Here is a 57,671-nt window from a genome sequence, read left to right as displayed (position 1 = left end):
TGTTCCTGCCGCCGACGCTGGTGGCCTCCAGCTACGGAATGAACTTTGAGTTTATGCCGGAGCTGAAGTGGAGCTTTGGTTACCCGGGGGCGATTATCTTTATGATCCTCGCCGGGCTAGCGCCGTATCTGTACTTTAAGCGTCGTAACTGGCTGTAAACATCTGGCGGGTAGCGCTGCGCTTACCCGCCCTACAAAACACCTACATTCCTTTGCGGGCCCTGCGCTGGGTGTAAATCGCATCGGCGACAAAAATCGCCAGCGCCACCCAGATAAAGGCGAACGTCACCATTTTATCCGCACCCGGCACTTCACCGTAAAACACCACCGCCAGCAGGAACATCAGCGTCGGGCCAATATACTGGAAAAAGCCCAGGGTAGAGAGACGCAGGCGCGTCGCCGCACCGGTGAAGCACAGCAGTGGGATCGTCGTTACCACACCTGCCGCCATCAGCATCAGATTCAGCGACCACGGGTTGCTGCCCATATGGCTGGTCGGGCTGTCGGCGATGCCGAAAAGATAAATCGCCGCAACCGGCAGCAGCCACAGGGTTTCAAACAGCATGCCGGTTTGTGCTTCGACAGCTATCTTCTTACGCACCAGGCCATAAAAGGCAAAGCTGAACGCCAGGCCGAGGGCAATAATCGGCAACGAGCCGAAGGTCCAGAGCTGTACCATCACGCCGCAGAAGGCCAGAATGACGGCCACCCACTGCATACGTCGGAAGCGCTCGCCGAGGAAAATCATCCCCAGCACAATATTCACCAGCGGGTTAATGAAGTACCCCAGACTCGCTTCGAGCATGTGGTGGTTATTCACTGCCCAGATAAACAGCAGCCAGTTACCGCCGATCAGCACGGCAGAGAGCGCCAGCAGGAAAATCTTCTTCGGGGTTTGCAGCAGCGTTTTGACGCCTGACCACTGACGGCTGAGGCTCATCAGCGCAATCATAAAGAAGAACGACCAGATGACGCGGTGAGTCAGGATCTCATTGGCCGGAACGTCGGCGATAAGCTTGAAATACGCCGGGGCGATACCCCAAATAAAATAAGCGGCAAGGGCGAGTAAAACGCCCTGCCGCGTCTGTTTAGCATCCATCGGGAAAATCCGTTACAAAAAAGTGAAATAATTTTACCCGATTTTGCAGCCTCAACCCACCATATAAGTGGCAGTTGCGCTGGCAATATAGACCTGTTCCTCGTTGTGTAATTCAACGCGTGCCACGGCAACTTTGTTGCCCGCGCGCAACAGGCTGCTGGTACAGGTAAAGCGATTTCCGCGCCCCGGGCGAAGGTAGTCAACGCGTAAGTCGATAGTGCCCATGCGTGCCAGACGCTGGCGAAGTTCGTCTTCGTTGATGGTGTCATGGCGGGTCAGCGTGCTGCCCACACAGACCAGGCCTGCCGCGACGTCCAGCGCGGAGGCGATCACCCCGCCGTGTAAAATACTTTGCGCCCAGTTACCCACCATCATCGGCTGGTTGTTGAAACTCAGCTGGGCAAAGTCCTTTTCATAACGCTCCAGCTCCAGTCCCAGCGCACGGTTAAACGGCATATGGTAAACAAAAATCTCGCCCACGAGTTTTAACACTTCATCGGCGGTAAGCATGGCTGACATGAGGCATCACATCCTTATTGTTAATGAAATGTTGATTTTATGCCTCAGCAATAAGGAATTCCACTTTCAGAAACGAGGATGCAGCAGTTGTCGCAGAAGTCTGTAGAATGACTGCCACATAACTATTCAACGAAATTTACTCTTTTGCAGGAGAACACCACCGATGCGGACGTATCTGGCCTGGTTACTGGCGGCGGTTTCGCTGCCCCTCACAGCGTATGCGCAGGAAGCGACGATCAAAGAGGTGCATGACAAACCTGCCGTTCACGGCAGCATTATCGCCAACCTACTTCAGGAGCATGACAATCCGTTCACGCTCTATCCGTATGACACCAACTACGTGATTTACACCCAGACCAGCGACCTCAACAAAGAGGCGATAAGCTCCTATAACTGGTCTGATAATGCGCGTAAAGATGAGGTGAAGTTCCAGCTCAGCCTGGCCTTCCCGTTCTGGCGCGGCATTCTGGGGCCGAACTCGGTGCTGGGCGCGTCTTACACGCAGAAATCCTGGTGGCAGCTCTCTAACAGCGGAGAGTCCTCCCCGTTCCGTGAAACCAACTATGAGCCACAGCTGTTCCTCGGTTTTGCAACGGATTATGAGTTTGCGGGTTGGACACTGCGTGACGTCGAAGTGGGCTTTAACCATGATTCTAATGGCCGTTCCGATCCGACGTCCCGTAGCTGGAACCGCGCCTACACGCGCCTGATGGCGCAGAATGGCAACTGGATGGTGGAGGTGAAGCCGTGGTATGTGGTGGGCGAAACCGATGACAACCCGGACATCACCAAATACATGGGCTACTACCAGCTTAAAGTCGGCTATCAGCTGGGCGATGCCGTGCTGAGCGCGAAGGGCCAGTATAACTGGAACACCGGTTACGGCGGTGCGGAAGTGGGCTTAAGCTACCCAATGACGAAGCACGTGCGTATCTATACGCAGGTCTACAGCGGTTACGGCGAGTCGCTTATCGACTACAACTTCAACCAGACCCGTGTCGGCGTGGGCGTGATGCTGAACGACATTCTCTAGGCAGCTCGAATGTTTTTGCGTTAAACGTTGAAGTTTCTCTCTCAGGCGCTGAAAATAGCGCCTGTTTTATTTTTCGCAGATGGGGTTAATGTGGCGCAGGCGGAAGTATTGAATCAGGAGTCGCTGGCTAAACAGGTTTTGCATGAAACCTTTGGCTACCAGCAGTTCCGCCCTGGCCAGGAAACCATCATTGAAACGGTGCTGGAAGGCCGCGACTGCCTGGTGGTGATGCCAACCGGCGGCGGTAAATCGCTCTGTTATCAGGTGCCCGCGCTGGTGCTTAACGGCCTGACGGTGGTGGTATCGCCCCTGATTTCGCTGATGAAAGACCAGGTGGACCAGCTGCTCGCTAACGGCGTGGCGGCGGCCTGCCTTAACTCCACGCAATCCCGCGAGCAGCAGCAGGAAGTGATGGCCGGGTGCCGCACCGGGCAGATCCGCCTGCTGTATATCGCGCCCGAACGCCTGATGCTGGATAACTTCCTCGACCATCTCGCGCACTGGAACCCGGTGCTGCTGGCGGTGGATGAAGCGCACTGTATCTCCCAGTGGGGACACGATTTCCGTCCGGAATACGCCGCACTCGGTCAGCTGCGTCAGCGCTTCCCCGAGCTGCCGTTTATGGCGCTTACCGCCACGGCAGATGACACCACCCGTCTGGATATCGTTCGCCTGCTGGGGCTGAACGACCCCTATATTCAGGTCAGCAGCTTCGACCGCTCCAACATCCGCTACATGCTAATGGAAAAATTCAAGCCGCTGGATCAGCTCTTACGCTACGTGCAGGAGCAGCGCGGCAAGTCCGGCATCATCTACTGCAACAGCCGTGCGAAGGTGGAAGACACCGCCGCGCGCCTGCAAAACCGCGGTTTTAGCGCGGCGGCCTACCATGCCGGTTTAGAGAACCACATCCGCGCCGACGTGCAGGAGAAATTCCAGCGCGATGACCTGCAGATTGTGGTGGCGACGGTGGCGTTCGGCATGGGGATCAACAAGCCAAACGTGCGCTTTGTGGTGCACTTCGACATTCCACGCAATATCGAATCCTATTATCAGGAAACCGGTCGCGCCGGGCGTGACGGTCTGCCTGCGGAAGCGATGCTGTTCTACGATCCGGCTGATATGGCGTGGCTGCGCCGCTGCCTGGAAGAGAAACCGCAAGGGCAGCTGCAGGATATTGAACGTCACAAGCTCAACGCGATGGGCGCATTTGCCGAAGCGCAAACCTGCCGTCGTCTGGTGCTGCTCAACTACTTTGGTGAAGGGCGACAGGAGCCGTGTGGCAACTGCGATATCTGCCTCGATCCGCCGAAACAGTACGATGGTCTGATGGACGCGCGTAAGGCGCTCTCGACCATTTATCGTGTGAATCAGCGCTTCGGGATGGGCTACGTGGTGGAAGTGCTGCGTGGTGCCAATAACCAGCGTATCCGCGACATGGGCCACGACAAGCTGCCTGTCTACGGTATCGGCAAGGATCAGAGTCACGAGCACTGGGTCAGCATTATTCGTCAGCTGATTCACCTCGGTTTTGCCACACAAAACATCGCCCAGCACTCCGCGCTTCAGCTCACCGAAGCCGCGCGCCCGGTGCTGCGGGGTGACGTTGAACTGAAGCTTGCCGTGCCGCGCGTTGTCGCCCTGAAGCCGCGGGTGATGCAAAAATCGTACGGCGGCAACTACGACCGCAAGCTGTTTGCCAAACTGCGCAAGCTGCGTAAAGCCATCGCTGATGAAGAGAACATCCCGCCTTACGTGGTGTTCAACGACGCGACGCTGATCGAGATGGCCGAACAGATGCCGCTGAGCGCCAGCGAAATGCTCAGCGTTAACGGCGTTGGCACGCGCAAGCTGGAGCGTTTTGGTAAGGAGTTTATGGCGCTTATCCGTTCCCATGCTGACGGTGATGATGAGGAGTAGTCAGCCGGGCGAAAAAGTGCCAGGATGGTGACTCACTGAATTATTTCCCCGCGAGCGAATTATGTTGATGCTATTTCTTACCGTGGCGTTAGTGCACATCGTTGCGCTGATGAGCCCGGGCCCTGACTTCTTCTTCGTATCACAAACAGCGGTCAGCCGCTCCCGCAAAGAGGCAATGATGGGCGTGCTGGGTATCACCATGGGCGTTATGGTCTGGGCGGCGGTGGCGCTGCTTGGTCTGAACCTGATTCTGGCGAAAATGGCCTGGCTGCATAACATCATTATGGTTGGCGGTGGCCTGTATCTGTGCTGGATGGGCTACCAGATGCTGCGCGGGGCGCTGAAGAAAGAAGAGAAAAAACCGCAAGAGCCAAAGGTTGAGCTGGCAACGGGCGGCCGCAGTTTTGTAAAAGGTCTGCTGACCAACCTGGCGAACCCGAAAGCGATTATCTATTTCGGCTCTGTCTTTTCGCTCTTTGTCGGCGACAGCGTTGGCGCCGGCGCACGCTGGGGGATCTTCCTGCTGATCGTGGTTGAGACGTTTGCCTGGTTCACCATCGTGGCGAGCCTGTTTGCCTTACCGGCGATGCGCCGCGGCTACCAGCGCATCGCGAAGTGGATTGACGGCTTCGCCGGGGCGCTGTTCGCCGGCTTCGGTATTCATCTCATCATTTCTCGCTAAGCGTGACGCGCTGACGCTAGCAGCGCGCCAACCAGCATAAACAGCGAACCAAACACCTTATTCAGGGCCTTCATCTGTTTAGGCCCTTTAATCCACGCCGCAATTCGCTGCGCCAGCGTCGCGTAACCAATCATCACGATGATATCGACGATAATGGTGGTCGCGCCCAGCACCACGTACTGCATCACCTGGGGCTGATGCGGCACGATAAACTGCGGGAACAGCGCGGCGAGGAAGACGATGCTTTTCGGGTTGGTCAGGTTGACGAAAACCGCACGCTTAAACAGATGGCCACGATTTTGCGTCTGCGCGAGCGTGTTCAGGTTGATGGAGCCCGCCGCGCGCCACTGCTGAATACCCAGCCAGATCAGATACGCTGCCCCGGCCCATTTCAGTACTTCAAACGCCAGCACCGAGCGAGAGAACAGGGTACCCAGACCAATCCCGACCAGCACGATGTGAATGCCCAGCCCGGCCTGCAAACCAGCAATCGACGCCGCCGCACCGCGATAGCCGTGGTTAATGGAGGTGGTCATGGTGTTAATGGCGCCCGAGCCTGGTGAAAGGCTAAGGATGATGGATGTCAGCAGGTAAGCGAACCACCACTCGAAGGTCATTTGAAACTCCCGAATTGTCTGTTTTTATGCCACAATACGCTATTGTTGAGTCATTTTGTGACCGGTGACGAAAAAACGATATTCCTTGGCTTAGGTGAGTAGAAACCCGATGTTTCAGCAGAAAAAGGACTGGGAAACACGAGAAAACGCATTTGCTGCTTTCTCCATGGGGCCGCTGACCGATTTCTGGCGCCAGCGTGAGGAAGATGAGTTTACGGGTGTCGGTGATATTCCGGTACGCTTTGTGCGTTTTCGCGATAAGAAAAATGACCGGGTCATTGTGGTCTGCCCCGGACGTATCGAGAGCTACGTCAAATACGCCGAACTGGCCTATGACCTGTTCCATCTTGGCTTCGATGTGCTGATTATTGACCATCGCGGGCAGGGGCTTTCCGGCCGCCTGTTATCGGACACGCATCGCGGCCATGTGGATAACTTCAGTGATTACGTCGACGATCTCGCCGCGTTCTGGCAGCAGGAGGTCGAGCCTGGCCCCTGGCGGAAGCGCTATATCCTGGCACACTCGATGGGCGGTGCGATTTCAACGCTGTTCTTACAGCGCCACCCGCACCAGTGCGACGCCATTGCGCTCACCGCGCCGATGTATGGCATCGTCATGCGTTTTCCTGACTGGATGGTACGTCATATTCTCGACTGGGCTGAGGGCCATCAGCGAATTCGGGAAGGCTATGCCATCGGAACGGGGCGCTGGCGAGCATTGCCCTTTGCGATGAACGTCCTGACGCACAGCCGACAGCGTTATCGTCGTAACCTGCGTTTTTATGCCGATGAGCCGCGCCTGCGCGTGGGCGGCCCGACATATCACTGGGTACGTGAAGGGATCCTTGCCGGTGAGCAGGTTCTGGCGGGCGTCGATAAAGATGACACGCCAACCCTCCTGATTCAGGCTGAAGAAGAGCGTGTGGTGGATAACCGCATGCATGACCGCTTTTGTGAACTCCGCGCTGCCGCCGGCCACCCTTGTGAAGGGGGAAAACCGTTGGTTATCAACGGCGCGTACCATGAGATCCTTTTTGAAAAGGACGCTATGCGCTCAGTCGCGCTTAACGCCATCGTCGAGTTTTTCGACCGGCATAACTGATTGTCTATTGAGGTTAAATTTTCCTATGTACCAGGTTGTTGCATCTGATTTAGATGGCACGCTGCTTTCCCCCGACCACACCCTGTCGCCTTACGCGAAAGAGACCTTAAAGCTGCTGACTGCCCGGGGCGTGAACTTTGTGTTTGCCACCGGCCGCCACCACGTAGACGTGGGGCAGATCCGCGATAATCTTGAGATCAAATCGTACATGATCACCTCCAACGGTGCGCGCGTACATGATACCGACGGCAATCTGATCTTTACGCACAACCTCGATCGCGATATTGCTGCCGATCTGTTCGGCGTGGTGCACAATAATCCGGCTATCGTCACTAACGTTTACCGCGATGACGACTGGTTCATGAACCGCCATCGCCCGGATGAAATGCGTTTCTTCAAAGAAGCGGTATTCAACTACTCCCTGTATGAACCAGGCCTGCTGGAGCCGGATGGCATCAGTAAAGTGTTCTTCACCTGCGACAGCCATGAAGAGCTGCTCCCGCTGGAGCAGGCGATCAACGCCCGCTGGGGCGATCGCGTTAATGTCAGCTTCTCAACGCTGACCTGTCTGGAAGTGATGGCGGGAGGTGTCTCCAAAGGCCACGCCCTGGAAGCGGTCGCGAAACGTCTGGGCTTCGGGCCGAAAGACTGTATCGCCTTTGGTGACGGCATGAACGATGCCGAAATGCTTTCGATGGCAGGTAAGGGCTGTATCATGCAGAACGCGCACCAGCGCCTGAAAGATCTGCACCCGGAACTGGAAGTGATTGGTTCTAACGCTGATAACGCGGTACCGAAGTATCTGCGCAAACTGTTCCTTGAATAATCTTCATTCGGTTATTTATTGCTCAGTTGTCAACTAAAGAGTTCGCTACAATGCCTCTCCTTATTTCTGAGAGACAAGCATTGTGGCGCTACTCATTATCACCACTATCCTGTGGGCCTTCTCCTTTAGCCTGATTGGCGAATACCTTGCCGGTTCGGTCGACAGCTACTTCTCGGTGCTGATGCGCGTGGGGCTGGCGGCGCTGGTGTTCCTGCCGTTTCTGCGTACGCGCGGGCAATCGTTGAAAACGATCGTGCTGTATATGCTGGTGGGGGCGATGCAGCTCGGCATCATGTATCTGTTTAGCTTCCGGGCTTACGTCTACCTGTCCGTCTCTGAATTCCTGCTGTTCACCGTGCTTACGCCGCTCTATATCACGCTGATCTACGATTTGCTCAGCAAGCGCCGCCTGCGCTGGGGATACCTGCTGAGCGCGGCACTGGCGGTGATTGGCGCGGCGATTATTCGCTACGACAAAGTGAGCGATCACTTCTGGACCGGGCTGATGTTCGTCCAGCTCGCCAACATCAGTTTCGCCATCGGCATGGTGGGCTACAAGCGTCTGATGGAAACCCGTCCGATGCCGCAGCATAACGCGTTCGCCTGGTTCTATATGGGGGCTGCGATTGTTGCGGTGGCGGCGTGGTTTATGCTCGGTAATCCGCAAAAACTGCCAACCACGAACGTGCAGTGGGGCGTTCTGGTCTGGCTGGGCGTGGTGGCTTCAGGGCTGGGATACTTCATGTGGAACTACGGCGCGACCCAGGTCGACGCCGGTACGCTGGGGATCATGAACAACGTGCATGTCCCGGCGGGGCTGCTGGTCAACCTCGCCATCTGGCAGCAACAGCCGCACTGGCCGAGCTTCCTTATTGGGGGAACGGTGATCCTGGCTTCGCTGTGGGTCCATCGCCGCTGGGTCGCTCCGCGCTCCGCACAAACGGAAGATGATCGCACGCGTGGTTCCGCGCTGAGCGAATAAACGCCTCTGTAATGGGCTGTCGCTGCTCGCCATCGCGCACGGCGGCGTACAGCCGGCTCCACAGTCCTTCACCCAGGGTTTTGGTGACCACCAGGCCCTGGCGTTCAAAACTCTCCACCACCCAGTGCGGCAGCGCTGCGATACCCATTCTGGCCGCCACCATCTGAATCAACAGCAGGGTGTTATCCACGCTTTTCAACTGCGGGCTAATGCCTGCCGGCTGCAGGAAGTGACGCCAGATATCCAGACGACTGCGCTGAACCGGATAAATCAGCAGCGTTTCTGTCGCCAGGTCTTCCGGCGTGATGCGCGTTTTGGCCGCCAGCGGATGGTCCGGCGCCAGCACCAGGCGCACTTCATAATCAAACATCGGTGAATAGTGCAGGCCGCTGCGAGGCAGAATATCGGACGTCATCACCAGATCCAGCTCGCCCTGCTGCAACGAGGGCTGTGGGTCGAACGTCACGCCGGATTTAAAGTCCATTTCCACCTGTGGCCACTTCTGGCGGAAGTTCTCAAGCGCGGGGGTCAGCCACTGGATACAGCTGTGGCACTCAATGGCGATACGCAGTGTGGTCTGCTGCGGTTCGTTACACGCCTGCAGCGCGCTGGCGATCTGCGGCAGGACCTGATTCGCCAGCTGCAACAGGATCTCGCCCTGCGGTGTAAAGCGCAGCGGCTGGCTCTTACGCACAAAAAGACGAAAGCCGAGGCGTTGTTCCAGATCGCTGAACTGGTGAGAAAGGGCGGACTGGGTCTGGTGCAGCGTGGCCGCCGCCGCCGCGAGCGAGCCGCAGTTCCGTAACGCCTGGAGCGTTTTCAGGTGTTTTATCTCGATCATGAAAGTCCTTCACTTCGGCATGAACATTTTGCGCTTGAGGAATATACAGTAACCGCCAATTATAGAAGTGTAAACATCTGGACGTCTAAAATCCTTCGTCTTTTAAATTTATGGTGCGTTGGCTGCGTTTACTCACCCCGGTCACTTACTCATGTAAGCTCCCGGGGATGAGCAAACTTGCCGCCTTCCCTGAATTCAAAATCCAAAGGATTTACAATTAATTAGAGGAAGAACACATGACCATCCGCAATCACACTCTCGGTTTCCCTCGCGTTGGCCTGCGTCGCGAGCTGAAAAAAGCGCAAGAAAGCTACTGGGCGGGAAACGCCACCCGTGAAGAGCTGCTGGCGGTGGGACGCGAGCTGCGTGCCCGTCACTGGGATCAGCAAAAACAGGCGGGCATTGACCTGCTGCCGGTGGGCGATTTCGCCTGGTACGACCATGTTCTGACGACCAGCCTGCTGCTTGGCAACGTGCCGGCTCGTCATCAGAACAGCGATGGATCGGTAGATATCGATACCCTGTTCCGCATCGGCCGTGGCCGTGCGCCAACGGGTGAGCCAGCGGCAGCGGCGGAAATGACCAAGTGGTTTAACACCAACTATCACTATATGGTGCCGGAGTTCGTAAAAGGTCAGCAGTTCAAACTGACCTGGACGCAGCTTCTTGATGAAGTGGACGAAGCGCTGGCGTTGGGTCACCAGGTGAAGCCCGTATTGCTGGGGCCGGTAACCTACCTGTGGCTGGGTAAAGTGAAAGGGGAGCAGTTCGATCGTCTGAGCCTGCTCAACGATATTCTGCCGGTCTACAAACAGGTCCTGATTGAGCTGGGCAAGCGCGGCATTCAGTGGGTGCAGATCGACGAACCTGCGCTGGTGCTGGAGCTGCCGCAGGCATGGCTCTCTGCCTTCAAACCGGCATATGACGCGCTTGCGGGGCAGGTGAAGCTCCTGCTGACCACCTATTTCGAAGGCGTGACGCCAAACCTGAAGACGATTACCGCGCTGCCGGTGCAGGGTCTGCACGTCGACCTCGTACACGGTAACGATGATGTGGCAGAGCTGCACAAACGGCTGCCAGCGGACTGGCTACTCTCTGCCGGCCTCGTGAACGGGCGTAACGTCTGGCGCGCCGATCTGACGGAGAAATATGCGCAGATTAAAGACATCGCAGACAAACGTGAACTGTGGATCGCCTCTTCCTGCTCCCTGCTGCACAGCCCGATTGATCTCAGCGTAGAAACCCGTCTGGATGCGGAAGTGAAGAGCTGGTTCGCCTTTGCCCTGCAAAAGTGTGAGGAGCTGGCCCTGCTGCGTGACGCCCTGAACAGCGGCGACACGGCGGCGATTAGTGAATGGAGCGCACCCATCCAGGCGCGCCGTCACTCGGCTCGTGTTCACAACCCGGCTGTGGAGAAACGTCTGGCGGCCATCACCGCCCAGGACAGCCAGCGTCAGAGCCCGTATGAGGTGCGTGCCGAAGCGCAGCGCGCGCGCTTCAACCTGCCTGCATGGCCGACCACCACGATTGGTTCCTTCCCGCAAACCACCGAGATCCGCGGCCTGCGCCTGGACTTCAAAAAAGGCAACCTGGACGCGAATCACTACCGTACCGGTATCGCCGAACACATCAAACAGGCGATTGTAGAGCAGGAGCGCTTAGGTCTGGACGTGCTGGTGCACGGGGAGGCCGAGCGTAACGACATGGTGGAATACTTCGGTGAGCATCTGGACGGTTTCGTGTTCACCCAGAATGGCTGGGTGCAGAGCTACGGCTCCCGCTGCGTGAAGCCGCCGGTGGTCATCGGTGATATCAGCCGCCCGGAACCCATCACCGTGGAGTGGGCGAAATACGCCCAGTCCCTGACCGACAAGCCCGTGAAAGGAATGTTGACCGGCCCGGTGACCATTCTTTGCTGGTCCTTCCCGCGTGAAGATGTGTCCCGTGAAACCATCGCGAAGCAAATCGCGCTGGCGCTGCGTGATGAAGTGGCGGATCTCGAAGCCGCAGGCATTGGCATCATCCAGATTGACGAACCGGCCCTGCGTGAAGGTCTGCCGCTGCGCCGCAGCGACTGGGAGGCCTACCTGAAGTGGGGCGTGGAGGCGTTTCGCATCAACGCCGCGGTGGCGAAGGACGACACCCAGATCCACACCCACATGTGTTACTGCGAATTTAACGACATCATGGATTCGATCGCCGCGCTGGACGCTGACGTGATCACCATCGAGACCTCGCGTTCAGATATGGAGCTGCTGGAGTCGTTTGAAGAGTTCGACTACCCGAACGAAATTGGTCCCGGCGTGTACGACATCCACTCCCCGAACGTGCCGAGCGTGGAGTGGATCGAAGCCCTGCTGAAGAAAGCCGCCCAGCGCATTCCGGCTGAGCGCCTGTGGGTAAACCCGGACTGCGGCCTGAAAACCCGCGGCTGGCCGGAAACCCGCGCGGCGCTGGCGAATATGGTGAAGGCGGCACAGAATTTGCGTCAGGCGTAGCCACGACGCGCGATGGCCGGGCGTCTGCCCGGCCTGCGCATACTTAGCTCAGGTCTGCGCCGTTACTGGCAATCACTTTTTGGTACCACCAGAAGGAGTCTTTTTTCAGCCGTTTTAACGTGCCGTTGCCTTCATCGTCCTGATCGACATAGATAAAGCCATAGCGCTTCGACATCTGCGAGGTGCCTGCGCTAATAATGTCGATACACCCCCATGTGGTGAACCCCATTATCTCCACCCCTTCATTAATCGCCGCCAGCGTTTGTTCAAAGTGGGCGCGGAAATAGTCGATGCGATAGCTATCGTGGATCTTGCCGTTTTCGACCACATCCTTCGCGCCCAGACCGTTTTCAACGATAAACAGCGGTTTCCGGTAACGGTCATACAGCTCCAGCAGCGAGATTTTCAACCCAAGCGGATCAATCTGCCAGCCCCATTCCGACGCAGGCAGATAAGGATTTTTCACACCGAGCACGGTATTGCCGGGAATGCGTTCAGCGTCTGGCTGAGTGGATTCGGTCATCGACATATAGTAACTAAAGGAGACGAAATCGACGGTATGCTCCTTTAAAATACGCCGATCGTCAGGGTGCATTTCAATATGGATATTTTGTCTTTCCAGATCGCGCAGGATCAGCGGCGGGTAGTCGCCAAATACCTGCACGTCGGCATAAAAATAGTTCTCCAGGTTTTTCTTCAGCGTAGCTTCAACGTCTTCCGGGCGGCAACTGTGCGGGTAAGTGGTCAGTTTTGTCAGCATGCAACCGACCTGGCTGCCGGGAATTTTGGCGTGGCAGTCGCGCGTCACCAGTGCTGAGGCGACAAACTGATGATGTAGTCCCTGGTAAATATCCTGCTTTGCCTGACCCGGTGCGCTCTTCTCTTCGCGAATACCCGCCGTGGTAAACGGATGACGGTGAATACTGTCTATTTCGTTAAAGGTCAGCCAGTAACGCACCAGATCTTTATAGCGGTCGAAACAAACATTGCTGAAGCGGACAAAGGCATCCACCACGTTGCGATGTACCCAGCCGTTATATTTTTCGCTCAGCGCCAGCGGCATTTCATAGTGGGAGAGGGTGACCAGCGGCTCGATGTGATGACGACGCAGCTCGCGGAACATCTCTTCATAAAACTGCAGCCCGGCCTCGTTGGGCGCAGCGTCCTCTCCGGTCGGGAAAATGCGCGACCAGGCAATGGAGACGCGCAGCACCTTAAAACCCATCTCAGCAAACAGGGCGATGTCGTCTTTATAGTGGTGATAAAAATCGATGCCGCGGCGCTTCGGGTAGCGCGCGTCATGGTTGCCTTCAAACGCATCACGAATGTTCTCGTCCGTCAGGGCCATATGACCCCTGTAATCTTTTACGGACAGGTTGGGTTTCCAGGCGACGGCGTCTGCCACGGACGGCCCTTTGCCGTCCACGTTCCATGCCCCTTCAGCCTGGTTGGCGGCAATGGCGCCGCCCCAGAGAAAACCGCGTGGAAACGAGAGGGATTGCTCCATAACACGCACTCCTTATGCGTCATGACAATGGGAAAGGCTTACCCTTTTTTACCACCGTACTGACGGAACCATGTAAGCATCCGCTGCCATCCATCCTTAGCCGATTCCGCGTGATAGCTCGGGCGATAATCAGCGTTAAAGGCATGTCCGGCATCCGGATAGACCACAATTTCGGCCTTCGCATTGGCCGCACGGAGCGCATGGCGCATGGTCTCTACCGAATCAAGGGAGATACCGGTGTCCTGACCGCCATACAGCCCTAATACGGGGGCATTCAGCTCCGTGGCGATATCCACGGGATGTTTCGGTGAATTCAGCGTTTTTTCGCCCACCAGTTTGCCGTACCAGGCGACAGCAGCTTTCAGCTGCGGGTTATGCGCGGCATACAGCCAGCTGATGCGTCCGCCCCAGCAGAAACCGGTGACCAGCAGCCGGTGCGGATCGCCCCCGTTGCGCGCCGCCCAACTGGCAACGTGGTCGAGATCGGCCATGACCTGCGCGTCCGGGACTTTGCTCACCAGATTGCTGAGCAATGTGGGGATGTCGCTGTAGTCGTCGGGATCGCCCTGCCGGAAGTAGAGTTCAGGCGCAACGGCCAGGTAACCCTCCAGCGCCAGTCGGCGGCAGAGGTCGCGAATATGTTCGTGAACGCCGAAAATTTCCTGAACCACGATCACGATGGGCAGCGGGCCATCTGCTGATTTTGGGCGTGCGTGGTAAGCAGGCATATTCTCTCCCTGCGAGGGAATAGAGGTCTCACCCGCCGTGATGGCCTCTTCAGACGTTGAGACGATGGTTGAGGCATGCGGGGCCGCAGCAGGTGCAAAACCGGTTTTTTCAGTCATGGCATTCTCCGTACCAATGAGTTAGCGCAAAGGTAAATATAGACACCAGGTTAACAACTCACAGTGCCTTAAACGGTCTATCTTTTGTGCAGCGCCCAACGATATAACTTGTTAATGTGATGTAAATCACTATTTTATGGAAATTAACTGCAATCATTTTCGGTCATGGTGAGTTGCGTCACGAAATTATGCGTATTGCTTCTGTAAAGTACCGTTTTACTTCTTCTGACTAACCGACCCACAGAGGAGTCACCTATGTCTAAGTCTGATGTTTTTCATCTCGGCCTCACCAAAAACGATTTACAAGGGGCTACGCTCGCGATCGTCCCGGGTGATCCTGAGCGTGTGGAAAAGATCGCCGCGCTGATGGATAAGCCGGTTAAGCTGGCAGCCCATCGTGAATTCACCACCTGGCGCGCAGAGCTGGATGGTAAAGCCGTGATCGTCTGTTCTACCGGTATCGGTGGCCCGTCTACTTCTATTGCCGTTGAAGAGCTGGCGCAGCTGGGCATTCGTACTTTCCTGCGTATCGGTACCACTGGCGCTATTCAGCCGCATATCAACGTCGGCGACGTGCTGGTCACGACAGCATCCGTGCGCCTGGACGGTGCAAGCCTGCACTTTGCGCCAATGGAGTTCCCGGCAGTGGCTGACTTCGAATGTACTACTGCGCTGGTTGAGGCCGCGAAATCTGTGGGGGCCACCACGCATGTGGGCGTAACCGCCTCTTCCGATACCTTCTACCCAGGCCAGGAGCGTTACGACACCTTCTCTGGCCGCGTGGTAAGCCGTTTCAAAGGCTCAATGGAAGAGTGGCAGTCCATGGGCGTGATGAACTACGAAATGGAATCCGCAACGCTGCTGACCATGTGCGCAAGCCAGGGTCTGCGTGCCGGTATGGTGGCGGGCGTTATCGTCAACCGTACCCAGCAGGAGATCCCGAACGCTGAAACCATGAAGCAGACCGAAAGCCATGCGGTGAAAATCGTGGTTGAAGCCGCGCGTCGCCTGATCTAATCCTCTCCTTTCGAAATCAAAGGCCGACACGTTCGGCCTTTATTTTTTTGCGTAGCGCCTCGCAGGAAAACCCTTTCAAACTGGACGTTTATACAGCACAATCTTATTTTGTGCGGGTAATACGTTGATGCAGGGGGCATTGTGGATATCTCAGTCCTGATTTATGCGGTGATTGCGCTGGCGGGCGTGGCGATAGGCTGGCTTATTTCCAGCTATCAGCATGCGCAGCAGAAGGCCGATCAGCTGGCAGAGCGTGAAGAGATAGTCGCCGAATTAAGTGCGGCAAAGCAGCAGATTGCGCTGAGTGACCACTGGCGAGAGGAGTGCGAGTTACTCAACAACGAGCTGCGCAACCTGCGTGATATCAACACCTCGCTGGAGGCCGATCTCCGCGAAGTGACCACCCGTCTGGAATCCACGCAACTGCATGCGGAAGACAAAATTCGCCAGATGCTCAACAGCGAGCAGCGCCTCAGCGAACAGTTTGAGAATCTCGCTAACCGTATTTTCGAGCACAGCAACCGCCGCGTTGATGAACAGAACCGCCAGAGCCTGAACAGCCTGCTGACGCCCCTGCGCGAACAGCTGGACGGTTTTCGCCGCCAGGTGCAGGACAGCTTTGGTCAGGAGGCTCGCGAGCGGCACACGCTGGCGCATGAGATCCGCAATCTTCAGCAGCTGAATGCGCAAATGGCGCAGGAAGCGGTCAACCTCACCCGTGCGCTTAAAGGGGATAACAAAACCCAGGGCAACTGGGGAGAAGTGGTGCTGACCCGCGTCCTGGAAGCCTCGGGCCTGCGGGAAGGGTATGAATACGAAACGCAGGTGAGTATCGAAAACGATGCCCGCTCGCGCATGCAGCCGGATGTCATCGTACGACTGCCGCAGGGTAAAGATGTGGTAATTGACGCCAAGATGACGCTGGTGGCGTATGAGCGTTACTTCAATGCGGAGGATGACTACACGCGCGAGTCTGCCCTGCAGGAGCACATTGCTTCCGCGCGTAATCACATTCGCCTGCTTGGCAGAAAAGACTACCAGCAGTTGCCCGGCCTGCGCTCACTGGACTATGTCCTGATGTTTATCCCGGTAGAGCCCGCGTTTCTGCTGGCGCTCGACAGACAGCCGGAACTGATCACCGAAGCGCTCAAAAATAACATTATGCTGGTCAGCCCCACCACGCTGCTGGTGGCCTTACGCACCATTGCTAACCTGTGGCGGTATGAGCACCAGAGCCGCAATGCGCAGCAGATAGCCGATCGCGCCAGCAAGCTGTACGACAAAATGCGCCTCTTCGTGGACGATATGTCTTCGGTCGGGCAGAGCCTGGACCGCGCGCAGGATAACTACCGCCAGGCGATGAAAAAACTCGCCTCCGGGCGAGGTAATCTGCTGGCGCAGGCCGAAGCCTTCCGCGGCCTTGGGGTGGAGGTGAAACGCGAGATTAATCCGGAATTGGTTGAACAGGCTACCGCGCAGGACGAAGAGTTTCGCCTGCGCGAAGGGGCGGATGAACAAAAGACACGCAGTGAAGACAACACGTTAGCAGCGACGCACTCACCCGACGCGCAGCCAGCGCGTTTCTTTCGCGGTGGTTGAAACGTAGGGCAATCGCGCCCAATCTGTTACACTTCACGGACATTTTACTGATAAGCAGGCTCTGAGATGGTTGACGATTCACAAGACACAACGCACTTTGGCTTTCAGACTGTCGCCAAAGCGCAGAAAGCTGACATGGTGGCCCACGTATTTCATTCCGTGGCGGCGAAGTACGATGTGATGAATGACCTGATGTCGTTCGGCATTCATCGCTTGTGGAAGCGCTTCACCATTGACTGTAGCGGTGTGCGTCGTGGACAAACGGTGCTGGATCTCGCCGGCGGTACGGGCGATTTAACCGCGAAATTCTCCCGTCTGGTGGGCGAAACCGGGCGTGTTGTTCTGGCCGACATCAATGACTCCATGCTGAAAATGGGACGCGAGAAGCTGCGTAACATCGGTGTGGTGGGGAATGTGGAGTATGTGCAGGCGAACGCCGAAGCGCTGCCGTTCCCGGATAATACCTTTGACTGCATCACAATCTCCTTCGGTCTGCGTAACGTCACCGACAAAGAAAAAGCGCTGCGCTCCATGTACCGCGTGCTGAAGCCGGGCGGACGTCTGCTGGTGCTTGAGTTCTCCAAACCGGTTATCGAGCCCCTGAGCAAAGCTTACGACGCCTATTCTTTCCACGTTCTGCCGCGTATTGGTGAACTGGTCGCAAACGACGCCGAAAGCTACCGCTATCTGGCAGAATCCATTCGTATGCACCCGGATCAGGACACCTTAAAAGCCATGATGCAGGATGCAGCGTTTGAAAACGTTGAGTATTTCAACATGACGGCAGGTGTCGTCGCACTGCATCGCGGTTACAAGTTCTGAGTGGAGGTGTCCCGTGCCCTTTAAACCCTTAGTCACCGCAGGCATCGAGAACGTACTGAATGCCTTTCTCTATCGCGCGCCGGCGCTAAAAGCCGCACGCCAGCGGCTCAACGGGAAGGTATTACGCATTGTTTTAAAAGAGTTCTCGACGCCGCTTGTGCTGGTCTTCAGCGAACGCCAGCTTGACGTCCTGGGTGAGTGGGAAGGTGAAGCCGACTGTTCGGTCATCACGCACATGAGCGTGTTGCCTAAACTGCGCGACCGTCAGCAATTAACGGCGCTGATCCGCAGCGGTGAGCTGGAAGTGGAAGGCGACATTCAGGTTGTCCAGAGCTTCGTGGCGCTCACCGATCTGGCGGAGTTCGATCCGGCAGAGCTGCTCGCGCCGTTTATTGGTGACATTGCCGCTGAAGGGATCGGTAAAGCCCTGCATGGCGGAACGGCCTTCCTGCGTAAAAGCCTGCAACGACAGCAACGCTATGCGGCGGAAGTGCTGACGGAGGAGTGGCGAATGGCGCCCGGGCCACTGGAAGTGGCGTGGTTTGCGGAAGAGACCGCTGCTGTTGAACGTGCGGTTGATGCGTTAACCAAACGGCTGGAAAAACTGGAGGGCAAATGACGCCTGGTGAAATTCGGCGCCTCTACTTCATCATTCGCACCTTTTTGAGCTACGGGCTCGACGAGCTTATCCCCAAAATGCGCATTACGCTGCCGCTGCGTATCTGGCGGCGGATGCTGTTCTGGATGCCCAATCGCCATAAAGGTCAGCCGCTGGGTGAGCGTCTGCGTCTGGCGCTGCAGGAGCTCGGTCCGGTATGGATTAAATTTGGTCAGATGCTATCGACCCGCCGCGATCTCTTCCCGCCGCTCATTGCTGATGAACTCGCGCTGCTGCAGGATCGCGTTGCGCCGTTTGACGGTGCGCGCGCGAAAAAGCAAATTGAAGAGGCGATGGGCAATATTCCTGTCGAGACCTGGTTTGACGATTTCGATATACATCCCCTGGCGTCAGCCTCTATCGCGCAGGTGCACACTGCGCGTCTGAAAGAAAACGGCAAAGAAGTGGTGATTAAGGTCATTCGCCCGGACATCCTGCCGATCATCAAAGCAGACATGAAGCTGATTTACCGTCTGGCGCGCTGGGTACCGCGTTTGCTTCCGGACGGGCGTCGTCTGCGTCCGATGGAGGTGGTGCGGGAGTATGAAAAAACCCTGATTGATGAGCTTAACCTGCTGCGCGAATCAGCAAACGCCATTCAGCTGCGCCGCAACTTTGAAAACAGCCCGATGCTCTATGTACCCGAAGTCTACTCTGACTACTGCAGCCAGAATATGATGGTGATGGAGCGAATCTACGGGATCCCCGTCTCGGATGTGGTGGCCCTGGAGAAACAGGGAACGAACATGAAGCTGCTGGCCGAGCGCGGTGTGCAGGTCTTCTTTACCCAGGTATTCCGCGACAGCTTTTTCCACGCAGACATGCACCCGGGCAATATCTTCGTCAGCTACGAGCATCCTGAAGATCCGCAGTACATCGGCATTGACTGCGGGATTGTAGGCTCGCTGAACAAAGAAGATAAACGCTATCTGGCTGAAAACTTTATTGCCTTCTTTAATCGCGATTACCGTAAAGTGGCTGAACTGCACGTTGATTCCGGATGGGTTCCGCCGGACACCAATGTCGAAGAGTTTGAGTTTGCTATCCGTACCGTCTGCGAACCGATTTTTGAAAAACCGCTGGCGGAAATCTCTTTCGGCCACGTGCTGCTGAATCTGTTTAACACCGCTCGTCGCTTCAACATGGAAGTGCAGCCACAGCTTGTTTTACTTCAGAAAACATTACTTTACGTTGAAGGTGTAGGTCGACAGCTCTATCCTCAGTTAGACTTGTGGAAGACGGCGAAACCGTTCCTTGAATCCTGGATTAAAGATCAGGTCGGCATTCCGGCTCTGGTGCGGGCATTCAAAGAGAAAGCACCGTTCTGGGTTGAGAAGATGCCGGAGCTTCCGGAACTGGTCTATGACAGTTTGCGTCAGAGCAAGAACCTTCAGCTCAGCATGGATAAAATCGCCCACGAGCTTCAGTCAAACCGGGTTCGTCAGGGCCAGTCTCGCTATCTGTTTGGCATTGGCGCAACCCTGCTGTTAAGCGGTACGTTGCTGTTAATCAACCGTCCGGACTGGCAGATGATGCCCGCCTGGCTGATGGCCGCCGGGATCGTGGTCTGGTTCATTGGCTGGAGAAAGACGCGCTGAGCAGGCGTCGCTATCACCAGGCCGCATACGTATAATGCGGCCTGACTCCTTAATCATCTATCACTGAGGAATATGTATGGGTGGTATCAGTATCTGGCAATTGTTGATCATTGCCGTCATCGTCGTGCTGCTGTTTGGCACCAAAAAGCTCGGTTCCATTGGGTCCGATCTGGGCGCGTCTATCAAAGGCTTCAAAAAAGCGATGAGCGATGATGAGAACAAGCAGGATAAATCCAGCCAGGACGCTGATTTTACTGCTAAGTCCATCTCCGACAAGCAGGATGATGCGAAAAAGGAAGACGCTAAACGCCACGATAAAGAGCAGGTGTAAGTCGTGTTCGACATTGGTTTTGGTGAGCTGCTGCTGGTCTTCGTGATTGGCCTGATTGTGTTGGGTCCACAGCGTTTACCCGTTGCAGTAAAAACGGTTGCGGGGTGGGTGCGTGCGCTTCGTTCGCTGGCATCCACCGTACAGAACGAGTTGGCGCAGGAACTTAAGCTGCAGGAATTCCAGGAAAGCCTGAAAAAGGTCGAGAAGGCGAGCATGGATAACCTTACGCCGGAACTGAAAGCCTCAATGGATGAACTGCGCGAAGCGGCAGAGTCCATGAAGCGCTCGTACAGCGTCAACGACCCTGAAAAAGCGAGCGATGAAGCCAACACCATTCATAACCCGGTGGTGAAGGGCAGCGAGGCGCAGCGTGAGGGCGTCACGCCAGCCAGCGCTGAGCATCAGGTTGACGCCCCAGAACAGACGCCGCAGGAAGCCGAAGTGAAAAAACAGGCGCAATCAGTAGAGCCCGCGGTTAAAGCGGCTGAAGCGAAGCCCGTCGCACCTGTTTCCGAATCATCCCCCTCGTCGAGTGATAAAGCGTAAACATGGCAGTAGATGATACTCAACCGCTCATTACGCACCTCATTGAGCTGCGTAAGCGCCTGTTAAACTGCATTATTGCAGTTTTCGTGATTTTTTTATGCCTGGTCTATTTCGCCAATGATATCTACCAGGTTGTCTCTGCACCGTTGATCAAGCAGATGCCGCTGGGCGCAACGATGATTGCGACGGACGTGGCTTCTCCGTTCTTTACCCCCATCAAGCTCACCTTCTGGGTATCGTTGATCGCCTCTGCGCCAGTCATTCTGTATCAGGTCTGGGCGTTTGTGGCGCCGGCCTTGTATAAGCATGAACGCAAGCTGGTGATCCCGCTGCTGATCTCCAGTTCTCTGCTGTTTTATATCGGCATGGCGTTTGCCTATTTCGTCGTCTTCCCGCTGGCTTTCGGGTTCCTGACGCACACCGCGCCGGAAGGGGTTCAGGTGTCGACGGATATCGCCAGCTACCTCAGCTTTGTGATGGCGCTGTTTATGGCGTTTGGCGTGGCCTTCGAAGTACCGGTGGCCATCGTGCTGCTGTGCTGGGTTGGGGTCACGACGCCGGATGACCTGCGTAAGAAGCGTCCCTATATCCTGGTTGGCGCATTCGTGGTTGGCATGCTGCTGACTCCGCCGGATGTTTTCTCCCAGACCCTGCTGGCCATACCGATGTACTGTCTGTTTGAGGTCGGCGTCTTCTTCTCGCGTTTCTACGTGGGAAAAGGTCGTCGCGCGGATGACGAAGACGATACGTCGGACAAGACCACTGAAGAGTAAAACCAGCCGCCCGTCAGGGCGGTTGTTACATGGGGATTTGCATGTTTGATATCGGACTTAACCTGACCAGTTCGCAGTTTGCGAAAGATCGTGATGAGGTGGTTGCGCGCGCGTTTGCCGCCGGGGTGAACGGATTGCTGCTGACGGGCACCAACCTGCATGAAAGCGAGCAGGCGCAGCAGCTGGCGCAACGCTACGAGCGCTGCTGGTCTACTGCCGGGATGCATCCTCACGACAGTAGCCAGTGGACGCCGCAGAGCGCTGAAATCATTCACCGGCTGGCGAAAACGCCTGAGGTGGTGGCCATTGGAGAATGCGGACTCGATTTCAACCGTAACTTTTCCACTCCAGCCGAACAGGAAAAAGCCTTTACCGCCCAGCTTGCGCTGGCGGCCGAGCTTGAAATGCCGGTGTTTATGCACTGTCGCGACGCGCATGAGCGTTTCCTCGCTCTGCTGGATCCGTGGCTGGATAAACTGCCTGGCGCGGTGCTGCACTGTTTTACCGGTTCACGCCAGGAGGCGCTTGAGTGTCTGGATCGCGGGCTTTTTCTGGGCATTACCGGCTGGGTTTGCGATGAACGTCGCGGGCTGGCGCTTCGTGAGCTGTTACCGGCGATCCCGGTCGACCGGCTGCTTCTGGAAACCGATGCACCTTATTTGCTCCCGCGCGATATGCAACCCAAACCGGCTTCGCGGCGAAATGAGCCCGCTTACCTGGGACACATTGTTGAGCGTGTAGCGACGTGGCGCGGAGAGGATCCGGCCGAGCTTTCCGCGCAAACGGATGACAACGTGCGTACGCTGTTCGGGATACGTTTTTAAACTTTGCGGAAGTCGGTGTTTTTCACGCTCTGCAGCACCTGCTTGTTCAGCAGATTGAGCAACAGCATGGAGCGCGCTTCGCCGTCCGGCTCGGCAAAAATTGCCTGCAGGCCTTCAAAAGCCCCTTCCGTAATAACGACGCTGTCTCCCGCGTACGGAGTTTCCGGGTCGGTGATGCCTTCAGGTTGTTGATAAACCGAAAGCTGGTGAATGACCGTCGACGGAACCGTTGCCGGGTGAGCGCCAAAACGAACGAAGTGGCTGACGCCACGCGTGGCGCTGATGGTGGTGGTGTGGATCACCTCCGGGTCGAACTCAACGAACAGATAGTTCGGGAACAGAGGTTCACTGACGGTTGTGCGCTTCCCGCGCTGCATTTTTTCAAGCGTGATCACGGGCGTCAGGCAATTTACAGACTGACGTTCAAGATGTTCCTGCGCGCGCTGAAGTTGCCCGCGTTTGCAATACAGTAAATACCAGGCCTGCATAATCACTCTTTCCCTTAGTTCGGGGCGCAAGCATATCAAAACCCTGGCGGGATCGCTAAGCTGATTATAATGGGGGAAATGGGAACAGAACGCATAAGTTCACGCTTGTTTAACAAAATTACAGCATCACGCAGGCTAACGCCGTATAATGAAGCGCTTACAGAGAGGCCATGATTAACTGCATGAAATACCACGATCTCCGCGACTTCCTGACGCTGCTGGAAAAGCAGGGTGAACTCAAACGCATTACACTTCCTGTTGATCCGTATCTGGAGATGACAGAAATTGCTGACCGCACCCTGCGTGCCGGTGGCCCTGCATTACTGTTTGAAAATCCGAAGGGTTACTCAATGCCGGTGCTGTGCAACCTGTTTGGTACGCCGCGTCGTGTCGCACTGGGAATGGGGCAGGAGGACGTCACGGCGCTGCGTGAAGTGGGTAAGCTGCTGGCGTTTCTGAAAGAGCCGGAGCCACCAAAAGGTTTCCGCGACCTGTTTGACAAACTGCCGCAGTTTAAGCAGGTGCTGAACATGCCCACCAAACGCCTTCGCGGCGCGCCATGCCAGCAGAAAGTGCTGGAAGGTGATGCAGTTGATTTGACCAAAATCCCGATCATGCAGTGCTGGCCTGAAGACGCTGCGCCTCTCATCACCTGGGGGCTGACCGTCACGCGTGGGCCGCATAAAGAGCGGCAAAATCTGGGTATTTACCGCCAGCAGTTGATTGGCAAGAATAAGCTCATCATGCGCTGGCTGTCGCATCGCGGCGGCGCGCTGGATTTCCAGGAATGGTGTGCTGCGCATCCGGGTGAACGTTTCCCTGTGTCTGTTGCGCTCGGCGCTGACCCGGCCACCATTCTGGGCGCGGTAACGCCGGTGCCGGATACGCTGTCAGAATATGCCTTCGCAGGCCTGCTGCGCGGGACCAAAACCGAAGTCGTGAAGTGTATTTCTAACGATCTTGAAGTCCCGGCCAGTGCGGAAATTGTGCTGGAAGGTTACATTGAGCAGGGTGAACTGGCACCGGAAGGTCCTTACGGCGACCACACTGGCTATTACAACGAAGTGGATAATTTCCCGGTGTTTACCGTGACGCACATAACCCAGCGTGCAGATGCGATTTACCACTCCACGTATACCGGACGTCCACCGGATGAACCTGCAGTGCTGGGCGTGGCGCTGAATGAAGTGTTTGTGCCGATCCTGCAAAAGCAGTTCCCGGAAATTGTTGATTTCTATCTGCCGCCTGAAGGATGCTCGTATCGCCTGGCAGTGGTCACGATGAAGAAGCAGTATCCGGGCCACGCTAAACGCGTGATGATGGGCGTATGGTCATTCCTGCGCCAGTTTATGTATACCAAATTTGTTATTGTCTGCGATGATGACGTTAACGCCCGCGACTGGAATGACGTAATCTGGGCCATTACCACGCGAATGGACCCGGCGCGCGATACGGTGTTAGTCGAAAACACGCCGATAGATTACCTGGATTTTGCCTCGCCGGTTTCCGGCCTTGGCTCAAAAATGGGACTGGATGCCACAAATAAATGGCCTGGCGAAACCGACCGTGAATGGGGTCGCCCGATCAAAAAAGATCCTGCTGTGACCGCGCGAATTGACGCGATCTGGGACGAACTGGCCATAATGAATAACGGTAAACCCTGAGCTGACCGTTAAGCCCTTTAGACTTCCCGACAGAGAGAGCGAATGACAACCTTAAGCTGTAAAGTGACCTCGGTAGATGCCATCACCGACACCGTATATCGCGTCCGTTTAGTGCCAGAAGCGCCATTCTCTTTCCGCGCGGGTCAGTACCTGATGGTCGTGATGGATGAACGTGATAAGCGTCCTTTCTCTATGGCCTCAACGCCAGCGGAGCAGGAATTTATTGAGCTTCATATCGGCGCGTCAGAGCTTAACCTGTATGCGATGGCCGTCATGGACCGCATTCTTAAAGAGCGTGAGATCGTGGTGGACATTCCACACGGTGACGCGTGGCTGCGTGATGACGAAGACCGTCCGCTGATCCTGATCGCCGGGGGGACAGGCTTCTCCTACGTACGTTCTATTCTGCTGACTGCCCTCGCGCGTAACCCGGACCGTGATATCACCATCTACTGGGGTGGCCGTGAAGAGAAACATCTCTACGACCTGTCTGAACTGGAAGCGCTGAGCGTCACCCATCCTAACCTGCGTGTTGAGCCGGTGGTTGAACAGCCGGAAGAGGGCTGGCGTGGGCGTAGCGGTACAGTGCTGACGGCAGTACTGCAGGATCACGGCACGCTGGCAGGGCATGATATCTACATCGCTGGCCGTTTTGAGATGGCGAAAATTGCCCGCGATCTGTTCTGTAATGAACGTGACGCGCGTGAAGACCGCCTGTTTGGCGATGCGTTTGCGTTTATCTAAATAAAAAACCCGCCCCTGACAGGCGGGAAGAACGGCAACTAAACTGTCTCTCTTCGCCAGTGACGTCACTGGCGGCGAGGTACCTCTCGTAGGCCGGGAAAGCGCAGCGCCTCCCGGCAAAAGCCCGATGGTGCGATGCTTATCGGGCCTACGTTATAGCCTTACACTCTCTCAAACACCGTCGCGATACCCTGACCCAAACCAATACACATCGTTGCCAGACCAAACTGGGCATCTTTGCGTTCCATCAGGTTGATAAGCGTGGTGCTGATGCGCGCCCCGGAGCAGCCCAGCGGGTGACCGAGGGCGATCGCGCCGCCGTTGAGGTTGATCTTCTCGTCTATCTGCTCCATCAGCCCCAGATCTTTAATGCACGGCAGGATCTGCGCGGCGAAGGCTTCATTCATCTCAAACAGGTCGATATCGCTGGTGGTTAATCCTGCTTTTTTCAGCGCCAGCTTCGAGGCCGGAACCGGACCGTAACCCATAATCGAAGGATCGCAGCCCACGACCGCCATTGAGCGCACGCGGGCGCGAGGCGTTAGCCCCAGCTCGCGGGCGCGGCTTTCGCTCATCACCAGCATCGCGGCCGCGCCGTCGGACAGCGCCGACGAGGTACCGGCTGTTACCGTACCGGTGACCGGATCAAACGCCGGGCGCAGCGTGGAAAGGGCTTCCACGGTGGTTTCCGGGCGGATCACCTCGTCGTAGCTGAACTGCTTCAGAACGCCGTCAGCATCGTGGCCGCCGGTTGGGATGATCTCATTTTTGAATGCGCCGGACTGCGTTGCGGCCCATGCGCGAGCGTGAGAGCGCGCGGCAAAGGTATCCTGCATTTCACGGCTGATGCCGTGCAGGCGGGAGAGCATCTCAGCGGTGAGGCCCATCATCCCCGCGGCTTTCGCCACGTTACGGCTCATGCCCGGGTGGAAATCGACCCCGTGGCTCATCGGTACGTGACCCATATGTTCCACGCCGCCGACCAGGCAGGCCTGGGCATCGCCGGTCATGATCATACGTGCCGCATCGTGCAGCGCCTGCATGGACGAACCACACAGACGGTTAACGGTGACGGCCGGAACGGAATGTGGGATCTCCGCCAGTAGGGAGGCATTACGGGCGATGTTGAAGCCCTGCTCCAGGGTCTGCTGCACGCAGCCCCAGTAGATATCGTCGAGTGCAGCCGGATCCAGCGCCGGGTTACGCGCCAGCAGGCTACGCATCAGGTGCGCGGAGAGGTCTTCCGCACGCACGTTGCGGAATGCGCCGCCTTTTGAACGGCCCATCGGGGTGCGAATCGCATCAACAATGACAACCTTTTCCATTGTGACTCCTTAAGCCGTTTTCAGCTCGCCAACCGGACGGGCTGGCTCAACTGCTGGATAGTAGGGTTCGTTATGGCGCGCTTTGTTGCGCAGCCCTTCCGGCACCTCATACAGCGGGCCGAGGTGCTGATACTGCTGGGCCATATCGAGATAGCGGGCGCTGCCGAGCGTGTCCAGCCAGCGGAACGCGCCACCGTGGAACGGCGGGAAGCCCAGGCCGTATACCAGCGCCATATCGGCTTCTGCCGGGCTGGCGATGATGCCTTCTTCGAGGCAACGCACCACTTCGTTGATCATCGGAATCATCATCCGGGCGATGATCTCATCGTCGGTGAAGTCGCGTTTCGGCTGACTGACACCGGCCAGCAGGCTATCCACCGCCGCGTCTTCTTCTTTCTTCGGTTTGCCTTTGCTGTCTTCTTTATAGCGCCAGAAACCCAGGCCGTTTTTCTGACCAAAGCGGTTGGCGTCAAACAGGGCGTCAATGGCGTCGCGATAATCTTTCTGCATGCGTTGCGGGAAGCCCGCCGCCATGACTGCCTGAGCGTGATGTGCCGTATCAATGCCGACCACATCCAGCAGATACGCCGGACCCATCGGCCAGCCGAACTGTTTTTCCATTACTTTGTCGATTTTGCGGAAATCCGCGCCGTCGCGCAGCAGCTGGCTGAAACCGGCGAAGTAAGGGAACAGGACGCGGTTGACGAAGAAACCCGGGCAGTCGTTAACAACGATCGGCGTTTTACCCATCTTGCTTGCCCACGCCACCACTTTGGCAATGGTGTCGTCAGAGGTTTTTTCCCCGCGGATCACCTCGACCAGCGGCATACGGTGTACCGGGTTGAAGAAGTGCATCCCGCAGAAGTTCTCCGGACGCTTCAGCACGCTCGCCAGCTCGCTAATTGGGATCGTTGAGGTGTTAGACGCCAGGACGGTATCCGGGCGAACCTTCTCTTCCGTTTCCGCCAGTACCGCTTTTTTCACTTTCGGGTTTTCTACGACCGCCTCAACTACCACGTCCACGCGGTCGAAACCGGTGTATTCCAGCGTTGGCTGGATAGTCGAGATCACACCGGAGAGCTTAAGTCCGTCAATTTTGCCGCGTTCCAGCTGTTTATTCAGCAGCTTGGCCGCTTCGGTCATCCCCAGCGTCAGGGATTTCTCACTGATGTCCTTCATCACCACCGGCACGCCTTTCCAGGCAGACTGGTAAGCGATGCCGCCACCCATAATGCCAGCGCCAAGCACGGCCGCATGTTTTGGTGTCTCAACGTTTTTGGTCAGCTGTTTAGCTTTACCCTTCACGAACTGATCGTTGAGGAAGATGCCAACCAGCGCGCGGGCTTCGTTGGTATGTGCCAGCGGGACAAAGCTCTGGTTTTCCAGCTTCAGGGCTTCATCGCGGCCAAAGCGGGCGGCGGCTTCAATGGTCTTCACCGCCGTGATCGGCGCCGGATAGTGTTTACCCGCGGTCTGCATCACCATGCCTTTGGCGATGGTGAAGCTCATCGTGGCTTCAATCTTGCTGAGTTTTAACGGCTCCAGCTTCGGCTGGCGTTTGGCTTTCCAGTCGAGATCGCCGTTTATCGCCTGACGCAGAATGGCGAGGGAGCCTTCAATCAGTTTTTCTGGCTTCACGACACCGTCGACCAGGCCGATTTTCTGCGCCTGTTCTGCACCGACATCTTTACCTGCGGCAATGATCTCAAGTGCGCTGTCGGCACCCAGCATGCGCGGCATGCGCACGGAGCCGCCAAAGCCCGGCATGATACCCAGCTTCGTTTCCGGAAGGCCAATGCGCAGGTCCGGCGTAGCCAGACGGTAATCAGTCGCTAACACACATTCGCAGCCACCGCCCAGCGCGTAGCCGTTGACGGCGGAGATCGTCGGAACAGGCAGATCTTCCAGACGATTAAAGACGCTATTGGCAAAATGCAGCCACTGGCTCAGTTGCTCTTCAGGCACCAGGAAGAGCGAGAGGAATTCGGTGATATCGGCGCCGACAATAAAGGCCGCTTTGTTCGAGCGCAGCAGCAGCCCTTTTAGTTCAGATTGTTTTTCAAGAACATCCAGCGCCTGGCCAAGACTGGCCACCGTCGCGGTATCAAGCTTATTTACTGAGCCGGGGGCATCGAACACCAGTTCGGCAATGCCATCTTCCAGCCAGTTGAGGTACAGGGTGTCGCCTTTGTAGAGCATGTCAGTCTCCTGAATCCAGCAAGTGGATCTGGTCATACCAGATGAGTCGGAGTGTGGGATTTATGTTAATAAAATGCAAATTACTCATTAAGAAATTGCTGCATTGATCACGGTCGGCGGAAATCACGCAGCCGGAGAGAGGTGTGCTAAGATGCGATGACTTGAGGTCAAAAAAACGAAAGGAAGAATGATGGACTCACTGGCTTCGCTTTATAAAAATCATATCGTTACCCTACAGGAACGTACCCGCGATGTACTGGCCCGCTTTAAGCTGGATGCGCTGTTGATCCACTCCGGCGAGCTGATGAATACCTTTCTCGACGACCACGCTTACCCGTTTAAGGTGAACCCCCAGTTTAAAGCCTGGGTGCCGGTGACTCAGGTTCCAAATTGCTGGCTGCTGGTGGATGGCGTGAACAAGCCGAAACTGTGGTTCTACCTGCCGGTCGATTACTGGCACAACGTGGAACCGCTGCCGACCAGCTTCTGGACAGAAGAAGTGGAGGTCATCGCCTTACCAAAAGCCGACGGCATTGGCAGCCAGCTGCCTGCCGCACGCGGCAACATCGCCTATATTGGTCCGGTACCGGAACGTGCGCTGGGCCTGGACATTCCGGCCGACAAGCTCAACCCGAAAGGGGTGCTGGATTACCTGCACTATTACCGCTCGTATAAAACCGACTACGAACTTTACTGTATGCGTGAAGCGCAAAAAACGGCGGTGAATGGTCACCGTGCGGCGCACGAAGCGTTCCAGTCGGGTATGAGCGAGTTCGATATCAACCAGGCCTATCTGACCGCGACAGGCCACCGTGATACCGATGTGCCGTACAGCAATATCGTCGCGCTCAACGAGCATGCTTCTGTGCTTCACTACACCAAACTGGATCATCAGGTTCCATCGGAAATACGCAGCTTCCTGCTTGATGCGGGTGCCGAGTACAACGGTTATGCGGCGGACCTGACCCGAACCTGGGCGGCCAACGCGGACACCGATTTCGCACAGCTGATTAAAGACGTGAACGATGAACAGCTGGCGCTTATTAGCACCATGAAGGCGGGAACCCGCTATGTGGATTACCACATCCAGTTCCATCAGCGCATTGCGAAACTGCTGCGTAAGCATCAGATTGTGAAAGACATGAGCGAAGAGGCGATGGTTGAGAACGATCTGACCGGGCCATTCATGCCGCACGGTATTGGTCACCCGCTGGGTCTGCAGGTTCACGACGTTGCCGGCTTCATGCAGGACGATACCGGTACGCACCTGGCGGCACCGTCTAAATACCCTTACCTGCGCTGCACCCGCATTCTTGAGCCGCGTATGGTGTTGACCATCGAGCCGGGGATCTACTTTATCGAATCCCTGCTGGCACCGTGGCGTGAAGGTCAGTTCAGCAAACACTTCAACTGGGAAAAAATTGACGCGCTGAAGCCGTTTGGTGGTATTCGCATCGAAGATAACGTTGTGGTTCACGAAAATGGTATCGAGAACATGACGCGAGACCTGAAGCTGGCCTGATGGAAAGCTGGCTGATACCGGCTGAACCGGTCACCTTTGTTGAGGAAATCAAGAAAAGCCGCTTTATTACGCTGCTGGCGCATACCGACGGCGTGGACGCGGCAAAAGCGTTTGTCGAGTCCGTTCGGGCTGCACATCCTGACGCGCGTCACCACTGCGTGGCGTGGGTGGCAGGGCCGCCGGACGATTCACAGCAGCTGGGGTTTTCCGACGACGGTGAACCGGCGGGCACGGCCGGTAAACCCATGCTCTCGCAGCTGATGGGCAGCGGCGTGGGTGAAATTACCGCCGTGGTGGTGCGCTATTACGGCGGCATTTTGTTAGGTACTGGTGGACTGGTTAAAGCCTATGGCGGGGGCGTGCAGCAGGCGCTTAATATGCTGGTCACTACCCGCAAAACGCCGCTCACCGAATATACTTTGTTATGCGATTACGCCCAGCTCTCGGGTATTGAAGCGCTGCTGAAGCAGTTCAATGGTGTCATCGCACACAGTGAATATCAGGCAATGGTGCAATTACGCGTGGCGCTTCCTCAGGCGGAACTGGCTGCTTTTTCAGCAAAACTGGCTGATTTTAGTCGTGGTTCGTTGCAATTGCTGTCGATTGAAGAATAATCCCCACCTCACTTTTGAATACCAAAGGAAGCGGCAGAGATGCATTTTCGTGCCATAACCCGAATCGTTGGACTGCTGGTCATACTCTTTTCCGGGACGATGATCCTCCCAGGACTTGTGGCGCTTATCTACCGGGACGGCGCAGGGCGGGCGTTTACTCAGACTTTCTTTGTCGCGCTGGCGATTGGCTCGCTGCTGTGGTGGCCAAACCGTCGTCAGAAAGGTGAGCTGAAATCTCGCGAAGGATTTCTGATTGTGGTTCTGTTCTGGACGGTGCTGGGAAGCGTCGGTTCGCTCCCCTTTATCTTCTCAGAACAGCCTAACCTGAGCATCACGGATGCCTTTTTTGAATCCTTCTCCGGCTTAACGACAACCGGGGCGACGACGCTGGTGGGTCTGGATTCACTCCCGCACGCGATTCTCTTTTATCGCCAGATGCTGCAGTGGTTCGGGGGGATGGGAATCATTGTCCTGGCCGTCGCCATTCTGCCTATTCTGGGCGTCGGTGGGATGCAGCTCTATCGCGCCGAAATGCCCGGGCCGCTGAAAGACAACAAAATGCGGCCTCGTATTGCCGAGACGGCGAAAACCTTATGGCTGATTTATGTTCTGCTGACGGTCGCCTGTGCGCTGGCGCTATGGTTTGCCGGGATGCCGGCTTTCGATGCTATCGGACACAGTTTTGCGACGATTGCCATCGGCGGGTTCTCCACCCACGATGCCAGTGTGGGCTACTTCGACAGCCCAACGATCAATACTATTATTGCGATTTTCCTTCTGATCTCCGGTTGTAACTATGGCCTGCACTTCTCTTTACTGAGCGGGCGTAGCCTGAAGGTGTACTGGCGCGACCCGGAGTTCCGTATGTTTATTGGGGTTCAGCTTACGCTGGTCATCATCTGTACCCTGGTGCTGTGGTTCCATGATGTCTATAACTCGGCATTGACGACCCTGAATCAGGCGTTCTTCCAGGTGGTATCAATGGCGACAACCGCCGGGTTTACCACGGACAGTATTGCACGCTGGCCGCTGTTCCTGCCGGTACTTCTGCTATGTTCCGCCTTTATCGGCGGCTGTGCGGGGTCGACTGGCGGTGGCCTGAAGGTGATTCGTATTCTGCTGTTGTTCAAGCAGGGCAACCGTGAGCTGAAACGTCTGGTCCACCCGAACGCGGTCTATAGCATCAAACTGGGGAACCGCGCGCTGCCGGAACGTATCCTCGAAGCGGTGTGGGGGTTCTTCTCAGCCTATGCGCTGGTCTTTATCGTCAGTATGCTGGCGATAATCGCGACGGGAGTGGATGATTTCTCCGCCTTTGCGTCCGTCGTCGCAACATTGAATAACCTGGGGCCCGGACTTGGGGTGGTGGCGGATAACTTTGCCAGCATGAACCCGGTCGCGAAATGGATCCTCATCGCCAATATGCTGTTTGGTCGTCTTGAGGTCTTTACGCTGCTGGTACTGTTCACTCCTACCTTCTGGCGCGAGTAAGGAGCCGTTGATGAAAACACTGATTCTTTTCTCTACGCGAGATGGGCAAACGCGTGAGATTGCCGCGTATCTGGCGTCGGAATTAAAAGAGCTGGGTATATACTCGGATGTGGTGAACCTGAACCGTGCGGAGCAGATTGCCTGGCAGGATTACGACCGCGTGGTGATTGGCGCGTCAATTCGTTACGGGCATTTCCATCCGGCGCTGGATCGCTTTGTGAAAAAACATACGGCGGTGCTCAATAAATTGCCCGGTGCGTTTTACTCGGTCAATCTGGTCGCGCGTAAAGCGGAAAAGCGTACGCCGCAGACCAACAGCTACACGCGCAAGTTTTTACTCAACTCGCCGTGGCAGCCAGACCTGTGCGCCGTTTTTGCCGGCGCGCTGCGCTACCCTCGCTACCGCTGGTATGACCGCTTTATGATCCGCCTGATCATGAAAATGACGGGGGGCGAAACGGATACGCGTAAAGAAGTGGTTTATACCGACTGGTCGCAGGTGGCCAGTTTTGCACGGGAAATCGCGCATTTAACGGGCAATTCGCGACTTAAATAAGCGTTAAGTTTGAAAAGTGAGCGAACGAAAAGTTTTTTGTATTTTGTGCTTGTCACATCGGAATAACTCCCTATAATGCGCCTCCACTGACACGGAACAACGGCACACACGCCGCCGGGTCAGCAGAGAAAAGCGAAAATAATCACTTGACTCTGAAGCGGGAAAGCGTAATATGCACACCCCGCGCCGCAGCGAAAACGAAGCGGCACTGCTCTTTAACAATTTATCAGACAATCTGTGTGGGCACTCAAAGTGACATGGATTCTTAACGTCGCAAGACGAAAAATGAATACCAAGTCTCAACGAGTGAACACGTAATTCATTACGAAGTTTAATTCATTGAGCATCAAACTTTTAAATTGAAGAGTTTGATCATGGCTCAGATTGAACGCTGGCGGCAGGCCTAACACATGCAAGTCGAACGGTAGCACAGAGAGCTTGCTCTCGGGTGACGAGTGGCGGACGGGTGAGTAATGTCTGGGAAACTGCCTGATGGAGGGGGATAACTACTGGAAACGGTAGCTAATACCGCATAACGTCGCAAGACCAAAGAGGGGGACCTTCGGGCCTCTTGCCATCAGATGTGCCCAGATGGGATTAGCTAGTAGGTGGGGTAACGGCTCACCTAGGCGACGATCCCTAGCTGGTCTGAGAGGATGACCAGCCACACTGGAACTGAGACACGGTCCAGACTCCTACGGGAGGCAGCAGTGGGGAATATTGCACAATGGGCGCAAGCCTGATGCAGCCATGCCGCGTGTATGAAGAAGGCCTTCGGGTTGTAAAGTACTTTCAGCGGGGAGGAAGGTGTTGAGGTTAATAACCTCAGCAATTGACGTTACCCGCAGAAGAAGCACCGGCTAACTCCGTGCCAGCAGCCGCGGTAATACGGAGGGTGCAAGCGTTAATCGGAATTACTGGGCGTAAAGCGCACGCAGGCGGTCTGTCAAGTCGGATGTGAAATCCCCGGGCTCAACCTGGGAACTGCATTCGAAACTGGCAGGCTAGAGTCTTGTAGAGGGGGGTAGAATTCCAGGTGTAGCGGTGAAATGCGTAGAGATCTGGAGGAATACCGGTGGCGAAGGCGGCCCCCTGGACAAAGACTGACGCTCAGGTGCGAAAGCGTGGGGAGCAAACAGGATTAGATACCCTGGTAGTCCACGCCGTAAACGATGTCGACTTGGAGGTTGTGCCCTTGAGGCGTGGCTTCCGGAGCTAACGCGTTAAGTCGACCGCCTGGGGAGTACGGCCGCAAGGTTAAAACTCAAATGAATTGACGGGGGCCCGCACAAGCGGTGGAGCATGTGGTTTAATTCGATGCAACGCGAAGAACCTTACCTACTCTTGACATCCAGAGAACTTAGCAGAGATGCTTTGGTGCCTTCGGGAACTCTGAGACAGGTGCTGCATGGCTGTCGTCAGCTCGTGTTGTGAAATGTTGGGTTAAGTCCCGCAACGAGCGCAACCCTTATCCTTTGTTGCCAGCGGTTAGGCCGGGAACTCAAAGGAGACTGCCAGTGATAAACTGGAGGAAGGTGGGGATGACGTCAAGTCATCATGGCCCTTACGAGTAGGGCTACACACGTGCTACAATGGCGCATACAAAGAGAAGCGACCTCGCGAGAGCAAGCGGACCTCATAAAGTGCGTCGTAGTCCGGATTGGAGTCTGCAACTCGACTCCATGAAGTCGGAATCGCTAGTAATCGTAGATCAGAATGCTACGGTGAATACGTTCCCGGGCCTTGTACACACCGCCCGTCACACCATGGGAGTGGGTTGCAAAAGAAGTAGGTAGCTTAACCTTCGGGAGGGCGCTTACCACTTTGTGATTCATGACTGGGGTGAAGTCGTAACAAGGTAACCGTAGGGGAACCTGCGGTTGGATCACCTCCTTACCTTAAAGAACCTGCCTTTGCAGTGCTCACACAGATTGTCTGATGAAAAACAGCAGTAAAAACCTCTACAGGCTTGTAGCTCAGGTGGTTAGAGCGCACCCCTGATAAGGGTGAGGTCGGTGGTTCAAGTCCACTCAGGCCTACCAAATTTGCGAAGCAAATTTGAAGAGGTTATCAACGATGGGGCTATAGCTCAGCTGGGAGAGCGCCTGCTTTGCACGCAGGAGGTCTGCGGTTCGATCCCGCATAGCTCCACCATCTTTTACTGCGAACACAAGAAAACTTCAGAGTGAACCTGAAAAGGTGCACTGCGAAGTTTTGCTCTTTAAAAATCTGGATCAAGCTGAAAATTGAAACGACACACAGTTAATGTGTGTTCGAGTCTCTCAAATTTTCGCAATCAGAAGTGAAACATCTTCGGGTTGTGAGGTTAAGCGACTAAGCGTACACGGTGGATGCCCTGGCAGTCAGAGGCGATGAAGGACGTGCTAATCTGCGAAAAGCGCCGGCGAGGTGATATGAACCTTTGACCCGGCGATGTCCGAATGGGGAAACCCAGTGTGATTTGTCACACTATCGTTAACTGAATACATAGGTTAACGAGGCGAACCGGGGGAACTGAAACATCTAAGTACCCCGAGGAAAAGAAATCAACCGAGATTCCCCCAGTAGCGGCGAGCGAACGGGGAGCAGCCCAGAGTCTGAATCAGCTTGTGTGTTAGTGGAACGGTCTGGAAAGTCCGACGGTACAGGGTGATAGTCCCGTACACGAAAACACACAGGTTGTGAACTCGAAGAGTAGGGCGGGACACGTGGTATCCTGTCTGAATATGGGGGGACCATCCTCCAAGGCTAAATACTCCTGACTGACCGATAGTGAACCAGTACCGTGAGGGAAAGGCGAAAAGAACCCCGGCGAGGGGAGTGAAAAAGAACCTGAAACCGTGTACGTACAAGCAGTGGGAGCACCTTCGGGTGTGACTGCGTACCTTTTGTATAATGGGTCAGCGACTTATATTCTGTAGCAAGGTTAACCGTATAGGGGAGCCGAAGGGAAACCGAGTCTTAACTGGGCGTTAAGTTGCAGGGTATAGACCCGAAACCCGGTGATCTAGCCATGGGCAGGTTGAAGGTTGGGTAACACTAACTGGAGGACCGAACCGACTAATGTTGAAAAATTAGCGGATGACTTGTGGCTGGGGGTGAAAGGCCAATCAAACCGGGAGATAGCTGGTTCTCCCCGAAAGCTATTTAGGTAGCGCCTCGTGAACTCATCTTCGGGGGTAGAGCACTGTTTCGGCTAGGGGGCCATCCCGGCTTACCAACCCGATGCAAACTACGAATACCGAAGAATGTTATCACGGGAGACACACGGCGGGTGCTAACGTCCGTCGTGAAGAGGGAAACAACCCAGACCGCCAGCTAAGGTCCCAAAGTCATGGTTAAGTGGGAAACGATGTGGGAAGGCACAGACAGCCAGGATGTTGGCTTAGAAGCAGCCATCATTTAAAGAAAGCGTAATAGCTCACTGGTCGAGTCGGCCTGCGCGGAAGATGTAACGGGGCTAAACCATGCACCGAAGCTGCGGCAGCGACACTATGTGTTGTTGGGTAGGGGAGCGTTCTGTAAGCCGTTGAAGGTGGCCTGTGAGGGTTGCTGGAGGTATCAGAAGTGCGAATGCTGACATAAGTAACGATAAAGCGGGTGAAAAGCCCGCTCGCCGGAAGACCAAGGGTTCCTGTCCAACGTTAATCGGGGCAGGGTGAGTCGACCCCTAAGGCGAGGCCGAAAGGCGTAGTCGATGGGAAACAGGTTAATATTCCTGTACTTGGTGTTACTGCGAAGGGGGGACGGAGAAGGCTATGTTAGCCGGGCGACGGTTGTCCCGGTTTAAGCATGTAGGCGGAACGATTAGGTAAATCCGGTCGTTTTTTAACGCTGAGGTGTGATGACGAGGCACTACGGTGCTGAAGTAACAAATGCCCTGCTTCCAGGAAAAGCCTCTAAGCATCAGGTAACATCAAATCGTACCCCAAACCGACACAGGTGGTCAGGTAGAGAATACCAAGGCGCTTGAGAGAACTCGGGTGAAGGAACTAGGCAAAATGGTGCCGTAACTTCGGGAGAAGGCACGCTGATATGTAGGTGAAGCCCCTGCGGGTGGAGCTGAAATCAGTCGAAGATACCAGCTGGCTGCAACTGTTTATTAAAAACACAGCACTGTGCAAACACGAAAGTGGACGTATACGGTGTGACGCCTGCCCGGTGCCGGAAGGTTAATTGATGGGGTTAGCGGCAACGCGAAGCTCTTGATCGAAGCCCCGGTAAACGGCGGCCGTAACTATAACGGTCCTAAGGTAGCGAAATTCCTTGTCGGGTAAGTTCCGACCTGCACGAATGGCGTAATGATGGCCAGGCTGTCTCCACCCGAGACTCAGTGAAATTGAACTCGCTGTGAAGATGCAGTGTACCCGCGGCAAGACGGAAAGACCCCGTGAACCTTTACTATAGCTTGACACTGAACACTGGTCCTTGATGTGTAGGATAGGTGGGAGGCTTTGAAGTGTGGACGCCAGTCTGCATGGAGCCGTCCTTGAAATACCACCCTTTAATGGCTGGTGTTCTAACGTAGACCCGTTACCCGGGTTGCGGACAGTGTCTGGTGGGTAGTTTGACTGGGGCGGTCTCCTCCCAAAGAGTAACGGAGGAGCACGAAGGTTAGCTAATCCTGGTCGGACATCAGGAGGTTAGTGCAATGGCATAAGCTAGCTTGACTGCGAGAGTGACGGCTCGAGCAGGTGCGAAAGCAGGTCATAGTGATCCGGTGGTTCTGAATGGAAGGGCCATCGCTCAACGGATAAAAGGTACTCCGGGGATAACAGGCTGATACCGCCCAAGAGTTCATATCGACGGCGGTGTTTGGCACCTCGATGTCGGCTCATCACATCCTGGGGCTGAAGTAGGTCCCAAGGGTATGGCTGTTCGCCATTTAAAGTGGTACGCGAGCTGGGTTTAGAACGTCGTGAGACAGTTCGGTCCCTATCTGCCGTGGGCGCTGGAGAATTGAGGGGGGCTGCTCCTAGTACGAGAGGACCGGAGTGGACGCATCACTGGTGTTCGGGTTGTCATGCCAATGGCACTGCCCGGTAGCTAAATGCGGAAGAGATAAGTGCTGAAAGCATCTAAGCACGAAACTTGCCCCGAGATGAGTTCTCCCTGAGCCTTTAAGGCTCCTGAAGGAACGTTGAAGACGACGACGTTGATAGGTCGGGTGTGTAAGCGCAGCGATGCGTTGAGCTAACCGATACTAATGAACCGTGAGGCTTAACCTTACAACGCCGAAGATGTTTTGGCGAAGAGACGACACAAGTTTCAGCTTTGATACAGATTAACAGAATTTGCCTGGCGGCTTTAGCGCGGTGGTCCCACCTGACCCCATGCCGAACTCAGAAGTGAAACGCCGTAGCGCCGATGGTAGTGTGGGGTCTCCCCATGTGAGAGTAGGGAACTGCCAGGCATCAAACAAGTGAAGAGGCCATCCGAAAGGATGGCCTTTTTGCGTTTCTGCGCTGCACAAAACTAATCCCCCAATACCTTGCTTATACGGTAAACTACCTGCGTTTTTGCATCAGGATAGCGTCTATGAACCACTCCCTTAAGCCCTGGAATACCTTTGGCATTCAACGCAATGCTAAAAAGATTGTACGTGCCGATACCGCACAGCAGTTGCTGAATGCATGGCAAAGCGCAACAGAAAATAACGAACCCGTACTGATTCTGGGCGAAGGAAGTAATGTCCTGTTTCTCGACGATTTTGCGGGAACAGTAATCGTTAACCGCATCATGGGCATTGATGTGGAAGAGCGCGCCGATAGCTGGCACATTCACGTAGGGGCCGGTGAAAACTGGCATCATCTGGTGCAGTTTACCCTCGAAAAAGGAATGCCGGGTCTGGAAAACCTTGCGCTGATCCCAGGCTGCGCCGGATCGTCACCCATTCAAAACATCGGTGCCTATGGCATCGAACTGAAACATGTCTGTGAGTATGTCGACTGTATCGAACTGGCGACCGGAACGGCCCAGCGTTTAACCGCAGAAGAGTGCCGTTTTGGCTATCGTGACAGTATCTTCAAACATGAATATCAGGATCGCTACGTCATTGTCGCCGTGGGCCTGCGTCTGTCTAAGCGCTGGCAGCCCGTGTTGACCTACGGTGATTTAACGCGTCTCGATCCGGCAACCGTTACCCCTCGCGACGTTTTTGACTCGGTTTGCCATATGCGGATGACCAAACTTCCCGATCCCAAAGTAAACGGCAATGCCGGAAGCTTCTTCAAAAACCCGGTAATTAGCAGCGAAAAGGCAAAAATCTTCCTTGAAGGATGGCCAACAGCGCCACATTACCCTCAGGCGGACGGCAGCGTGAAGCTTGCTGCGGGATGGCTTATCGATCAATGCCAGTTAAAAGGCACGGCAGTCGGCGGTGCTGCCGTTCACCGACAGCAGGCTCTGGTACTGATTAATCAATGTGATGCGACCAGCGATGATGTGGTTCAGCTGGCACATCATGTCCGTGAGCGTGTGGGCGAGAAATTTAACGTCTGGCTGGAGCCGGAAGTGCGCTTTATCGGGTGCACAGGCGAAGTCAATGCCGTGGAGGCCATCGCGTGAAGGACAATACCATCCCCTTAACCCTGATTGGCATTCTTGCCGACGGTGAGTTTCATTCTGGCGAGCAATTGGGCGAACAGCTGGGCATGAGCCGTGCCGGCATCAATAAGCATATTCAGACGCTGCGCGACTGGGGTGTCGATGTCTTCACGGTACCAGGAAAAGGCTACAGCCTGCCGGAACCGATTCAACTGCTGAATGAAGAACTGATTCGCAGCCAGATTGGACACGGCAATGTGGCGGTGCTGCCCGTGATTGATTCGACGAACCAGTATCTTCTGGATCGTCTGCCTGAGCTGAAATCCGGCGATGCCTGTGTTGCTGAGTATCAGCAGGCCGGGCGTGGCCGTCGCGGTCGCAAATGGTTCTCACCGTTTGGTGCGAACCTTTATCTCTCCATGTACTGGCGTCTGGAGCAGGGGCCTGCCGCTGCCATTGGCCTGAGTCTGGTTATCGGCATTGTCATGGCGGAAGTGCTGCACGATCTGGGGGCGGATAACGTACGCGTGAAGTGGCCTAACGATCTCTACCTCAACGATCGAAAACTGGCCGGTATCCTGGTTGAACTGACGGGGAAAACCGGCGATGCGGCGCAAATTGTCATTGGCGCGGGCCTCAATATGGTGATGCGCAACGTCCAGAGTGATGTGGTGAACCAGGCCTGGACTAACCTCCAGGAGGCGGGCATCGTCATCGATCGCAACACCCTCGCCGTGCGTATGATTAAAGAGTTGCGCAGTTCACTCACGCTTTTTGAGCAGGAAGGGCTGGCTCCGTTCCTGTCGCGTTGGGAAAAACTGGATAACTTTATCAACCGCCCGGTGAAATTGCTGATTGGCGATAAAGAGATCTACGGTACTTCCCGCGGTATTGATGCGCAGGGGGCGTTGCTTCTGGAGCAGGATGGCGCGATCAAGCCCTGGGTGGGCGGTGAGATTTCTCTGCGAAGTGCCGAATAACCGGACTGAGTGAATGATGCGAAAACCCGTCTGCGCGACGCTGGCTGTCATGTTGAGTGTTCTGTTCTCGCCTCTCTCGCAGGCGGGGCAGGCCTGGGAAAGTTACAAGGCACGCTTTTTCAAACCGGAAGGCCGCATTGTCGATACCGGCAATGGCGGTGTTTCGCATACGGAAGGTCAGGGGTTCGCCATGCTGATGGCGGTGGCCAATGACGATAAAGCCACGTTCGATAAGCTCTGGCAATGGACGGACAGTCAGCTGAAGAACAAAGAGAATGGTCTCTTTTACTGGCGTTACAACCCTGCAGAGTCCAACCCTATCGCCGACAAAAACAACGCCGCAGACGGCGATGTGCTGATCGCCTGGGCGTTATTAAAAGCCGATGCCCGCTGGCATGACAAGCGTTACAGCACCGCATCGGATGCCATTACAAAAGCACTGATTGACCACAGCGTGATCCGCTATGCGGGTTATCGCGTGATGCTGCCCGGCGTCCAGGGATTTAAGCCTGAGGGTGAAGTGATCCTTAATCCGTCCTATTTCGTGTTTCCGGCCTGGCAGGACTTTGCCGCGCGCAGTCATTTAGCGGTCTGGCATGAATTGATGAAGGACGGGAAACGCCTGCTGGGGAAAATGGGGTCGGGTAAAGCGAATCTGCCCCCTGACTGGGTTTCACTGACATCAGGCGGCAAGCTGGCGCCGGCCCAGGGCTGGCCTCCGCGGATGAGCTACGATGCGATTCGTATTCCGCTGTACGTTGCCTGGTCGGATAAACAAAGCCCGTTGCTGACGCCGTGGAAAGCCTGGTTCGGTCAGTTTCCCCGGGAACAAACGCCCGCCTGGGTGAACGTCACGACCAACGACTATGCGCCCTATATGATGGAAGGTGGTCTGCTGGCGGTACGCGATTTAACGATGGGGCAGTCTTCCGGAGAACCCGAAATCACCTCTAAAGACGACTACTATTCGGCAAGTCTGAAAATGCTGGTGTGGATCTCAGCGCAATAATAACGCACCGACTATCCCCTCTCCCCTGTGGGGAGAGGGTTAGGGCGAGGGGCCTTACTGCGGATACGGTACCCAATCTCCGCCGTTCAGACGAACGTACGGTTTGTTCTGATACTGAATCACTACCGCGTTAGCGTTCTCGGAAACTTCTGCCGTTTGCGGCAGGTTACTGGTGAGCTGATCCCAGTTCACGCTATCCTCGACAAACAGCTTGCCGTCCACCGCACGGGCAACCAGTTCTGAGATCGCCAGATAGCTACTTGGCTGGGTGATCTCAATCGGCGCGCCCTGGTGTGGTGCCTTCATACCAAAGAATTTAATGCCAGCAGGCACGTTGGTAATGGACGGGCTTGGGATATCACGCAGGCCCGACACCTGCATTCTGTCGCCTTTCAGCGCACCACCGTGTTCAGGGACCACCACCACCATCACTTTACGGCCGGATTTTTCCAGCTCTGTAAAGAACGCGTCCAGCTCGTCGAAGAATTTCTGCGCACGCACTTTATAGTCTGCCGTTTTGCTCACGCCCGGGAAGTGGTTACCGTCGTGAAGCGGCAGGGTGTTAAAGAACGTCGCACTGCGCGGATTACTGTCTTTTTCGATGGTCTGCAACCAGCGCTGAAGTACGGCGGTATCGTCATAAACGGGCGAGCCGTCGAAGCCCAGCAGAGAGACCGGAAGACCTGTTTGATCCATCAACGGCGCCTGCATGCCACCCTGTTCGCGCACCTCTTTCAGGAAGTTGCCGAACTGGCCGTTATGCCCCAGCATCAGATGCTGCGTAAAGCCCAGTTTGGCGAGGTTATCGAACAGATAACACTGGTTGCCGGCGGGTTGATACAGGTTTTTATGCGATGTCTGACCGCAGCTTGCACGCAGCAGGCGGATCGCCGCCGGGCCGCTGTATGAAGTGGCCGAATTGAAATCTTTAAACTGAATGTCGAAATGCGACCACAGCGGATGCGACATCAAACCTGCGGCATCCACGTCGGCCCAGGAGAGAGAGCAGATGTTGATCACCAGCAGTTCGAACGGCTGAGCATCTGCCGGCAGCGCGTCCGGGAATTTCGTCTGACGCTTATCTTCCGCAGTATAGAAACTGGAGAGCCAGGCATTCAGGTTTGTGGAGGTCGGCGGTGCGGTCTGGGTTGGGATATCCCCCACGACAGGCGTATTGCCAGCCGTCGTGACGGTTGCCGCCGCGCTTCCCCCTGTGGTGGTCACCGTGGTGGTGGGTTGACCGGCAGGCCACAGCGAAAAGTTTGGCCCTGCCAGCGTCAGCACGTTAAGCCAGATCATAATCGCCACGACAAACACTGTGACGCGGACCCACTGTGACAGGAACAGCCAGGCAACCAGCAGCACAAATACTGCGCCAATCATCTGCCAGTTAATAAAACGCTCGATCAGGTCGAGGACATAGCTGGCGCTAAACCCCGCCACCTGCGAGCCCTGGCTCATAATACTGTCCGGCCCCGGTAGCCAGGTATCATGCCAGAACAGCGCAAAGCCGACAGGAATGGCTACCCAGTGGCGTAAACGATGCAGCCTGATATTCGGCAAAGGCATCAGCAGGAAGGCCATAAACACCAGGTTGAGAAGAGGATGGAAATTCAGATAGCCTGCCCACAGCAGACCAAACTTCACCAGAAAGTAGAAGTTCCAGCCGGAAAGGCCGCGCCAGTATTGCCAGAGCGGCGAAGGTGACGAAGCGGTATAGGTTGAATTAGTCATGTTTTCGGTCTGCCTTGACGTGTGATGCCCGTGTCAGTGTTCCGGCTGGTTTAACGTGGCGAGGTTTTATAAACAGCACTCTGGCCGTATCACGGATACGACGTATGGAATGGCGTGCGTAGTAGCCAAGCGGGAAAAAGATCAGCGCACAGACTATAACCAGTTGAATGATATCGCTGATATTCATAGTGCGTTCTCCGCGTTGTCTGTTAATAAGCGAAGAGGCTCCGGCACCCGTCGCCAGACATGTCCATCATGTCTGGCATTGAGGATCGGTTTCGCATCGCTCGTGATAGCGAGCGGTTTAGCCCATTGTTCTGGCTGGAGCGCACGCATCTGCACCAGTTCCGCGCTGATGGCATTATCTTCGAACCAAATCATACGGTTCGAGAAGATGTCTCCGGTCGGCAGGGGGAAGATGTGGTTAAGCGCAGTATCAAGATCGTTTATCCGGCAGAAGGACAAAAACAGCATCAGGCGATTATCGCCGATGGTCATGATGTCCCCTGTACGGTTCGGGCGGCATAAGGTGAGAGCCTGTTCAACGCGAATACCCGGTACAGGACGCAGGGCAACCATGACCCCTTTTCCGTCAGCAGGAAGAAGCGTGTTGCTCATCATGTTGCCGACGGCATCGCAGAAGGTATCCCATTTTTGGTATCCACGCAGTTTCATCGGCTGGGTCATGGAGAGCAGCGTGGAAATCTCTTCCGGTACATGGCGGCTAAACTGCTGACCCTGCACGCTTTCGATAAGCGTCAGGCAGCGTGACAGCGGCGCATTCCAGGGGATAACCATATTCGCGCCGCAGCCCAGAAGCAGGCGCTCGTCGGTGGCGCGCAGGCTGGTATTGTTTTCACGTATGATAATTTTCAACGCGCTTCCGCGCTGGCGGCGTAAGGTATGGATCTGTCTTGCCAGCGTCTCAATCTGGTTATTTTGCATCAACGAGAAAATAAGGGTTGCCGCCTGGGTTGTGCGGGCTTCATGGAAAAGGGCTTCGTTAGAGTCAAACAGGGACCAGTTTTCCGAAAGAGCAGGGGCACCCTCCAGGACCGCGATATGGCTCAGGATACGTTTTTCATCGCTGCGCGGCTGAACCACGGTTTCTTCCTGCTGCGCCACGTGCCACTTGCCCTCAATATGTTTCAGAGTAAGTTGTTGCCTGGCACTCACCCCTTTTTCATTACACCAGAAAGCAATATCGTAGAGATAGCTGCCCACCTGGTCACGAACGCTTGCCAGACCGAACAGGGAGCGATATTCGCCCATTAACAGTGAGAACAGCTTGTCATTATTACTGCCGGGATTGACGACCAATAGCGTGCAATTTTGAAATTTTGCCCATTTATTGATTTTTTCCAGCCACGGCAGCAGCTTTTCCGCAGGAATATTTTGCAGGACGTTATTTGCACATTTGAGAATCACCAAATAGTGATCCGGATCAATAGTGCACTGAACATCGCGGGACAAAAAGTATAGACTATCGGCTTCCGGTTTCATGGAAAATAATCGCACCGTCTGGGGGCCGCGATCGCTTTCAAGCGTGATAATCTTCTTCGGATCGTCACCCATGCTAATGACGGCCACGCGGGAATCCTTATCCTGAGCAGCAATTGTCTGGTTTACCAGAGTGATAGCATCTTCATTACGGTCCGTATTAATCCACCAGACTCCTCCGACTGGCATGTGGCTCAATTCGTCCCATAATGACTGGATGCCAATAGAAAATATGGAGTCCACGGTGTCCCTCTTTTCGTCTAATTTATCTGTATCTCAGTTTACTAGCGAAAGCGTAGAAATAAACCTAACATTGAAATTAAAGAACATCAGATTTAGCATGTAAATGAAATTTGTCCGGGCAGGGAGCCCCGCAACTTCTGAGCGTGCGATTTTCCTCAAAGGGATGGAAAAAGAATGGATAATAATGAACCCGGAACCCCAGTCGACTCGACGCTGGGTTACACATTCCAAAACGATTTTCTGGCGCTGACGCAGGCCTTTTCTTTACCTGAAATAGATTACACCGATATTTCCCAGCGGGAACAGTTGGCTGCGGCTATTAAACGTTGGCCGTTGTTAGCTGAATTTGCCCATCAACAATAAGGGAGCCATTGATGGCCATACTCGGATTACAGGGTGTCCGTGGCGGTGTGGGTACCACATCTGTTACCGCGGCGCTGGCGTGGTCATTACAGCTTTTAGGTGAATCGGTGCTGGTTATTGACGCCTGCGCCGATAATTTGCTGCGTATGTCGTTTAACGTCGACTTTACTCGCGAAGAGGGCTGGGCCCGGGCGCTGCTTGATGATAAAGACTGGCGGGATGCCGGTATGCGCTATACCTCCCAGCTCGATTTGCTGCCGTTTGGTCAACTCACCACCACGGAACGCGAGAATGAAGCCGCCTATCAGCGCCTGTTTTCACAGTTCACGCTGGCGCTGCAAAGTCTGAAAGAAAAGGGGCATTACCGGTGGATCCTGCTGGATCTGCCGCACGGCGCCGGCACACTGACCCGACAGCTTATCGCACAGTGCGATCACGTCCTCTCCATCGTCAATGTCGATGCGAATTGCCACATCCGCTTGCATCAGCAGGGTTTACCTCAGAATGCGCATATCCTGATTAACGATTTACGCATTGGCAGCCAGATCCAGGACGATCTGTATCAGGTATGGCTGCAAAGCCAGCGTCGTCTGCTTCCTATTGTCATCCATCGTGATGAAGGAATGGCTGAATGCCTTGCGTCCAAGCAACCGCTCGGCGAGTACCGCAGCGATTCGCTGGCGGCAGAAGAGATCCTGACGCTGGCTAACTGGTGTCTGCTGAACTTCGCCAAAGGGGCGGAGCCTGCAGGGAGTTCTGTATGAGTCGACTCGCCAGCTGGTTACTCATCCCACCGGTCAGTTCGCGTTTGAGCGAAAACTACCGGCATTTTCGCCGGCATGGTGCTTCGGCATTCAGCGCCGCGCTCGGCTGTTTCTGGATGATCCTGGCCTGGACGTTCATTCCGCTCGAACACCCTCGCTGGCAGCGCATCCGCGCACGACACAGTGAGCTCTATCCCCACATCAATCCCAACCGCCCGCGGCCACTGGACCCGGCGCGTTACCTCATTCAGGCGCTCTGGCTGGCGGTCACATCATCCCGCAACGAGAAAATAACGCCGCACTGGCGCAGCTTCTCCCGCGTGCAACAGCTACGCGAACGCTACCACCAGTGGCTGGACAGACTGCCCAACAGCGTGACCGATAAGACCAGCCATCTGGATAACCATAAAGAGCTCGGGCATCTCCACCCGGGCTTGCGGCGTTTTATTCTCGGCGTCATCGTCGTGTTCTCGCTCATTCTGGCACTGGTCTGTATTACGCAGCCCTTTAACCCGCTGGCGCAGTTCACCTTCCTGATCCTGCTGTGGGGCGTGGCGCTGCTGGTTCGCCGTATTCCTGGTCGCTTCTCGGCGTTGATGCTGATTGTGTTGTCGTTGACCGTCTCCTGTCGCTACATATGGTGGCGTTATACCTCAACCCTTAACTGGGACGATCCGGTCAGTCTGGTGTGCGGCCTGGTGCTGCTGTTTGCCGAAACCTACGCCTGGATTGTGCTCGTGCTGGGCTATTTCCAGGTGATTTGGCCGCTCAACCGCCAGCCGGTTCCGCTGCCAAAAGACACCACGCAGTGGCCGGCCGTTGATCTCTTCGTCCCGACCTATAACGAAGATCTGAGCGTGGTAAAAAACACCATTTATGCCGCGCTGGGCATCGACTGGCCGAAAGATAAGCTCAAAGTCTGGATCCTCGACGACGGCAACCGCCCGGCGTTTCGTCAGTTCGCCGAGGAGGTGGGCGTCGAGTACATCGCCCGGCCGACTCACGAGCACGCTAAAGCCGGGAACATCAACAACGCGCTGAAGTATGCCACTGGGGAGTTTGTCTCGATCTTTGACTGCGACCACGTGCCGACGCGCTCGTTCCTGCAGATGACCATGGGCTGGTTCCTGAAAGAGAAAGAGCTGGCGATGATGCAGACGCCGCACCACTTCTTCTCGCCGGATCCGTTTGAACGTAACCTGGGTCGCTTCCGTAAAACCCCGAACGAAGGCACGCTGTTCTATGGTCTGGTGCAGGACGGTAACGACATGTGGGATGCCACCTTCTTCTGCGGCTCCTGCGCTGTTATCCGCCGTAAACCGCTGGATGAAATTGGTGGCATTGCCGTGGAAACGGTCACCGAAGATGCTCACACTTCTCTGCGTCTGCACCGTCGCGGCTATACCTCTGCCTATATGCGCATTCCTCAGGCTGCCGGTCTGGCAACGGAGTCACTGTCGGCGCACATCGGTCAGCGTATTCGCTGGGCCCGCGGCATGGTGCAGATATTCCGTCTTGATAACCCGCTGATAGGAAAAGGCCTCAAGCTGGCGCAACGTCTTTGCTACGTCAACGCCATGTTCCACTTCTTATCCGGTATCCCGCGGCTGATCTTCCTGACCGCGCCGCTGGCGTTCCTGCTTCTTCACGCTTATATCATCTACGCTCCCGCGCTGATGATTGCGCTGTTTGTTCTGCCGCACATGATCCACGCGAGCCTGACGAACTCGAAGATTCAGGGTAAATACCGCCACTCCTTCTGGAGTGAAATTTACGAAACGGTGCTGGCCTGGTACATCGCACCGCCGACGATGGTGGCGCTGATTAACCCGCATAAAGGTAAATTCAACGTCACCGCGAAGGGCGGTCTGGTGGAAGAGGAGTACGTCGACTGGGTGATCTCCCGTCCGTATATCTTCCTGGTACTGCTGAATATTGTGGGCGTCATCGCCGGTATCTGGCGTTACTTCTATGGCCCGGAAAACGAGATCCTGACGGTATTCGTGAGTATGGCCTGGGTCTTCTACAACCTGATTATCCTCGGTGGCGCGGTGGCGGTGTCTGTGGAGAGCAAACAGGTTCGCCGTGCGCATCGCGTGGAAATCTGCATGCCGGCGGCCATTGCCCGTGAAGATGGACATCTTTTCTCCTGTACCGTGCACGACTTCTCTGACGGTGGTCTGGGGATCAAAATCAACGGCCAGGCCAAGGTGCTGGAAGGGCAAAAAGTTAACCTGCTGCTTAAACGCGGCCAGCAGGAGTATGTCTTCCCGACACAGGTCGTTCGTGTGACGGGCGATGAAGTGGGTCTGCAGCTGATGCCGTTGACCAAAAAGCAACATATTGATTTTGTGCAGTGTACGTTTGCCCGCGCGGATACGTGGGCTCTCTGGCAGGACAGCTTCCCGGAAGATAAACCTCTGGAAAGCCTGCTGGATATTCTGAAGCTGGGGTTCCGTGGCTATCGTCACCTTGCAGAATTTGCCCCGTCGTCGGTGAAATTAATTTTCCGGTCACTTACTTCGCTGGTTTCCTGGGTCGTGTCGTTCATTCCTCGTCGTCCTGGGCGGGATGAGGCGAAGCAGGCGGACCCGGTTATGGCTCAACAATGATGATAACGCGATGAAAACAAAACTTTCCTGGTTATGTGCAGTGGCAATGGGGATGAGTACCCTCCCCGCAACAATGGCTAACGCAGCTCCTGATAACGCAGCGGCAACGCCTGCGCCAACGGTGCCTGTCGTCGCGCAGGCAACCGATCCGGTTGTCACTGCGGCACCCGGCCAGACAGAAAACATCATTCCGAACCAGCCAACGGAGGGGAACACCCTGCCGGCAGGCAGCCAGGTCGTCGGACAGGTGATGCCGGGCGTCCGCGGAGCGAATGCCCCTGTCGTCGCGGAGAATGCCCCGTCACGGGACGTGAAGCTCACCTTCGCACAGATTGCGCCGCCTCCGGGCAGCATGGTGCTGCGCGGTATCAACCCGAACGGCGGCATTGAATTTGGCATGCGCAGCGACGAGGTCGTTTCTAATGCGGTGCTGAATCTTGAATATACGCCGTCGCCATCACTGTTGCCGACGCAGTCTCAGCTGAAGGTCTACCTGAATGATGAGCTGATGGACGTTCTGCCGGTCACGAAAGAGCAACTGGGTAAGAAAACGCAGGCTCAGGTGCCAATCAACCCACTGTTCATCACCGACTTTAACCGTATCCGCCTGGAGTTTGTCGGTCACTACCGCGATGTCTGCGAAAACCCTGCCAGCAACACGCTGTGGATGGACGTCGGGCGTAACTCCTCGCTGCAGATGACCTACCAGTCGCTGGCGCTGAAAAACGATCTCTCGGCTTTCCCGGTTCCGTTCTTTGATCCTCGGGATAACCGTCCGCTCACCCTGCCGGTGGTGTTTGCGGCGTCTCCGGACGTCACGGAACAGCTGGCGGCCACCATTGTGGCGTCCTGGTTTGGTTCCCGTGCGGGCTGGCGTGGCCAGAGCTTCCCGGCGATGTATGACAAACTGCCGGACCGAAATGCGATTGTCTTTGCGACCAACGCGAAACGTCCGGCCTTCCTGCGCGATCACCCGGACGTTAAAGCGCCGACCGTGGAGATGATGAGCCACCCGGACAATCCGTACGTGAAGCTGCTGGTGGTCTTTGGTCGTGACGATAAAGATCTGGTTCAGGCAGCAAAAGCGATTGCCCAGGGCAACATCCTGTTCCGTGGCAACAGCGTGGTGGTGGATGAGGTCAAGCCGCTGCTGGCGCGTAAACCTTATGATGCGCCAAACTGGGTGCGTACCGACCGTGCGGTCACCTTTGGCGAGCTGAAAACCTATGAAGAACAGCTGCAGGCGACGGGGCTTGAGCCTGCGCCGATCAGCCTGTCACTGAATTTGCCGCCGGATCTGTACCTGCTGCGTACCAACGGCATTGATATCAACCTCAACTACCGTTATACCGCGCCAGCCACCAAAGACAGCTCGCGCATGGATATCAGCCTGAACAACCAGTTCCTGCAGTCGTTCAGCCTGCAAAGCACGCAGGATACCAACCGCCTGATGCTTCGCCTGCCGGTGTTGCAGGGGCTGCTGGACGGTAAAACGGATGTCTCGATCCCGGCGCTGAAGCTTGGCGCGATCAACCAGCTGCGCTTTGATTTCCAGTACATGAACCCGATGCCTGGCGGCTCGGTGGAAAACTGCATTACCTTCCAGCCGGTTCAGAACCACGTGGTGATTGGCGATGAGTCGACCATCGACTTCTCGAAGTACTACCACTTTCTGGCGATGCCGGATCTGCGCGCCTTTGCCAATGCAGGCTTCCCGTTCAGCCGCATGGCCGATCTCTCTGAATCGATTGTTGTGATGCCAAAAACGCCAAACGAAGGGCAGGTGACTACCCTGCTGGACACCATGGCAACCGTAGGTGGTCAGACAGGATTGCCGGCGATTAACGTTACGTTGACGGATGATGGTAGCCAGATTCAGAACAAAGACGCGGATATCATGGTGATCGGTACCATTCCGGACAAGCTGAAGGATGACAAACGCATCGATCTGCTGGTGAAAGCAGCCCAGTCCTGGGTCAACACGCCGCTGCGACAGACCGAATTCCCGAGCATTATGCCGGATGTTAACGACCGTCAGGCCAGCGCGCAGACGACAGTAACGTCTCAGGGGGCAATGGCCGCGGTGGTGGGCTTCCAGTCACCTTACAATGACCAGCGTAGCGTGGTGGCTCTGCTGGCAGACAGCCCGCGCGGGTATGAACTGCTCAATACGGCCATGAACGACAGCGGTAAACGTGCTGCAATGTTCGGTTCCGTCTCCGTCATCCGTGAGTCGGGCGTGAATAGCCTGCGTGTTGGTGATGTGTACTACGTCGGCCATCTGCCGTGGTTCGAACGCCTGTGGTATGCGCTGTCTAACCATCCGGTTCTGCTGGCTATCCTGGCGGCGGTCAGTGTGGTCTTGCTGGCCTGGGTGCTGTGGCGTCTGCTGCGCATCATCAGTCGTCGTCGTCTGAACCCGGATGAGTAAGATGTGATGAACGCCGTTCGCTGGTGTGCATTCGCCGCGTTGATGCTGGCGGCGCTCCCTCTTCGCGCCGCCTGTACCTGGCCTGCCTGGGAGCAGTTTAAAAAGGATTACATCAGCGAGGGTGGGCGTGTCATTGATCCCAGTGACACGCGCAAAATTACGACTTCGGAAGGGCAAAGCTACGCCCTGTTCTTTGCCCTGGCGGCGAACGATCGCAACGCGTTTGACCAGCTGCTGAGATGGACGCGCGATAATCTTGCCAGCGGCAATCTCGACGATCGTTTGCCGGCCTGGCTATGGGGTCAGAAAGACAAGGCGAGCTGGGCGGTGATTGATAACAATTCCGCCTCCGACGCCGATGTCTGGATCGCCTGGTCACTGCTCGAAGCGGGTCGGCTGTGGAAACAGCCGGACTATACCCGCACGGGTAAGGCACTGCTTAAACGGATTGCCAGCGAGGAAGTGGTGAAGGTACCGGGGCTCGGCGCAATGCTGCTCCCGGGAAAAGTCGGTTTTGCCGATGAACACGCCTGGCGCTTTAACCCCAGCTATCTTCCTCCGCAGCTCGCGCGTTACTTCACGCGCTTTGGTGCGCCGTGGACCCAGCTTCGTGAAACCAATCTGCGCCTGCTGATGGAGAGTGCGCCGAAAGGGTTTGCGCCGGACTGGGTGCAGTATCGGAAAAACAGAGGCTGGCGCCTGCAGCAGGATAAATCGCTGGTGGGTGGCTACGATGCCATCCGCGTTTATCTCTGGGTAGGGATGATGAGTGATAAAGATCCTCAGAAAGCCCGGCTGCTGACGCGCTTCCAGCCAATGGCGGCCATGACGACCAGACAGGGTCTCCCGCCGGAGAAAGTGGATGTCGCGAGTGGAAAACCGACGGGAAATGGCCCGGTGGGGTTCTCCGCCGCCATGCTGCCTTTTTTACAACAGCGTGATGCCCAGGCGGTTCAACGCCAGCGCGTGGCAGACCATTTTCCCGATAACAACGCCTATTACAGCTATGTACTGACTCTCTTTGGACAAGGATGGGATCAGCATCGTTTTCGCTTCACCGCTAAAGGTGAATTAATACCGGATTGGGGCCAGGAATGCGCAAGTTCACAGTAAATCTACTCAGTTTATCGCTTGGCCTGGCGCTGATGCCGTGGGCCCAGGCCGCCAACTCCCCGCAGCAGCAACAGCTGCTGGAGCAGGTTCGGCTGGGCGAATCGACACAGCGTGAGGATTTGGTGCGTCAGTCGCTCTATCGTCTTGAGCTAATCGACCCAAACAACCCTGACGTGATTGCCGCACGCTTTCGCTACCTGCTGCGTCAGGGCGATAACGCCGGTGCGCAAAAAGAGCTGGATCGTCTGAAAGGGATCGCGCCGGGTTCCAGTGCGTATCAGTCCTCTCGCAACACCATGCTGCTGTCCACCCCGGATGGCCGCCAGCAGTTACAGCAGGCGCGATTACTCGCCACAACGGGACATACGCAGGAGGCCATTGCCGCCTATGACAAGCTGTTCGACGGCAACCCACCGGGTGGCGACGTGGCGACAGAGTACTGGAATGTGGTGGCGAAAGATCCCGCCCGCCGCAATGCGGCCATTAACCAGCTGAAGAAAATTAACAGCAGCAGTCCGGGTAATACCCAGCTGCAGTCCACGCTGGCTCAACTGCTGTTCCAGACCGGACGTCGTGATGAAGGCTTTGCGGTGCTGCAGGAGATGGCCCGTTCCACCAATGGGCGCAGCCAGGCGTCGGATATGTGGTATGAGCAGATCAAAGACCAGCCTGTCAGCAACGCCAGCGTCACTGCGCTGCAAAAATACCTGAGCGTGTTCAGTGAAGGCGAGAGCGTAACGGCAGCGCGTTCACAGCTTGAAGCGCAGCAGAAACAGCTCGCCGATCCGACTTTCCGTGCGAAAGCACAAGGCCTGGCGGCGGTGGATGCCGGGCAGGGGGAGAAGGCGGTGGCGGATCTGAAAAAGGCGGTCAGCGCAAACCATGCCGACAGTGAAGCCGTCGGCGCGCTGGGCCAGGCATACTCACAGAAAGGCGACCGCGCTCGCGCGGTGGCCCAGTTTGAAAAGGCGATCGCCCTCGACCCGCAGAGTGATAACCGCGGCAAATGGGACAGCCTGTTGAAGGTTAACCGTTACTGGCTGCTGATCCAGCAGGGCGATGCGGCGCTGAAGGCGAATAACCCGGCGCAGGCGGAACGCTACTATCAGCAGGCGCGCAATATCGACAATACCGACAGTTATGCGGTGCTGGGGCTGGGAGATGCCGCGGCGGCGCGTAAAGATAACGCTGCAGCGGAGCGCTATTATCGCCAGGCGCTGCGTATGGACAGCGGCAACAGCAATGCGGTTCGTGGGCTGGCCAATATCTACCGCGCGCAGTCGCCGGAGAAGGCGTCGCAATTTATCCAGTCTCTCTCCGCCAGCCAGCGTCGCAGCATTGATGACATTGAGCGCAGCCTGACCAACGAGCAGCTCTCCGCCGAGGCAGAACAGCTGGAGAACCAGGGGAAATACGCTCAGGCTGCCGACATTCAGCGCCGTCGTCTGGCGCTCTCTCCGGGCGACGTGTGGATAACCTACCGTTTGTCCCGCGATCTCTACAGCGCCGGCCAGCGCAGCCAGGCGGATACCCTGATGCGTCAGCTTGCCCGCCAGAAACCCACCGATCCGGATCAGGTTTATGCCAACGGGCTCTATCTTTCCGGAAACGATCAGGACCGGGCCGCGCTGGCGCATCTGGACACGCTGCCGCGCAGCCAGTGGAACGGCAATATTCAGGAGCTTGCCGACCGTTTGCAAAGCAATCAGGTGCTGGAAACCGCCAACCGCCTGCGCGACAGCGGCAAAGAGCAGGAGGCGGAAAAACTTCTTCGCCAGCAACCAGCCTCCACCCGCATCGACCTCACGCTGGCGGACTGGGCACAGCAGCGTGGCGATCTGGACTCGGCAAAAACGACCTACAACGCCGTCCTGCAGCGTGAGCCGCAGAACGAAGACGCGATCCTCGGTCTGACCGAAATTTACAGCGCGCAAGGTAACAAGGATGCCGCCCGCGCGGAGCTGGCGAAGCTGCCCGCTGCGCAAAATGGCCAGCCGCTGTCGCTCAATATGCAGCGCCGGATCGCGATGGCGCAGGCGGGTCTGGGTGACGCCGCAGCTGCAGAACAGACCTTCAACAAAATCATTCCGCAGGCTAAATCACAGCCAGCGTCGATGGAAAACGCGCTGGTGCTGCGTGATGCGGCACGTTTTCAGGCGCAAAACGGCCAGCCTCAGCAGGCGCTGGAGACCTATAAAGATGCCATGGTCTCCTCTGGCATCACCACCACCCGTCCGGCGGATAATGACAGCTTTACGCGCCTGACGCGTAACGATGAAAAAGATGACTGGCTGAAGCGCGGCGTGCGTAGCGATGCCGGAGATTTGTACCGTCAGCAGGATTTTAACGTCACGCTGCAGCATGATTACTGGGGCTCCAGCGGCACGGGGGGCTACTCCGACCTGAAAGCGCATACCACCATGCTGCAGGTTGATGCCCCGCTCTCGGACGGACGGATGTTCTTCCGCAGCGATCTGGTCAATATGGATGCCGGTTCGTTTGCTACCCGTAACGGCACCTACGATCCCAAGTGGGGGACCTGTGCCGAAACGCCGTGTAGCGGCAACACGCATCAGTCAGACAATGGCGCGAGCGTTGCCGTCGGCTGGCAGAACAAAACCTGGGCGTGGGATATCGGTACTACGCCGATGGGCTTCGAGGTGGTCGATGTGGTCGGCGGGGTAAGCTACAGCAGCGACCTGGGTCCCGTGGGCTACACCGTTAACGCCCATCGTCGGCCGATCTCCAGCTCTCTGCTGGCCTTCGCCGGGCAAAAAGATACCAACACCGGCACCACCTGGGGCGGCGTGCGCGCCACCGGCGGTGGGGTGAGTATAAGCTACGACAAAGGCGAGGCGAACGGCATCTGGTCAAGCCTGAATGCGGAGACGCTGACGGGTAAAAATGTGGAGGATAACTGGCGCGTGCGCTGGATGACCGGTTACTACTACAAGCTCATTAATAAAAACAATGAGCGGCTTACCGTCGGTGTCTCTAACATGCTGTGGCACTACGACAAAGATCTGAGTGGCTATACTCTGGGTCAGGGCGGTTATTACAGCCCGCAGGAGTATGTCTCCTTCGCCCTGCCGGTGACCTGGCGTAAACGCACGGAGAACTGGTCCTGGGAACTGGGGGGATCTGTCTCCTGGTCGCACTCCAAAACCAATGACGAGCTGCGCTACCCGGACCAGAGTCTTATTCCAACCGATGAACCTGGCCGCTATACCGACCGGGGGGCGATGGAAACCGGCAGCAGCTCTTCAGGCACCGGTTATACCGCGCGGGCCATTATCGAACGTCGGGTGACCTCCAACTGGTTTGTTGGCCTGGGCGTGGATATTCAGGAAGCAAAAGACTATACCCCAAGCCATGCGCTGCTGTACGTACGCTACTCTGCCGCAGGCTGGCAGGGTGATATGGACTTACCGCCGCAGCCGCTCATTCCTTACGCGGACTGGTAATCGGATTTTACTTAATCCATTTGTAAGTCTCTCTTAAAAGTGCAGCAATCGGGTATACTCAGGCGCGCCAGGTTTACACCCTGGTGCGCCCTGCGCTTCGAGTTCTGTGGAGAGTCATTTTGCGTGTCAGCCGTTCCTTAACGATCAAACAGATGGCGATGGTGTCTGCCGTCACAATGCTGTTTGTACTGCTATTTTGCGTAATTTTGCTGTTTCATTCCGTGCAGCAGAATCGCTATAACACGGCTTCGCAATTAGAAAGTATTGCTCGCTCGGTGCGCGGCCCGCTCTCAGCCTCGATCCTGAAAGGTGATATTCCCGAAGCGGAAACCATTTTAAAACGCATCCAGCCTGCAGGCGTAGTCAGCCGCGCAGACGTGGTGCTGCCTAACCAGTTCCAGGCGCTGCGGATGAGCTTTATCCCTGAGCGTCCTGTCCCGATGATGGTGATGCGCCTGTTTGAACTGCCGGTACAAATCTCGCTCCCCATTTACTCGCTTGAGCGTCCTGCCAACCCGCAGCCGTTAGCCTATCTCGTCCTGCAGGCGGACTCGTACCGCATGTATAAATTCGTCATGAGCTGGTTTGTCACGTTAGTGACCACTTGCTTACTTATGACACTGATCCTCAGCGTGGCGCTGACCTGGTGCATTAACCGGCTGATCGTGCATCCGCTGCGGCGTATCGCCCGGGAGCTGAACACCCTTTCCCCACAGGACCAGATGGGCCATCAGCTTGAGCTGCCGCGCCTTCATCATGACGATGAGATCGGCATGCTGGTGCGTAGCTACAACCTTAACCAGCAGCGCATCCAGCGTCAGCAGGAAGAGCTGAACAGTAGCGCCACCCGCTTCCCGGTCTCGGAGCTCCCCAATAAAGCGTTTCTGATGGCAATGCTGGAGCAGACCGTCGCTCGCCAGCAGACTACGGCGTTGATGGTCATCGCCTGTGAAACCCTGCAGGACACGGCGGGCGTGCTCAAGGAGAGCCAGCGCGAGATGCTGCTGCTCACCCTGGTGGAAAAGGTGAAATCTGTGCTTGCGCCACGCATGGTGCTGACCCAGGTGAGCGGGTATGACCTGGTGGTGATTGCAAACGGGGTGAAAGAGCCGTGGCATGCGATCACATTAGGTCAGCAAGTACTCACTGTCATTAATGAGCGGCTCCCCATTCAGGGTATCCAGCTTCGTCCGAGCGCCAGCATCGGAATTGCGATGTACTATGGCGATCTGACCGCGGAACAGCTTTATCGCCGCGCCTTTTCGGCGGCGTTCACCGCCCGTCGCAAAGGCAAAAATCAGATCCAGTTCTTCGACCCGGAGCAGATGGAAAAGGCGCAGCAGCGCCTGACGGAAGAGAGCGATATTCTGACCGCGCTGGATAACCGCCAGTTTGCCCTCTGGCTCCAGCCGCAGGTGGATTTGCACACGGGAGACGTGAAAAGCGCTGAGGCGCTATTGCGGATGAAACAGCCGGATGGCTCATGGGAGTTACCGGAAGGACTGATTGAGCGCATTGAATCCTGCGGTCTGATGGTGACTATCGGATACTGGGTGCTGGAAGAGACCTGCCGTCAGCTTGCCGCCTGGCAGGAGCGCGGCGTGACGTTGCCGCTGTCGGTCAATTTGTCCGCCCTGCAGCTGAAGCACCCGACCATGGTTTCAGAGATGC

45 protein-coding genes, 2 tRNA genes and 3 rRNA genes (2 of these 50 cut by a window edge) are annotated in these 57,671 nt (G+C 56.0%); 38 read left to right on the top strand and 12 right to left on the bottom strand.

Annotated elements, in window-relative coordinates; genetic code table 11:
• On the top strand, nt 1-158 hold the end of the coding sequence (corA, locus tag SP99_RS21560) for a magnesium/cobalt transporter CorA (protein WP_025757547.1). 793 nt of this gene lie to the left of the window's left edge; 158 of the gene's 951 nt are visible here — the last part of the coding sequence; its start codon lies off the left edge, out of view; the stop codon is at nt 156-158.
• A 43-nt stretch (nt 159-201) separates the two neighbouring features.
• Here corA and rarD read toward each other — a convergent pair whose 3' ends face one another.
• Nucleotides 202-1,098 (bottom strand): EamA family transporter RarD, encoded by an 897-nt coding sequence (rarD, locus tag SP99_RS21555; RefSeq protein ID WP_047959689.1) that lies wholly within the window; start codon nt 1,096-1,098, stop codon nt 202-204.
• A gap of 51 nt (nt 1,099-1,149) precedes the next feature.
• Complete coding sequence (gene yigI, locus SP99_RS21550; RefSeq protein WP_025757543.1) at nt 1,150-1,617, bottom strand: acyl-CoA thioesterase YigI; 468 nt, start codon at nt 1,615-1,617, stop codon at nt 1,150-1,152.
• A 163-nt stretch (nt 1,618-1,780) separates the two neighbouring features.
• Between yigI and pldA the strand changes: the two genes are divergently transcribed.
• From pldA to rhtC, 3 genes are all read left to right on the top strand, one after another.
• A complete protein-coding gene (gene pldA, locus SP99_RS21545; RefSeq protein WP_025757542.1) occupies nt 1,781-2,650 on the top strand; it encodes a phospholipase A in 870 nt (289 codons plus the stop codon).
• A gap of 90 nt (nt 2,651-2,740) precedes the next feature.
• Nucleotides 2,741-4,570: an ATP-dependent DNA helicase RecQ gene (gene recQ, locus SP99_RS21540; RefSeq protein ID WP_047959688.1), complete on the top strand. Its 1,830-nt coding sequence runs from the start codon at nt 2,741-2,743 to the stop codon at nt 4,568-4,570.
• 61 nt (nt 4,571-4,631) lie between these two features.
• Nucleotides 4,632-5,252 (top strand): threonine export protein RhtC, encoded by a 621-nt coding sequence (gene rhtC, locus SP99_RS21535; protein ID WP_025757538.1) that lies wholly within the window; start codon nt 4,632-4,634, stop codon nt 5,250-5,252.
• On the opposite strand, the gene rhtB is transcribed toward rhtC, so the two are convergent.
• Nucleotides 5,249-5,869, bottom strand: a complete 621-nt coding sequence (rhtB, locus tag SP99_RS21530) for a homoserine/homoserine lactone efflux protein (protein ID WP_047959687.1) — start codon at nt 5,867-5,869, stop codon at nt 5,249-5,251. The genes rhtC and rhtB overlap by 4 nt on opposite strands.
• 109 nt (nt 5,870-5,978) lie before the next feature.
• Here rhtB and pldB point away from each other — a divergent pair, with 109 nt between their 5' ends.
• The 3 genes from pldB to SP99_RS21515 all read left to right on the top strand — a co-directional run bounded on the left by pldB (nt 5,979) and on the right by SP99_RS21515 (nt 8,779).
• Nucleotides 5,979-6,971: a lysophospholipase L2 gene (gene pldB / locus SP99_RS21525; protein ID WP_047959686.1), complete on the top strand. Its 993-nt coding sequence runs from the start codon at nt 5,979-5,981 to the stop codon at nt 6,969-6,971.
• A 25-nt stretch (nt 6,972-6,996) separates the two neighbouring features.
• Nucleotides 6,997-7,797 (top strand): sugar/pyridoxal phosphate phosphatase YigL, encoded by an 801-nt coding sequence (yigL, locus tag SP99_RS21520; RefSeq protein ID WP_047959685.1) that lies wholly within the window; start codon nt 6,997-6,999, stop codon nt 7,795-7,797.
• Between the two features lie 82 nt (nt 7,798-7,879).
• Entirely contained in the window at nt 7,880-8,779 is a 900-nt protein-coding gene (locus SP99_RS21515) for a carboxylate/amino acid/amine transporter (RefSeq protein ID WP_047959684.1), read from the top strand.
• On the opposite strand, the gene metR is transcribed toward SP99_RS21515, so the two are convergent.
• Entirely contained in the window at nt 8,667-9,620 is a 954-nt protein-coding gene (metR, locus tag SP99_RS23330; protein WP_025757533.1) for an HTH-type transcriptional regulator MetR, read from the bottom strand. The genes SP99_RS21515 and metR overlap by 113 nt on opposite strands.
• A 236-nt stretch (nt 9,621-9,856) precedes the next feature.
• Between metR and metE the strand changes: the two genes are divergently transcribed.
• Nucleotides 9,857-12,118 carry a 5-methyltetrahydropteroyltriglutamate--homocysteine S-methyltransferase gene (gene metE, locus SP99_RS21500; protein WP_047959682.1) on the top strand — a complete coding sequence of 754 codons (2,262 nt, stop codon included), beginning with the start codon at nt 9,857-9,859 and terminating at the stop codon, nt 12,116-12,118.
• A 43-nt stretch (nt 12,119-12,161) separates the two neighbouring features.
• Here metE and SP99_RS21495 read toward each other — a convergent pair whose 3' ends face one another.
• A complete protein-coding gene (locus SP99_RS21495; RefSeq protein ID WP_047959681.1) occupies nt 12,162-13,625 on the bottom strand; it encodes a glycoside hydrolase family 1 protein in 1,464 nt (487 codons plus the stop codon).
• Between the two features lie 38 nt (nt 13,626-13,663).
• Nucleotides 13,664-14,470, bottom strand: coding sequence for a dienelactone hydrolase family protein (locus SP99_RS21490; RefSeq protein ID WP_025757528.1), 807 nt, complete (start codon nt 14,468-14,470; stop codon nt 13,664-13,666).
• A 255-nt stretch (nt 14,471-14,725) separates the two neighbouring features.
• Here SP99_RS21490 and udp point away from each other — a divergent pair, with 255 nt between their 5' ends.
• From udp to tatD, 9 genes are all read left to right on the top strand, one after another.
• On the top strand, nt 14,726-15,487 hold the full coding sequence (udp, locus tag SP99_RS21485) for a uridine phosphorylase (protein ID WP_003860792.1): 762 nt from the start codon (nt 14,726-14,728) through the stop codon (nt 15,485-15,487).
• A gap of 141 nt (nt 15,488-15,628) precedes the next feature.
• Nucleotides 15,629-17,086 carry a DNA recombination protein RmuC gene (gene rmuC / locus SP99_RS21480; RefSeq protein WP_047959680.1) on the top strand — a complete coding sequence of 486 codons (1,458 nt, stop codon included), beginning with the start codon at nt 15,629-15,631 and terminating at the stop codon, nt 17,084-17,086.
• Between the two features lie 66 nt (nt 17,087-17,152).
• Nucleotides 17,153-17,908: a bifunctional demethylmenaquinone methyltransferase/2-methoxy-6-polyprenyl-1,4-benzoquinol methylase UbiE gene (ubiE, locus tag SP99_RS21475; protein WP_025757525.1), complete on the top strand. Its 756-nt coding sequence runs from the start codon at nt 17,153-17,155 to the stop codon at nt 17,906-17,908.
• Between the two features lie 13 nt (nt 17,909-17,921).
• A complete protein-coding gene (ubiJ, locus tag SP99_RS21470; protein WP_045285587.1) occupies nt 17,922-18,527 on the top strand; it encodes a ubiquinone biosynthesis protein UbiJ in 606 nt (201 codons plus the stop codon).
• Nucleotides 18,524-20,164: a ubiquinone biosynthesis regulatory protein kinase UbiB gene (gene ubiB / locus SP99_RS21465; protein ID WP_047959679.1), complete on the top strand. Its 1,641-nt coding sequence runs from the start codon at nt 18,524-18,526 to the stop codon at nt 20,162-20,164. The genes ubiJ and ubiB overlap by 4 nt, the downstream gene beginning before the upstream one ends.
• A 76-nt stretch (nt 20,165-20,240) precedes the next feature.
• Nucleotides 20,241-20,495, top strand: a complete 255-nt coding sequence (tatA, locus tag SP99_RS21460; RefSeq protein ID WP_025757521.1) for a Sec-independent protein translocase subunit TatA — start codon at nt 20,241-20,243, stop codon at nt 20,493-20,495.
• Between the two features lie 3 nt (nt 20,496-20,498).
• Entirely contained in the window at nt 20,499-21,041 is a 543-nt protein-coding gene (gene tatB, locus SP99_RS21455) for a Sec-independent protein translocase protein TatB (protein WP_045285588.1), read from the top strand.
• Between the two features lie 2 nt (nt 21,042-21,043).
• Entirely contained in the window at nt 21,044-21,814 is a 771-nt protein-coding gene (gene tatC, locus SP99_RS21450; protein ID WP_025757519.1) for a Sec-independent protein translocase subunit TatC, read from the top strand.
• 41 nt (nt 21,815-21,855) lie between these two features.
• Nucleotides 21,856-22,638, top strand: a complete 783-nt coding sequence (gene tatD, locus SP99_RS21445) for a 3'-5' ssDNA/RNA exonuclease TatD (protein WP_047959678.1) — start codon at nt 21,856-21,858, stop codon at nt 22,636-22,638.
• Here the strand turns inward: tatD and rfaH are convergent.
• Nucleotides 22,635-23,126, bottom strand: a complete 492-nt coding sequence (gene rfaH, locus SP99_RS21440) for a transcription/translation regulatory transformer protein RfaH (RefSeq protein ID WP_020882871.1) — start codon at nt 23,124-23,126, stop codon at nt 22,635-22,637. The two genes, tatD and rfaH, sit on opposite strands and share 4 nt — an antisense overlap.
• A 173-nt stretch (nt 23,127-23,299) precedes the next feature.
• Here rfaH and ubiD point away from each other — a divergent pair, with 173 nt between their 5' ends.
• A complete protein-coding gene (ubiD, locus tag SP99_RS21435) occupies nt 23,300-24,790 on the top strand; it encodes a 4-hydroxy-3-polyprenylbenzoate decarboxylase (protein WP_197086114.1) in 1,491 nt (496 codons plus the stop codon).
• Between the two features lie 42 nt (nt 24,791-24,832).
• Complete coding sequence (gene fre / locus SP99_RS21430; RefSeq protein WP_045285590.1) at nt 24,833-25,534, top strand: NAD(P)H-flavin reductase; 702 nt, start codon at nt 24,833-24,835, stop codon at nt 25,532-25,534.
• 161 nt (nt 25,535-25,695) lie between these two features.
• Here the strand turns inward: fre and fadA are convergent, their stop codons facing one another.
• Together fadA and fadB are read right to left on the bottom strand one after the other, a co-directional pair.
• A complete protein-coding gene (gene fadA, locus SP99_RS21425) occupies nt 25,696-26,859 on the bottom strand; it encodes an acetyl-CoA C-acyltransferase FadA (RefSeq protein ID WP_025757514.1) in 1,164 nt (387 codons plus the stop codon).
• A 9-nt stretch (nt 26,860-26,868) separates the two neighbouring features.
• Complete coding sequence (fadB, locus tag SP99_RS21420) at nt 26,869-29,058, bottom strand: fatty acid oxidation complex subunit alpha FadB (protein WP_047959676.1); 2,190 nt, start codon at nt 29,056-29,058, stop codon at nt 26,869-26,871.
• Nucleotides 29,059-29,248: 190 nt separating this feature from the next.
• Here fadB and pepQ point away from each other — a divergent pair, with 190 nt between their 5' ends.
• The 12 genes from pepQ (at nt 29,249) to SP99_RS21360 (ending at nt 41,776) form a co-directional block, all read left to right on the top strand.
• The gene (gene pepQ / locus SP99_RS21415; protein WP_047959675.1) at nt 29,249-30,580 is read left to right on the top strand and encodes a Xaa-Pro dipeptidase; all 1,332 of its coding nucleotides are present in this window, start codon (nt 29,249-29,251) and stop codon (nt 30,578-30,580) included.
• Complete coding sequence (locus tag SP99_RS21410) at nt 30,580-31,194, top strand: IMPACT family protein (protein WP_047959674.1); 615 nt, start codon at nt 30,580-30,582, stop codon at nt 31,192-31,194. Before pepQ ends, SP99_RS21410 begins: the two co-directional genes overlap by 1 nt.
• 39 nt (nt 31,195-31,233) lie before the next feature.
• Nucleotides 31,234-32,685, top strand: coding sequence for a Trk system potassium transporter TrkH (gene trkH, locus SP99_RS21405; protein ID WP_023309600.1), 1,452 nt, complete (start codon nt 31,234-31,236; stop codon nt 32,683-32,685).
• 10 nt (nt 32,686-32,695) lie between these two features.
• Nucleotides 32,696-33,241 carry a menaquinone-dependent protoporphyrinogen IX dehydrogenase gene (hemG, locus tag SP99_RS21400; RefSeq protein WP_025757509.1) on the top strand — a complete coding sequence of 182 codons (546 nt, stop codon included), beginning with the start codon at nt 32,696-32,698 and terminating at the stop codon, nt 33,239-33,241.
• 356 nt (nt 33,242-33,597) lie between these two features.
• Nucleotides 33,598-35,137 (top strand): 16S ribosomal RNA (locus tag SP99_RS21395).
• A 69-nt stretch (nt 35,138-35,206) separates the two neighbouring features.
• Nucleotides 35,207-35,283: transfer RNA gene (locus SP99_RS21390), tRNA-Ile, on the top strand.
• A 36-nt stretch (nt 35,284-35,319) separates the two neighbouring features.
• Nucleotides 35,320-35,395 (top strand) — tRNA-Ala (locus SP99_RS21385).
• A gap of 170 nt (nt 35,396-35,565) precedes the next feature.
• Nucleotides 35,566-38,469: ribosomal RNA gene (locus SP99_RS21380) — 23S ribosomal RNA — on the top strand.
• Nucleotides 38,470-38,538: 69 nt separating this feature from the next.
• Nucleotides 38,539-38,654: ribosomal RNA gene (gene rrf, locus SP99_RS21375) — 5S ribosomal RNA — on the top strand.
• Together the 16S, 23S and 5S rRNA genes with 2 tRNA genes alongside form the textbook arrangement of a ribosomal RNA operon.
• 125 nt (nt 38,655-38,779) lie before the next feature.
• The gene (gene murB, locus SP99_RS21370) at nt 38,780-39,808 is read left to right on the top strand and encodes a UDP-N-acetylmuramate dehydrogenase (protein ID WP_047959673.1); all 1,029 of its coding nucleotides are present in this window, start codon (nt 38,780-38,782) and stop codon (nt 39,806-39,808) included.
• Nucleotides 39,805-40,767, top strand: coding sequence for a bifunctional biotin--[acetyl-CoA-carboxylase] ligase/biotin operon repressor BirA (gene birA, locus SP99_RS21365; protein ID WP_025760406.1), 963 nt, complete (start codon nt 39,805-39,807; stop codon nt 40,765-40,767). The genes murB and birA overlap by 4 nt, the downstream gene beginning before the upstream one ends.
• Nucleotides 40,768-40,783: 16 nt before the next feature.
• Nucleotides 40,784-41,776 carry a family 8 glycosyl hydrolase gene (locus SP99_RS21360; RefSeq protein ID WP_047959868.1) on the top strand — a complete coding sequence of 331 codons (993 nt, stop codon included), beginning with the start codon at nt 40,784-40,786 and terminating at the stop codon, nt 41,774-41,776.
• Nucleotides 41,777-41,830: 54 nt separating this feature from the next.
• On the opposite strand, the gene bcsG is transcribed toward SP99_RS21360, so the two are convergent.
• Genes bcsG through bcsE form a run of 3 tightly spaced genes read right to left on the bottom strand, consistent with a single transcriptional unit; the run spans nt 41,831 to nt 45,253 of the window.
• Entirely contained in the window at nt 41,831-43,510 is a 1,680-nt protein-coding gene (gene bcsG, locus SP99_RS21355) for a cellulose biosynthesis protein BcsG (protein WP_025759458.1), read from the bottom strand.
• On the bottom strand, nt 43,503-43,697 hold the full coding sequence (gene bcsF, locus SP99_RS23325) for a cellulose biosynthesis protein BcsF (RefSeq protein WP_025759457.1): 195 nt from the start codon (nt 43,695-43,697) through the stop codon (nt 43,503-43,505). Before bcsF ends, bcsG begins: the two co-directional genes overlap by 8 nt.
• Nucleotides 43,694-45,253, bottom strand: a complete 1,560-nt coding sequence (gene bcsE, locus SP99_RS21350; RefSeq protein WP_047959672.1) for a cellulose biosynthesis c-di-GMP-binding protein BcsE — start codon at nt 45,251-45,253, stop codon at nt 43,694-43,696. The genes bcsF and bcsE overlap by 4 nt, the downstream gene beginning before the upstream one ends.
• 174 nt (nt 45,254-45,427) lie before the next feature.
• On the opposite strand from bcsE, the gene bcsR reads away from it, so the two are divergent.
• From bcsR to hmsP, 7 genes are all read left to right on the top strand, one after another.
• Entirely contained in the window at nt 45,428-45,616 is a 189-nt protein-coding gene (gene bcsR, locus SP99_RS21345; protein WP_008503237.1) for a cellulose biosynthesis protein BcsR, read from the top strand.
• Nucleotides 45,617-45,627: 11 nt separating this feature from the next.
• Complete coding sequence (gene bcsQ / locus SP99_RS21340; RefSeq protein WP_025759454.1) at nt 45,628-46,380, top strand: cellulose biosynthesis protein BcsQ; 753 nt, start codon at nt 45,628-45,630, stop codon at nt 46,378-46,380.
• Nucleotides 46,377-48,992 (top strand): UDP-forming cellulose synthase catalytic subunit, encoded by a 2,616-nt coding sequence (gene bcsA / locus SP99_RS21335; RefSeq protein ID WP_047959671.1) that lies wholly within the window; start codon nt 46,377-46,379, stop codon nt 48,990-48,992. The genes bcsQ and bcsA overlap by 4 nt, the downstream gene beginning before the upstream one ends.
• Nucleotides 48,993-49,002: 10 nt before the next feature.
• Nucleotides 49,003-51,423 carry a cellulose biosynthesis cyclic di-GMP-binding regulatory protein BcsB gene (bcsB, locus tag SP99_RS21330; protein WP_047959670.1) on the top strand — a complete coding sequence of 807 codons (2,421 nt, stop codon included), beginning with the start codon at nt 49,003-49,005 and terminating at the stop codon, nt 51,421-51,423.
• 6 nt (nt 51,424-51,429) lie between these two features.
• Complete coding sequence (bcsZ, locus tag SP99_RS21325; RefSeq protein WP_047959669.1) at nt 51,430-52,536, top strand: cellulose synthase complex periplasmic endoglucanase BcsZ; 1,107 nt, start codon at nt 51,430-51,432, stop codon at nt 52,534-52,536.
• On the top strand, nt 52,518-56,000 hold the full coding sequence (bcsC, locus tag SP99_RS21320; RefSeq protein WP_047959668.1) for a cellulose synthase complex outer membrane protein BcsC: 3,483 nt from the start codon (nt 52,518-52,520) through the stop codon (nt 55,998-56,000). Before bcsZ ends, bcsC begins: the two co-directional genes overlap by 19 nt.
• Before the next feature lie 119 nt (nt 56,001-56,119).
• A protein-coding gene (gene hmsP, locus SP99_RS21315) for a biofilm formation regulator HmsP (protein WP_047959667.1) crosses the window boundary here: on the top strand, nt 56,120-57,671 show its 5' portion. The gene runs 455 nt beyond the window's last position; the window shows 1,552 of its 2,007 coding nt (coding positions 1-1,552); it begins with the start codon at nt 56,120-56,122; its stop codon lies beyond the right edge, outside the window.

It is taken from the genome of Enterobacter sp. BIDMC92 (assembly GCF_001030225.1).
GTDB classification, from domain to species: Bacteria; Pseudomonadota; Gammaproteobacteria; order Enterobacterales; family Enterobacteriaceae; genus Enterobacter; species Enterobacter sichuanensis.
Note: the sequence above shows the minus strand (reverse complement) of the source record. Positions and strands in the feature narration are given on the sequence as shown.

Excerpts from the sequence above, each read along its gene's own strand:
- tatC (WP_025757519.1), top strand. The coding sequence starts at position 21,044 with ATGGCAGTAGATGATACTCAACCGCTCATTACGCACCTCATTGAGCTG.
- rfaH (WP_020882871.1), bottom strand. The coding sequence starts at position 23,126 with ATGCAGGCCTGGTATTTACTGTATTGCAAACGCGGGCAACTTCAGCGC.
- SP99_RS21495 (WP_047959681.1), bottom strand. The coding sequence starts at position 13,625 with ATGGAGCAATCCCTCTCGTTTCCACGCGGTTTTCTCTGGGGCGGCGCC.
- bcsB (WP_047959670.1), top strand. The coding sequence starts at position 49,003 with ATGAAAACAAAACTTTCCTGGTTATGTGCAGTGGCAATGGGGATGAGT.
- bcsZ (WP_047959669.1), top strand. The coding sequence starts at position 51,430 with ATGAACGCCGTTCGCTGGTGTGCATTCGCCGCGTTGATGCTGGCGGCG.
- ubiB (WP_047959679.1), top strand. The coding sequence starts at position 18,524 with ATGACGCCTGGTGAAATTCGGCGCCTCTACTTCATCATTCGCACCTTT.
- fre (WP_045285590.1), top strand. The coding sequence starts at position 24,833 with ATGACAACCTTAAGCTGTAAAGTGACCTCGGTAGATGCCATCACCGAC.
- yigL (WP_047959685.1), top strand. The coding sequence starts at position 6,997 with ATGTACCAGGTTGTTGCATCTGATTTAGATGGCACGCTGCTTTCCCCC.
- bcsG (WP_025759458.1), bottom strand. The coding sequence starts at position 43,510 with ATGACTAATTCAACCTATACCGCTTCGTCACCTTCGCCGCTCTGGCAA.
- trkH (WP_023309600.1), top strand. The coding sequence starts at position 31,234 with ATGCATTTTCGTGCCATAACCCGAATCGTTGGACTGCTGGTCATACTC.
- SP99_RS21410 (WP_047959674.1), top strand. The coding sequence starts at position 30,580 with ATGGAAAGCTGGCTGATACCGGCTGAACCGGTCACCTTTGTTGAGGAA.
- fadB (WP_047959676.1), bottom strand. The coding sequence starts at position 29,058 with ATGCTCTACAAAGGCGACACCCTGTACCTCAACTGGCTGGAAGATGGC.
- hemG (WP_025757509.1), top strand. The coding sequence starts at position 32,696 with ATGAAAACACTGATTCTTTTCTCTACGCGAGATGGGCAAACGCGTGAG.
- metE (WP_047959682.1), top strand. The coding sequence starts at position 9,857 with ATGACCATCCGCAATCACACTCTCGGTTTCCCTCGCGTTGGCCTGCGT.
- SP99_RS21490 (WP_025757528.1), bottom strand. The coding sequence starts at position 14,470 with ATGACTGAAAAAACCGGTTTTGCACCTGCTGCGGCCCCGCATGCCTCA.
- rhtC (WP_025757538.1), top strand. The coding sequence starts at position 4,632 with ATGTTGATGCTATTTCTTACCGTGGCGTTAGTGCACATCGTTGCGCTG.
- murB (WP_047959673.1), top strand. The coding sequence starts at position 38,780 with ATGAACCACTCCCTTAAGCCCTGGAATACCTTTGGCATTCAACGCAAT.
- rarD (WP_047959689.1), bottom strand. The coding sequence starts at position 1,098 with ATGGATGCTAAACAGACGCGGCAGGGCGTTTTACTCGCCCTTGCCGCT.
- rhtB (WP_047959687.1), bottom strand. The coding sequence starts at position 5,869 with ATGACCTTCGAGTGGTGGTTCGCTTACCTGCTGACATCCATCATCCTT.
- bcsA (WP_047959671.1), top strand. The coding sequence starts at position 46,377 with ATGAGTCGACTCGCCAGCTGGTTACTCATCCCACCGGTCAGTTCGCGT.
- yigI (WP_025757543.1), bottom strand. The coding sequence starts at position 1,617 with ATGTCAGCCATGCTTACCGCCGATGAAGTGTTAAAACTCGTGGGCGAG.
- metR (WP_025757533.1), bottom strand. The coding sequence starts at position 9,620 with ATGATCGAGATAAAACACCTGAAAACGCTCCAGGCGTTACGGAACTGC.
- ubiE (WP_025757525.1), top strand. The coding sequence starts at position 17,153 with ATGGTTGACGATTCACAAGACACAACGCACTTTGGCTTTCAGACTGTC.
- bcsF (WP_025759457.1), bottom strand. The coding sequence starts at position 43,697 with ATGAATATCAGCGATATCATTCAACTGGTTATAGTCTGTGCGCTGATC.
- bcsC (WP_047959668.1), top strand. The coding sequence starts at position 52,518 with ATGCGCAAGTTCACAGTAAATCTACTCAGTTTATCGCTTGGCCTGGCG.
- pldA (WP_025757542.1), top strand. The coding sequence starts at position 1,781 with ATGCGGACGTATCTGGCCTGGTTACTGGCGGCGGTTTCGCTGCCCCTC.
- fadA (WP_025757514.1), bottom strand. The coding sequence starts at position 26,859 with ATGGAAAAGGTTGTCATTGTTGATGCGATTCGCACCCCGATGGGCCGT.
- bcsR (WP_008503237.1), top strand. The coding sequence starts at position 45,428 with ATGGATAATAATGAACCCGGAACCCCAGTCGACTCGACGCTGGGTTAC.
- tatA (WP_025757521.1), top strand. The coding sequence starts at position 20,241 with ATGGGTGGTATCAGTATCTGGCAATTGTTGATCATTGCCGTCATCGTC.
- pldB (WP_047959686.1), top strand. The coding sequence starts at position 5,979 with ATGTTTCAGCAGAAAAAGGACTGGGAAACACGAGAAAACGCATTTGCT.
- udp (WP_003860792.1), top strand. The coding sequence starts at position 14,726 with ATGTCTAAGTCTGATGTTTTTCATCTCGGCCTCACCAAAAACGATTTA.
- pepQ (WP_047959675.1), top strand. The coding sequence starts at position 29,249 with ATGGACTCACTGGCTTCGCTTTATAAAAATCATATCGTTACCCTACAG.
- SP99_RS21360 (WP_047959868.1), top strand. The coding sequence starts at position 40,784 with ATGCGAAAACCCGTCTGCGCGACGCTGGCTGTCATGTTGAGTGTTCTG.
- tatD (WP_047959678.1), top strand. The coding sequence starts at position 21,856 with ATGTTTGATATCGGACTTAACCTGACCAGTTCGCAGTTTGCGAAAGAT.
- bcsQ (WP_025759454.1), top strand. The coding sequence starts at position 45,628 with ATGGCCATACTCGGATTACAGGGTGTCCGTGGCGGTGTGGGTACCACA.